Here is a 57,671-nt window from a genome sequence, read left to right on the forward strand (position 1 = left end):
ATAATCTGCTCTGGAGTTTCGGAATAACTGGTTGGCAATATCGATTGATTGTTCCAAAGCCTTGGTTTCATCAGACTTTAGTTTATAATACTGATCTATGTTTTTCACTTTAGACATCAGATTTGCAACATCCAAATACGCGTTCAGAATCGTTTTATCATATTCATACAGCGCCTGAATCTGTCTGGCATCGGCCGTCTGAAAATTCGCTTTTATTGCACTTTTATTAATCAGCGGACCTGCCAGATCTCCAACCAGACTATACGCAATAGATTCCGGCATTTTCACCAAATAAGAAGGTTTAAATGCTTCCAGTCCCAAAGTTGTGGAGATTTCCAACGTAGGATAAAACTCTTTTCTGGCTGCTTCTACATCCAGTTTTGATGATTTTAATTCCAATTCAGCCTGTTTGATATCAGGACGATTCGCCAATAACTGTGACGGAATTCCCGTATAAACCGTTTGAGGAATCGTGGTCATAAAATCATCCTTAGATCTTACAATAGGCTGAGGATAACGGCCGCAAAGCGCATTAATCTCATTCTCTTTTTCTGTAATCTGCTGACGGATTGTATATTCTGTAGCTTTTGATTTTGCCAGCTCCGCTTCAAATTTTTTCACAGCCAGCTCAGTAGCTGCAGCAGCTTCTTTCTGAATTTTTGAGATCTCCAAGGCTTTTTGCTGAAGCTTGATATATTGCTGAATAATATCCAGCTGATTGTCCAGAGCCAATAATTCATAATAGCTGTCCGCCACCTCTTCAATGAGGTTTGAAAGGACAAAATTCTTGCCTTCAACCGTTGACAGGTAATGAGCAACAGCAGATTCTTTCTCTGTTCTCAGCTTCTTCCAAATATCGATTTCCCAGTTGGCCATTAATCCACCTTCGAAATTTCCCAGCGGATCAGGCATTTTTTTACCGTCTTCAATTTCTGTAGAGGCATCTCCGGCACCTTCGCTTGTATATCGTCCTGCTTTACGCATTCCGGCTCCAATTCCCGCAGAAACAGTAGGGCTCAATTTTTCTTTTTTTGCTAAAACACCACTTTTTGCAATTTCAATTTCCTGCAAAGTGATCATTAGCTCCTGATTGTTCTTTAATGATGTTTCAATTAAAGCTACCAGATTCGGATCAGTAAAGAATTGTCTCCAGGGTGTCATTCCGCTATTGGTGTTGGCATCTGACTGTTCTTCCTGATTAAAATTCTGAGGGATATTTTCTTTTACCTCATCTTTTATAACGGTCGCCATGGGTGCCTTACAACTTGCTAAAACAAGTGATAAGGCAATGGCTGCTATATATTTATTATAAATCTTCATGTTTGTCATCGTGTTGATAAGGTTCTGTTTGTTCTGTTAAAGGATTTTCTTCTTCATATCTTGCCAGCTTCGATTTTTCTGCAATCGTTCCAAAGATGTAATATAATCCCGGAATGATCATTAATCCGAATATAGTTCCGATCAACATTCCTCCTGCCGCAGCTGTACCGATCGTTCGGTTACCAATTGCTCCCGGTCCTGTTGCCATTACCAGCGGAATTAAACCTGCAATGAATGCAAATGAGGTCATTAAAATCGGACGGAAACGGATGGCCGCTCCTTCAATGGCTGCCTGTGCCACCGGAATACCTTCTTCAGCCTTCTTCTGTACCGCAAACTCTACGATCAATACGGCATTTTTTCCTAATAGACCAATCAACATGACCATGGCCACCTGAGCATAAATATTATTTTCTAATCCTAATAGTTTCAGGCATAAAAATGCTCCGAAAATACCTGTCGGCAATGATAAAATTACCGGTAACGGAAGAATAAAACTCTCATATTGTGCCGCAAGAATTAAATAAACGAATCCTAAACACACCAAGAAAATAAATATAGCTTCGTTTCCACGGCTTACTTCATCTTTGGAAATACCTGCCCAGTCTATCCCGAAACCTCTTGGAAGTGTCTTATCAGCAACTTCCTGTATCGCTTTAATCGCCTGTCCGGAACTGTACCCCGGCGCAGGAGTTCCACTTACCTCAGAAGAATTATACATATTATGTCTTGTAATCTCGGACAGACCATATACTTTTTCCAGGTGCATGAAATCCGAGTACGGAACCATTTGTTCTTTATCATTTTTAACGTATAATTTCAGTAGGTCCGATGGTAATGCACGATATTGCGGTCCAGCCTGAACAATAACTTTATACGGTCTGTCGAAACGAATGAAACTCGTCTCATAATTGGATCCGATTAAAGTTGATAAATTATCCATGGCATTTTCAATCGTAACACCTTTCTGTTCGGCAAGCTCATTATCCACTCTTAGCATATATTGAGGAAAACTTGCAGAATAGAAGGTAAACGCAGAACCCAATTCGGGACGCTTTTTAAGTTCTTTTACAAAGTCATTACTTACTTTTTCCATTTTCTGATAATCTCCACTTCCTGCTTTATCCAGCAAACGGAGCTCGAAACCACCTGCAGCACCATAGCCAGGAATTGACGGAGGCTGGAAGAATTCAATATTCGCACCCGGAATATTCTTCGCTTTTTCTTCTAGTTTTTCAATGATTTCGGAAGCCGATTCTTTACGTTCGTCCCAACTTTTAAGGTTGATCAGACAAGTTCCGGAATTGGAACCTGTACCCTCTGTTAAGATTTCGTAACCTGCTAATGAAGAAACAGACTGCACACCATCAATATCTTCAGATTCTCTTAATAACTCTTTAGCAATCTGGTTTGTTCTTTCTAATGTTGAACCCGGAGGAGTCTGAATAATGGCGTAAATCATCCCCTGGTCTTCCGCCGGAATAAATCCTGAAGGAAGGGAGTTGCTTAAAAAGAAAGTACATGCACAAAATGCCAGTAATAAAGGAAGCGTAACGGTTTTCTTCTTCACCGTTTTATTCAGTAACTTCTCATATTTCCCGGCTCCTTTTGTAAATAAATTGTTGAATTTATCTAAGAATATCGTGATTGGCGTTCTCTTTTTAGCTTTTCCGTGATTATTTTTTAAGATCAGTGCACATAAAGCCGGAGTCAATGTCAAAGCGACTACTCCGGAAAGGATAATAGCAGAAGCCATGGTAATAGAGAACTGACGATAGAATACCCCAACCGGACCGGACATAAAAGCAATAGGAATAAATACCGACGCCATGACCAGCGTGATGGCAATAATCGCCCCACTGATTTCATGCATCGCTTCTTCCGTAGCTTTCAATGGTGAAAGTCCTTTTTCTTCCATCTTGGCATGAACGGCCTCAATGACTACGATCGCATCATCGACGACGACCCCAATTGCCATTACCAAAGCAAAGAGTGAAATCATATTCAACGTAATTCCAAAGGCAGACATAATAGCGAATGTACCAATCAAAGACACCGGAACCGCAATGGCAGGAATCAATGTTGATCTCCAGTCTCCCAAGAAAAGAAACACCACAATAGCCACCAGAATAAACGCTTCAAACAAGGTATGAATAACCTTTTCAATAGAAGCGTCTAAGAACCTTGAAACGTCATAACTGATGTCATAATGCATTCCTTTCGGGAAGCTGGTTTTCTGCAATTCGGCCATCAAAGATTTTACGTTTTTGATAACGTCACTTGCGTTGGAACCGTATGACTGCTTTACCGTAATCGCTGCAGAAGGTTTTCCATTCAATGTTGAATAGATATCATACATGGAAGAACCGAATTCAATATCTGCAACATCTTTCAATCTGATAAATTCTCCATCCGGTTTTGCTTTCAGAATAATATTACCATATTCTTTTTCATTACTGAAACGTCCCGGATATTTTAAAATATATTCAAATGACTGAGATCTTTTTCCTGAGCTTTCCCCCGTTTTACCAGGAGATGCTTCTAAACTCTGAGCATTTAATGCTTCCATCACCTCATCTGCCGAAATGCTGTAAGCTGTTAACCTGTCAGGTTTTAACCAAACACGCATAGCATATTCTCTTGTTCCCAGGATATCGGCAAAACCAACTCCACTTACCCTTCTCAATTCAGACATCACGTTGATATCTGCATAGTTGAACAGGAATTTCTGATCGGCTTTCGGATCATCACTGTACAGGTTAATATACATCAACATATTGGGCTCTTCACGGGTGATTTTCACCCCTTCACGAACTACCAATGGCGGAAGTTTATTCACTACCGATGATACACGGTTCTGAACGTTTACTGCGGCTACGTTCGGGTCAGTTCCCAAATCGAAAACCACCTGAATAGACGCTTCCCCGTCGTTTCCGGCATCGGAAGTCATATATTTCATTCCCGGCACTCCATTTAATCCTCTTTCCAGCGGAATAACTACGGATTTGATCAACAATTCATTGTTGGCACCCGGATATTCTGCGGTGATATTTACTTTTGGAGGTGAAATGGAAGGGAATTGCGTTACGGGAAGCTTTACCAGTGATAAAACTCCCATAAATACTATAATCAATGAGATTACGATAGACAGAACAGGTCTGCGAATGAATTTCTTAAACATACTGCTTCATTTATAGAGTCCTACTCTGCTTTTAATTTCAATGATTGAAGAACTTTTTTCGGATCCTGGAATTTTGTCTGAACTTTCTGATCATCTTTCACTTTCTGAACACCTTCTAGTAAGATTTTATCTCCCGTAGCAAGTCCGGAACCTACCACATAGACATCAGGAAGCTCATAAGCAATTTTAATATTTTTAGACTTTACGGTTCCGTTTTTATCTACTACAAATACGTATTTCTGATCCTGAATCTCATACGTTGCTTTTTGAGGAATGATCAAAGCGCTTTTCAATGGCAGTGTCATTTTCACTTTACCCGTCTGGCCGTTTCTCAGCAATTTATCAGGATTTGGAAATTTCGCTCTGAAGGCAATATTTCCGGTTTCATTATCAAATTCACCTTCTATGGTCTGAACTTCTCCAGTTTGAGGGAATGGAGTTCCGTTCGCCATAATTAACGATACCTGATTGCTGCCTCTTGAGGCTACATTGGTCTGATAGTTCAAATATTCAGGCTCTGAAACATTGAAATACGTATAAACATTGGTATTATCAGACAGTGATGTCAATAAATCCCCTTCATTGATCAGACTACCCAATTTCAAAGGAATTCTGTTGATAATCCCTGAGAACGGCGCCTTGATATCTGTAAAAGACAAATGGATCTGAGCCAGCTTCATTTCAGCATTGGCACCGTCTAATTTGGCCTTCGCCATTGCTCTTTCATTTTTGGAAACAATGTTGTTACTGGCTAAAGTACTTGCGTTTTTCAACTCGATGGAAGCCTGCTCTACTTCAGCTTTGGCTTTCAACAATTCTGCCTGATACAATTGAGGCATAATCCGGAACAAGGTCTGCCCCTGGTGAACATACTGTCCTTCGTCTACATAGATTTTCTCAAGAAAACCCTTTTCCTGTGCACGAACTTCAATGTTCTTTACAGACTGGATCTGAGCTACATATTCTTTATCAATTACCGTATCCATTACTACTGGAGAGGTAACAGGATAAACTGCAGCTTCTTCTTTTTCTTCTTTTTTCTTGTTGCAACTTGTGAACAAAAAAAGACTGCTTAGCGCAATGCTTGCGACAACTCTTTTCATCATAATTCTAGAGTGTATATAAATCGTTAATGTTTTAAAATTAAATAAAAAAAGGTAATGAAAGTATTAACGCTGTGACAATTACATAAAACACAACGCATACAGCTCCCAACTCAGGATTGAGATGGAAAATAAATCGAAAAATGAAATCTTATATTCTGATAGAACGGATCAGAATGAACCTTTTTATAGAGGAAAAGTGAGATAAAAAGCCATGAATGACCGGCTTTGATCTTTTAAAGCTTTTTAAACCGAAAATATAAACCAGTGTAAAGACACTTGCAAAAAATACAACTGCCTGAAAGGTATCTGACAATTGAAAATCATCTTCTGTAAGCTCTAATGAATAAGCATTTCCCGGATCATCAGAAGATTGCTGTACAGAAAGTTTTTCGTAGGTCTGGTTTAAGCGGTTTGCTCTTTTGGGTAAATTATGAGAAGTATGACTATTGTAGTCATTGCGTAACGTTTTGACATTGATCTTACTTTCCACTACGAATAGCAGAAAAAGGCTCGTCAAAAAGTATACTATATAATTTCTCATAATGAAGGTGCAAAGGTAAGCTTTAGATTAAATACGATTCTAACTAATTTTATGATTATTACACATATTAACAATATTTAACTCTCCTTTAAATAAGCTGAAAAGGTTTTTAAATAACGTTTTTTATTAAAATCGACCTTTGTTTTTGTTTCATAATCAAATCATTATTAAAGATAATACCCCTTTCTCGTTTGTCAGAATAAATTTAAATAATCGTCAATAAACGCGTTGAATACCTTTAATATTCACATATCGGTCATACATTTCCTACTTAAAATCATTATTTAGAGAATTCTGATACTCCTAATTTGATTGTAAACAAATATAAAAATGATATTAAAAATTAATTTCATATAACATTAATATAAATTATTATGAATTATTAACATTGATATGATAATATATCTTATATTTACATTAAATTAATCCCTCAGATGTGATATTACATTACAGAGATTGATCCTAAAAAACGACCGTAACCCCGAAACCAATATCAAACTATGAAAAAAATTTCTTTTATGGCAGGGCTTTTTTTTGTCTCGACCTTCGGATTTGCCCAAGTCGGCATTGGAACCGCTTCTCCAAACCCTTCCTCAATTTTAGATATCGAATCTACCAATAAGGGAATTTTGGGACCTCGTATCAGTCTTACATCAGCCAGTATGCAATTAGGAACAGCTCCAAATGCCACTGGGCTACTGATCTATAACACCGGACCTGTTCTAACTCCAGGCTATTATTTCTGGAACGGCACCGAATGGAGAGTGTTTAACACTTCTGGAGGTGGTGGAGGCGGAAACACAAATATTGCCAGTATTGAAAGCATTGCCGTAATGGGACCTCTGGTCTCAACTACGGATAACGGACGAGCCGGATATGCACTTTCTATAAACACTCCAGACGGAAAGTTTTCTGTAAGAACTTTTATTCCTGCGAGTTCTGCATTTTCACAGGTAAATTTACAGATCAGAAATAACAGTGCTGCCAATGTAGAAATTATTTCCAACGGACATTACCTTTGGAGCGGAGCAGGAGGTTATCAGCAAAACCAGTTGAGACTTCCACCCAATGCCTGGGCCGGTGATAACGCTACATCTAGTTCCGGTTTAATAGATGCCACAACCGGAGCCAGAATTCAAACCGCTACTACCAACCCTTATTGGGGAGATCCGGAAACTTACGCAGGCGGAATGCCCGAGCAGCGTCTATATTCCTGGACATCCAATGACGGAAATGATAAAACATTCTATAAATTATATTATATGATGGGATCTTCTTCTCCCGCCAGTGCCGGAAATGCAACCACCTGTCCCTCAGGAACGTGCAATACCACTAAAGCATTCTTTACAATTGATCAAATCAAAGCACCATAGATTCTAGAAACACAGCCTATTAAAAAAGGAACAGATTTATTTTTGTTCCTTTTTATATTTCAGAAGGTACAAATTAATAATCCAGGGATCTTGGATTATTTAAAGAAAAAAATACATATTTCAACAATCAATGATTATATGATATTTTAATTAATTTATCTAAAATTAACAGATTTAAATTTATTTTTTTCGTAAATTTAAAGAATATTAATATCACCATTCATGCAACACATAAAAATCACTTATCACTATGAAAAAATTATTACTAACCTTTGTAATGGGATTTTTGGTCCTGTCCGTAGTAGCGTGTAAGCATTCAAGCAAGGAAACAGAAACTATCATTACAACTCCTGTAGATACTGAAAATGAAATAACCAAAGATATTTTCACTGATGAATCGGGAGAACAAATGGAGGTATCCATTAACCATACAAAAAATACAGCCACTATACGTCTTGACGGTAAAACCTACGAGCTTAAAAAAAGCGAAGACCTTCCAGATTATACCGCAAATAATTCCGAATATCAATACTCTAATATCAGAGGAAGTGTTTCTTTCCTGAAAAAAGATTACGATATGGTTTTATTCCACTCTAAAAAAAGTCATTCTTCAGGTTCTACAAAGATGGCATCCTATTAGCATATCCCTTTTTTAATTACTTAATTAAAATAACAGACTATGAAAAATTTATTCAGTTACCTATCTATTTTATTTTTAGGTATCGCACTTACTTCTTGTATGAGCAAGCCGGTAACAGTAAAGCCGACACAACCTACCAATGATATTACCGGAAAAACCTGGAAGCTCACAGAGATCAACGGAAAACCTATTGCTTTGGTAAATCAAAAAAGCAATCCTTATTTTAAACTGAACATGTCCGACATGAGATATGAAGGAAACGGAGGATGCAACGGTGTAGGCGGAACTTTTGAAATCCAACCGGAAGTTATGCGTATAAAATTCAATCAGGGAATGTCTACTATGATGGCCTGTGAAGACCTCGCAACAGAACAATTATTTACGAAAGCGCTGTTGACTGCTGACAATTATTCTGTAAATGGTAATACGCTGACTCTTAACAAAGCCAGAATGGCTCCGTTAGCAAAATTTGTATTACAGAATTAACAGATTCTACTAACCATTCTACATAAACAAAAAGCCGAAACAGATAAGTGTCTGCTTCGGCTTTTTCTTTTTCCAATAAAAAAGCAGAGGTATTAAAAATACCCCCACTCACTATAAATAAACCAAATCTTTTTTATTAATTATTTTTACTTAATCGCTGTAGCATAAATTGAGCTCTCACTCCATCCACCTCCATACTGTCTGATGATAGTAGCAGAATTGGGACTTCCACCTGTCACCGTACTTCCCGCGATATATCGATACGTTTTATTTCCTCCGGATGTATTATTAATAAAAATAGTCCCCTGAAATACCGAAAACTGCTGAGGATTAGTAGCTGTAGCCGGCCCCTGTACTTTAAAACTCATTAGAGTCGGTCCTCCTGTAACATCTCCTGATCTTGTTCCCACTGCATTAATTGCCAGGTTTTCTTCTGAAAATGTACTTCTTACAAACATCCAGTCATCGTTATCCAATGCTCCGGAAATTTGAGCCAACTGAGTAATGGTAACCGCCCATCTTCCAGGAGGCAAAGTAATGTATCTTCCCGTATATTTATAAACACCATCTGCATTTGTAAACGGGATATCTATTCCGGCACCTGCAATATTCTGACCTACGACAGCTTCTGCAACAGGTGTCTTCCATTCTGCTGTACCGTTGTTATCAACAGCCGTCATTACAGCACCTACAGCAACCGAATTGGGCGTAGCATTTTCAAATCTTCTTGTTCCCAAAGTATGAAAAGTAGCCTGAGGAATCGTTGTTCCCACTCCTACTCTTCCATTATTTCTTAAAACCATACCCGCCTGCTCATTTGCTGCAGTAGTCCCGGCACGGAACTCTAAAGTATTTGCAGATGTCCCCAATCCATAAAAATCCGTCCCTGAAGCATTATTATAAACTGACAGTTTTTTAATACTTGAGGTACTTCCCAAATCCAGCTTACTATTCGGTGATGTGGTCCCGATCCCCATATTACCATTATTAGTAATAACAATATCATTTGAAGCCTGAGCAGCCGTAGGAGCAGTATTGATATTATTATCTCTGTTGGCATCAATATGAAAAACCTGCTGAGGCGTGGAAGTTCCGAAACCTACACTTTGATTATCTGAGATAAAAACACCTGGTTTTGCCGGAGCAAAGGAGTATTTACCAGCCTGTGACGCTCCAATTGCCAGACCATCCATTCCGTAAACTGCACCTGCTTCTGTATTGTGTCTTATATAATATCCATAATTAGGATCATTTTCACTGAATAACAAAGAACCTCCCGAAGCATCTTTATTGGCATTCGAATGAATCCTCATCACCGGATTGGCTGTACTTCCGGATTGTGTTGCAGGTCCTCCCAATCTCATTTCTGTACCCATAATCTGTAAGTCTGCGTTTGGAGCAATAGTTCCGATTCCCACTCTTTTATTAGCGGCATCTACAGACAAAATATTTCCAGCTCCCGTACCTGTTTTATTAATGGAAAAAGCATTTATAGCTTCAGCATTAAAAGATAATGAGCTTGAATTCTGAGTAACAATACGATTTCCTGAAAGAGTACCATTAATGTTATAAAGATTATTATCCTGATCAACATTGAGCTTCACCCACTCTTTTCCATTGAAATAATAATATCCTTCCGCATCTATATTAACTGCAATTCCGGTTTTCGATCCGGTTAAAATACTGTTTACATAAATTAACGTAGAAGTGGCAATATTTGTCATTGATTGAGCTCTTTCTCTGTCAACCCTCGGAATAAGAAGACCTTCAGCTGCAGTGGCCTTTCCGGTTGAGGCTTTCGCACTAATATCTAATGTAGCTTTAGGAGTTGCAAGATTAATCCCAATCTGTGCGTAAGTAAGCCCCACCATTCCGAGAGCAAAAATAAAAGTAATTCTGTTTTTCATTTTCTTAGTGTTTATTAACTCATATTTATCTGCATATCGCTCTAAATAAGCCATATGTACAGAACATGAAGTTAAATTTTGATTGTTAAAGTGTGAGAATTTTGACGTTCAGTAGAAATTTGTCTGTGTTTTTAGAATCGTTATCTTAAATAAATCAAAATAATTGACAGGCAATGCAGATACTCTGAGATATTCGGACGCTTAAATTTGTTTTCCATTTTTTTTCTTAATTTTTAGTGTTTTGTTTTTCAATCCGGATTTATCGGTTGCAAATGTAGAACCAAGAACACAAAAAACACATACTGCAAATCCACTCCACCAATATAAAATATTGATATACAATATTTTAAAATAAATCAAGAGTAGAAATAAAGTAGAGTTAAAAAATAAAAAAGCGAGACTGATTATTAGAGTTATTCTAAGAAAAAAATAATGATGAGACATTAATGATTCGAAAAATGTTTTATTTAAAATTATGATTTTTTATAAATGATATAGCAGATCAGTAAAGAAATATTTAAAAGTACAGCGAAAATATTGGACAGAATAATAGGAAGTTCATCTTTAATAAATCCATACCAAACCCAGAGAGAAAGCCCTGAAATAAGCACTAAAAGCATAAGCCATGAAATATCGTCTACATTTTTTTTCCTCAAAACTTTAACAAGCTGGGGAACTGAAGCGGCAGAGGTAAGAACCCCTGCTATAATTCCTAAAATGTTTTCATTCATAGTTTAAAATTAATTCAAATCATTGTTGAAGATAAGAAATTTCGTGACAATCTGTAATGGAATTATTATTTTATTGAATTTAAAAAAACAGAAAGATCTTCTTCTCTGCTTAGCTTCATTTTAGATTTCACTTTTGTTTTATAAACCCTGACACTTCCGGGCGTAATATTCTCCAGTAAAGAAATCTCTTTTGAACTCAGGTTTAACCTAAAATAAACACATAATTTGACTTCATGTTCCGTAAGACCGGAAAACATTCCGGAAAGCTTTTTCATGAATTTATCATTCTCTACACTACTCTCATTCATTAAGTTATGATTTTTCTCATCGATCTGGAGTAAGTTATTAATTTTAAAAAAGAGATCTTTAACTGTTTCTTCGGCATCAATATTTTTTGATTTTTTAATTTTTTTCAAATGTTCAAGAAATGCTTTTTCGGTTTCCATCTTCAGATTGAGATTCAGATGCAGGTTTTCAATCTTACCTCTATGCATCTCGATATTTTTTTCAAGATCTTCTTTATTATTTTCAAGAATGATATTTTGGGTTTCCAGTTTGTATTTTTCTTCACGATTCTTTTTTCTGATGTTTAATAGGGCTCTGGCAAAAATGACCACGAGAACCATTACCAGAACAATTAAAAATATACTCTTTCTTCTCTGGTATTCAATCTGATAATCATATTCCTGATTGATATTTTTAATAATATATCCATTTAAGATATCAGAAACATTATCTAAATCTTTAATAATTTCCTTATTCCGTTTTTTGTTTAAAATTAAAAGTTCATTAGAATATTTTTTAAGGTTTTCCAAATCATTCGTTTTAGAATAATATTTCTGTAATATGGCACAAGCCATGATCTTTTGGGTCGTAATATTCAGTTTAGGATAAATTGCAAGGATAGTATGTATTATTTCTTTTTCTTTTTCATCCTCCATTTTCTTATTGCCCCAAATTCTATATAAATTAATAAGGGTTGATAGATTCTGAATGACGTTCAGAGAATATTTATCTCTGGTTTTATAAAACTCAATTTCTATATTCAAATATCTTTCAGCATCCGGAAAGTTTTTTTTAGATACATAATAATCACCCAGATTGCCTTTCATATCATATAAAAAAAACAACTCTTCTTCAGTTAAATTTTTTACGCTTTCTAAAATTTTAATGCCATAGCGGGTTTCCTCTATTGCCCGATCAATATCCCCCATATTAAAATCACACAACCCGAAGTTATTGTGCATGGATGCGATATATAACTTATCTTCTTTTTTAAAACTCTGTAATGCTCTATTGAAATATTGCTTAGCCACTGAATAATTACCGTGATTTAAATACCATCTGCCCTTCATATGATATATATGAGGTAAAAACATATTCGTAGGTTCTTTTTCTTCTATTTTTATAGCCTCATTTAAAAACTGAAGGCTTAGTTTCGGAGATGTCGTTTCAAGTTCCAGACCCAGAAAAAAATTACATGCAACCGTAATATATGTATATTCATCATCATTAATTCTGAGCATTTCATAGATAATAGATATCTTTTTCAACTTATCATCAGAGTACAAAGAGTTTTCAACATATTTACTGCTTAACAGATATTTAAGCTCGTGTGTTTTTTTGTATTTGTCGAACTCCCGGCGGTATAAAGATTTTAGTTTCTCTTTATTATGATTAATTGGAGTAATCTCTTTGTCAATTCCATAAAAATATTCATTATCATTTTTAGCATGACAAGAATAAATAGAGCTTAAAGCAATAAAGATGTAGATTAAAGTACGAAACATCTTGTAATTTAGAAAAATAACACTCCTGTTTCACGATTCAGGTTGATTAATTGGCTGTTTAACTATAAACATAAATTAAAAATCAAAAAGCACTTATTTAACATCTATAAAAAAAAACTTTTAGTTAAATATATTCTCAGGGAAATACGAAAAATGAAGCCTTCAAAAGTGAAAATTTTATAAAAAAATATCCAAAATAAGCACTTGGAAGTATTTTATTCCGAAACAATACATCAATGTTTAATATTTCGCAGTGAATAATACATCATAAGCAACTTAAGTTAAGCAATTGATTAAGCAGTATAATAAATTAACACAATAAAAAAATTAAAAACCTAACAACCAACTATTTAAAAAATTAAAAATTAACGATTAACACATAAATTAATACATATCATTAACGTCAATTAACACTCTGAATTGGTTATTATTTAGATCAGTCGCCTAGATTTGTTTAACAATTCGCGATAAGGAATAAATTAATCTAATCTCAAAAAAATTGTTATGAAGACTTTTAAAAATATAAATGCAGGAGCTTTAATAAAGCAAAGAGTTTTAGAATCCGATATTGACATCTCTAGAATCTGTAATTTTTTCAGTTGTACAGAAGTAGAGATTGAATACATGTATGAGCAGAAAAATATAGATACCGATATCCTTTTAAAATGGAGTAAACTTTTAGAATATGATTTCTTCAGAATATACTCTCAGCATCTCATTCTTTTTTCGCCACAAAGTAATGTTTACACCAATCAAAAGGAAAAAAATACTTCATTACCACAGTTTAGAAAAAATATTTACACAAAAGAAGTGATTGACTTCATTGTAGAACTTATACAAACCGGAGAGAAAAATATTAACCAGGTAGTTGATAAATATGGGATTCCCAAAACAACACTTCACAGATGGACTGTAAAATACCGCAAACATGAAAATAATAAAACAAAACTAAAAACACTGAATAAATAATACACAAAATCAACAAAATATGGAAAAGTCTAGCCCAAACTATAAGCAAATCTATTGTGACATCATCAACAGGAAGCATCCCAATAAAAAAATTGCCTGTGAGACCATTTTAAAAAAAGAAGAAGTCTCCATACTAGATGTCATAAAACTAAATAATATCATCTTTGGAATGAAAGATCGGGAGACCAATACTTTTGATCAGCAGCATCGATCGTATGACGAACAGTCTATTAAAGAAATTTTAGAATACCAAGAAAAAAATGATTTGAACAATACCCAATTGGCTAATCATTTTAAGCTTAGCAGAAATACAGTGGCCAAATGGAAAAAACATTTTAAACACTGGAGTTACTCTTCTACAAGCTATTGAATTTATGGCACCTACACATGATCTAAAAATACAAATGTGCAAGAAGTTTCTTTATATTAACCAAAAGTGGGGTGCCAAAATTCATTTTTAAATTAAATATTACACCAAAATCATGAGTTCATATAGTATTGTTATTAAGTGAAGAGGAAGTGCAAATAATCCGGTTTTTAGAGCTCATCCCAATCTTTAACTGGTTATTTGCCTCCCCTTTTAAGTCAAAGAAAATACACCTTCATAATATTAAGTAAAAAGAAGCAGGATCCGCAAGTCTGCTAACTTTAACAAACTAAACTGTTAGCAGCTTGTGTCCTCTTTAAAAAAGATTTTTTTCAGTTTTAAATATGTGTGTTTAAATCAATGATAAAGTTGATTTATCTTTAGTTTCTACATTTTGTAGAAACTTTTGTTTTATAAAAGGTGTTGTGGATTAGTTAATTTAAAAAATTTTAAATAATTTTCAAATATGAATAAATAAAACAATCATTTTATTAATTAACTTTATATTATTCAAAACAATGAGGATTAAAAATTTAAATAAGTGAAAGCAATGAAAATTACCGTCATTTTTAACACATTAATAACTAATACTTTAAGCTTAAAGACCAATTGTTTATATTAAGAATAAATACATAATGATATTATTAAAATACTTAGTTAATCATAATAATAATCTTATCATCTAATTTTGCATTTAAATACATAAATATGTTAAATAATTATTTCAGGCAAATAGTATATGCAATATTGTTCCTATTTATTGTGCCATTCTATGCACAAACATATTCCATTAAAAAACTTGATAGTTTAACCGATAAATACAGAATAGAAGGAAATATAGCCAAAAGTATTTCATTAAATGAAAACGCGCTTCAGCAATATAAAAAAAGTGATAATAAAGAAGGAATAATTGCCGCTCAAATCAATCTTGGAGGCCTTTCATGGTTTCTTCATGAATATAAACAAAGTCTGAAATATCTGGAAGATGCAGAAAATAATCTCAGGAAAATAAAAAACTTCACTTTGTGCGCAAAACTCTACGGTGAGTATGGACGAAACTATGCTTCATTAGGACTTCTTGAACAATCCAACAACAACCTTGACTGGTCTATTATTTTTGCCAAGCAAATTTCAGAGAGAAAAGAAAGAGAAAGATTACTGTATTTTTATTACACCTGGAAAATAGGAAATTTTGAAGAGTTGAGAAATACTGATTCCTTGAATTTTTACCAAAGAAAACGTCTTGAGCTTACAGCACAGCCTTTAACATTCGTTTATATCGCAGAAAAACATCTTAAAAATAAAAAATTAGATACCGCTGAGTATTATCTGAATAAGGCTGCTAATTTAGCCGGAGACTTCAGTCTCTATCAAAAATCAATTACCTTATTTACTTTTGGAAAATTATATACAGAAAAACAGGAATATGAAAAAGCATTAAGCTATTATCAGCAATCTCTCGAAATATCAGAACAGTTATCCCGAAAAACAGATATTAAAAGTGCTTATAAAGTAATTTCTGACACCTATAAGCATCTCAATAATGTTGAGAAAAAAAACGAATATCTTGAAAAATATTCAGACATAAAAGACAGCATAGATGCTGCTGAAAGAGAAGCATTAAGTATTCCTATCGATAAAATTATTAAGCAGGAAAATGAAAAGGAAAAAAATGAAAGAATAAAATATTTCATTGCTATATCTGCTATCATCATTGCATCTGTCATTATCGTAGCCTATATTGTAAGAAAATACATCAAAAAGCAAAAAGAAACTGAAGAAATCATCAGTGAAACATTGCATGAGACTGATGAATTGAAAAGTAAGCTAAATGAAGCCTTTGAGGAATTATCAAAATTAGCCATGACAAACGATCCGTTTTTTCTTACCCGTTTTAAAGAAGTTTATCCGGAATTTTATGAAACACTCACCTCCAGATATCCGAATTTAACGGCAAATGATATTAAGTTTTCAGCATTTTTAAGATTAAATCTTTCTACAAAAACAATTGCTCAGTATAAAAATATATCGGTACGTACGATAGAATCGAGAAAATATAGATTACGAAAAAAATTAGATCTCTCATCAGATATTGATCTCAATAAGTGGATGATGGACCTTTAATATCTGTTAATTAAAAAAAACCTTTAAGTTCTTAAAGGTTTTTTTATGTTTTCTTTTCAAATTTTTTACTATAAAAATAAATATAGGTACTTAAAAAACACTTCAACAATATTTTAAATAATTAAAATTCAAACAATTAAATTATCCGAGTAGTATTGTAGTAATAAATTTTCAAAGGAATGAGTCTATATTTGTACCATCATTCTCAAGTTAGTAAAACACAAATTTGTTCCCGAATAAGGATTTAAATAATGAGTGTAATACAATTATACTCATTTTTTCTAATTATTAATAATTTACAATTTAAAATTAGAGTGAAGTGGAAAATAGGAATGTAAATATGCTGTTTATAGAGACTCATCCCAATCTATTTGCAGGTATTTGCTTCCTATTTTATTTTTTATTTAAATCTATTCGATGAAATTTCTTCGTGCAAAGGAATATTAATTTCAATAAAATCAAATAAGCTTTTTGAAAAATAGCAGCCATTTAAGATACCTCTTGCCCCTAAACCGTTAAATACATACAAATTAACATACTCAGAATGTCTTCCAATAATAGGTCTTCTATCTTTTACGGTAGGTCTGAAACCGAAATTGACTTCTTTTACTTCAAAATAATAAGGATAAAACTCTGATAAGCCTTTAACCAGTTGATCTACCGCATAATCATCTATATTATGATGAAGCTGTTCCCTGTCATAGGTTCCGCCATAAAAATAAAGTCCATTATTGGTAGGAAATAAAAAGTGTTTCTTTTTAATCGTAATATTTTGAGGAAGGTCTTTAGAAAGCTTTACTTTAATATGATGACCTTTATTAGCATTTACTTCAATGTCAGAAAAAAAAGGATTCTCTTTTACTCCCATTCCTTCACAGAAAATAATATTTTTAAAATTAAAATCTTTATATATGGAATTTTCAGTATCAATTTTCGAATAATCGAATTTTTCATTAATAAAATTTGAATTTCTTTTTAGAAAACTAAATAAACCCATGAAAAATCCACTTACATTAAGTCTGGCAGACTGATTAACCTTTCCCGAATTAAAATCATTTTTTACTACCTCTAAATGATCGAATTTTTTGTCTAAAAATTGAACAAGGTCATTATTATCTGATTTTTTAAGCCAAAGCTTCTGTTCATTTTCATCATGAAAAATTCTGTGAATAGGAGCTTCTATTAAATAATTTTCTCCGGTATAAGATTCAATTTCTTTCAAAGAATCTTTAAGAAAGTCGATCTGTTCCTGAGCCTTCCAGAATGTTGTGAATTTCTTAAGAACAACAGGATTTATAATTCCTGCAGAAACCTGCGAAGCATTTTTTTTGTCTTCCGAAAACAGAACAAAAGACTTATTATTTTTAATCAACTGATGGGCAAAAAACAATGCTGCATAGCCATCTCCTACTATAATATAATCTACATTTTTCATAATAAAAAAACCTGAGTAAAAGTACTCAGGTTTTCTATAATTATCAAGTGAAATCTAGTAATTCCACATATCATTTTCCATTTGAAGGATTTGAGCTTTAATTCTGTCGCTCTCTTCGATCTGGTCATCAGCATCTCTAGGAATGTAGTCTTTAATAACGCCATCACCTAAACCTGTTGAAGATTTGAATATTACAGAAGAAAATCTTCTTGCATTGATCAAGTCATCAAAAGATAAATCAGCAGATGTATTCTTTCTGTTATAAACAAAATTATTAGCTAAGATATCTCTTGCGTTTGGATAATATACCCAGAAAAGATCGATCAAATCATTAGCACCAGCAAGCGGCTGCCCATCAGGACCTAATCTACCGATCATCTGAGGATCCGGACCCATTGCAGCAATACCCAAAGGTCTGTACTTCATTTGTCCGTCTCTCTTATCGATAAACCACATACCGAACACTTTTAAAACTCTAACTTTATCAGTTGTTGTTTCATAAACGTCAGTAAGCTCTTTCTTCTCCTGTTCAGTCAATTGACGTCCACTGTTTAAGATATTTACAGCTTCGTCATCAACACGTACACTCACCAATCTGTCCTTAATTTGTTGAGGAGTAAGTCTTTGAACAAAATTTTCATCATCATAAACTTCAGCGATCTGACCGCTTAAAGCACCATCTAATAGAAGTTTGTATAGAGATACTGTTTGTGTAGCTAATAATCCATCCGGGTTATTGTAATAGAATGGCTGATTGATCTTGTCATTCATATCAATAACTTCCCAAACAAACATACTTTTCATGATATCTTTATCATCAACAAACCCATATTCTAAAGGCTTAACTTTTTTGTCAATGACTGTATCTCCAACTTTCATTTTGTTTTCAGCTCTCATTTTTCTAAACTCTTCCGGAGAAGAAGCGTTTAGGATAGTCTGGGAAAACATAAAACCAGAAACTAAAACTAAAAAACTGCTAATATATTTTTTCATAATACTTTTATTGGATATTAATTAATACAGGTGATATATTTCCAACTTGTTGGGTACCTAAACCAGTAGCCGACGCTTTAATTTCAAATATATAAACACCATCTCCAGGTCTTAAATTTTTGAACATACCTGCAGCACCTTGTAACGAATTACCCTGTACCTGCATTGCTGCTCTACCCGGAACTCTAACCATGAACGATGTTACATTGAAAGATACTGGGAAGTCAAAGTCTGGAATTGTAGCTGATAATGACTGGTTTTCAACTGAAGTTGCAGGCATTGTCAACATATTTTTCCCTCTGATCTGACCTTGCGGCGGTGGTACATTTTTAATTCTGTATTCAAATACCTGAGATAAAGCTTTACCATAAGGATCTGTTCCTGATAAAGTAATCTTTAAGATATTTCCTGCACCTGGTTTTACATCCCATTTACCTGGACCTGTACTCTTAACAACAGCTCCCGGAGCAGATAATGAAAGTTTAGCATTATCAGCACCTAAGATAGAACCTGTAACCGGGTTATCAAGATTTCTATACATTACGTTCATCTTATCAGCAGAAAGTAATAAACCTTTTTGAAGTTTTACTTCTTGCGGACCAGCAATAACATTATAAGTATGAGTGAAAGGGAAGCTTTGTGCTTTACCTGTCGCATCAGTTAATGTAATATTACCACTTAAAGTATGAGGACCAATTCCACCAGTATTAAGTGAAGCATATCCTTTTCCGTTTTCCTGTCTGCTAACTCCTGACATTACAATTTTATTACTGTTAGAATAGTTTCCTAACATAATAACTGCTTCAGCCGGTTTTCCAGCTACTACATCTACCGGAGCAGAAACAATAGCTTCATAGCTTGAGAACTTGATACTAGCATCTACTTTTTCCTGAAGCATTAAAGCTAGTGCATCAGATTGTACGTTTCTTGCATCATTTTGAATAATTTCTAAATTCGAAATCGCTGCAATTAGCGGCTGATGGTAGAATTTATTCTGGAACCAAGTTTTCTCATTTGGAGATTTTCCTTTTGGATATTCAGCAATTAAAGATTTATTAGCTCTTTCCACTAAATCTTTTAACTGAGGATTATTACCAAAAGTACTGTTGATATAATTTCTTACATCATCAATTTTAGCTTTTAAATCATTAGCACCTTTCGAAGGGCTATTTTCATCTCCTTCTTTAAAGAAGTATTCAGTAGTTGCTTCATTATTATTTAATGCGGCAAAATTTTCACTTACATCGATATCTTTTCCTGTTTTAGGATCTTTATCGTGAAATTCTGATTTCTTTTTTAATTGGTCTTTAATTTTTTGAGCATGATCTACCAGGCTGTTGATCTTATCTCTCAAAACTTTATACTGTTCCCAAGGCTGAGCATAAGTATCTGGTACCTGCTGTGCTTTTGCTTCAAGGGTTTTCTCGAAAATCTTTTCGTTTTTCTTTTCAGTTAAAGTTCTTGTTTCATTAAGAGCTTTGGTAGAATCATAATATGATCTGATGATTTCTGCATCAATGTTTAGGGCCATCATAGCGATGAACACCAGATACATTAGGTTGATCATCTTCTGACGAGGGGTCTGTTTTCCTGCTGCCATTCTTTTTCTTTGTTTTTTTGATTAAGTAGTTAAATTTAGAAAATGGGTCAGGAAATTAAGATTTCATCGCAGTTAACATACCACCATAAACTCTGTTTAAGTTATTTAAGTTAGATGTTAGACCTTGTAACTCTTGATTGAATTTTTCTGATTGTTCAGCAGATTTTTGCATATCTGCTACGTATTTGTTAGCAAATTCTGATTGTTTTTTACCGCTTTCCAACTGCATTGCATATAAAGCATTCATGCTTTCCATGTGAGTTGCAGCCTTATTAAGCTGATCATTATATTTATGAGTAGAAGCAGAAACATCTACTGTTTGATTGATCTGATCAACAGAATTTGAAAATTTATCGATACCTGTTCTTAATCTTTCGAATAATTGAACGTCTAACTTAGCGTCTTCAAGCATTTTGTCTAATTTAGTTGAAAGAGAATTCTCTAATTCAGCAAATTGAGCAGCAGCATTATTATTTCTAGAAGATACATTAGAATGTAAAGGATTTGGGTTAGCATGCTTATCTAATAATTCAGGATAAACATTTTCCCAAGCATAAGACTCTTCAGATTTTGGAGGGTCAAATGCGAAGATGATGAAGATAATTGCTTCAGTAATAAGTCCCACAGTAAGAGCTATGTTACCATTAATAGGCCCCAAAGTAATGTGAGTAATTTTAAGCCAAGCTCCAAGAATTACAATTGCAGCACCGAATGAATAGAAGAAATTCATCCAAGCATCTTTAGTCTTAAACATATAAGTTAGTTTTTTTTAATGTTAAATAAAATTGTTATTGAAAAATAGTTGTGCGAAGATTATCTGTTAACTCTCCTTGGTTTAACAGCTGCTTCAGGAATATCCTGTACAGTTCTGAATCCAATATAACTTCTAGCTGAATCTTTTCTTTCCCAATCTCTAGAACCAGTCATCAACATATATCCTACATCTTTCCAAGAACCACCTCTTACAGATTTTCTTGTATCCGTCTGCCCTTTAGTAGTAGGGTTTAGAGTAGATGAGAATCCGTATGAAGAGTTGTTATAATCGGATACAGTCCATTCAGAAACGTTTCCAGCCATGTCATATAACCCAAATCCATTTTTCTTAAATTTCTTTACTGGAGCTGCATATGTATAAGTACCTTTTTTCTCGTCTTCCATGTAGTTACCTCTCTTTGGTTTAAAGTTTGCAAGGTAGCAACCTCTGTCATCCATCAAGTAAGGACCTCCCCAAGGGTAAGTAGCATTTTGCATACCTCCTTTTGCAGCGTACTCCCACTCAAATTCTGTAGGTAAACGGAACACTAATGGTCTTTGTTTTTTTCTTTTTAAACTTTCGTTGTAGTCAGATTTCAATTTTGATCTGAAGTTACAGTAAGCTCTTGCCTGATCCCAAGTAACTCCTACAACAGGATAATCTTTATAAGCCTTGTGCCAGAAATATTGCTCAAATAATGGCTCATTATAAGCGAAGTGGAAATCTTTAACCCAAACAGTTGTATCAGGATAAATAGCAATACTAGAACTTCTAAGGTAGTTTACACCTCTTTCTTTCTCAGCAAGCGCAGCATCCATATCTCCCCATCTGTACGTATATTTCAATTTACTAACATCAAGAATTCTTTCATTAGATACTCTTGAAGAAGCTGGTAAATACATAGATTCTAACACTTCTGCGTATTCTACATCAGGATATTTAGATGTAGACCAGTGCAAAGGAACTTTCCAATCCAATTTCTTGGTTGCATCGTATCCGTCATCTTCTCTACCTCCTTGTCCTTCTAAATATTCTTGATATGGTGTTAAATTTTCTTCTTTTTGAGCCAGGTATGCATAATCTCCTATGTTTGTCCCTCTTCCTTTACCTTCGCCCCCTTCACCGGCAGCTTCAGCAAGTAAAGTTCTAGCGATAGAATCTCTTACATAATTAATGAATACTCTGTACTCTGCATTAGTAGTTTCTGCTTCATCCATGAAGAATGCGGAAACAGTAACTGTTTTCAAAGCTGCTTTCTCAGGGGTATTTGTAGGGTCCTGATCTGCTAAACCTGCAACAAATGATCCTGCAGGGATTGCAACCATTCCGTATGGTCTTTCTGCAACAAATGATTTAGTTTTTTCTCTTGGTATCAACTCTCCTTTTGTTCCGGGTTTCCCTACTGAAGAAGATCCCCCACCTGAACAAGATACCGATGCTACTGACGCAGACAATAATAAAAGAAATATCCTTTTCATGTTAATTTTTATAATTAAGCCGTAAATATATAATTTTTTTAAGAAACTTTTAAGATTTTTTTTGAAATAACGGAAGAAATCTAAATTTATTTTATTTCCAACAAATAATTATTCCACCGTTACCGACTTTGCAAGGTTTCTCGGCTGATCTACATTAGCTCCTCTATACACTGCAATATAGTATGCTAGCAGCTGTAAAGGCACTGACGCGACGATTGGTGAGAAACATTCCGAAGTCTCAGGAATCTCAATAACATAATCTGCCATTGCGCTTACCTGTTTGTCTCCTTTATTTACAACAGCAATAATTTTCCCTTTTCTGGCTTTAATTTCCTGAACATTGCTTACAATCTTATCATAATGTCCTTTTTTAGGAGCAATAATTACGATTGGCATATTTTCATCAATTAAAGCGATAGGTCCGTGCTTCATTTCTGCAGCCGGATATCCTTCAGCATGAATATAAGAGATTTCTTTTAATTTTAAAGCACCTTCCAATGCTGCAGGATAATTGTATCCTCTTCCTAAATAAAGGAAATTGGTAGCACTGATAAAGTCTTTTGCGATGCTTTGAGTCAATTCGTGAGTAGAATTTAACACATCTTCAATTTTCTTAGGAATAGCATCAAGCTCAGCAATTAAGCTCATAAATTCAGCATTTCCTAAGTTACCATTATGTTTACCTAATTTAAAAGCAATTAAAGTAAGAATAGTAAGCTGCGCTGTAAACGCTTTTGTAGACGCTACACCAATTTCAGGACCGGCGTGCGTATATGAACCTGCATCGGTAATTCTTGCAATAGAAGAATCCACCACATTACAGATACCATATATAAATGCTCCTTTCTCTTTTGCTAATTTTAAAGCAGCCATCGTATCTGCAGTTTCTCCCGATTGAGAAATAGCAATCACAACATCTTTATCTGTAATAATCGGGTTTCTGTATCTGAATTCTGAAGCATATTCTACTTCTACAGGAATTCTTGCGTACTCCTCGATAAGATATTCACCGATAAGACCGGCATGCCATGAAGTTCCACAAGCAATAATAATGATTCTGTTTGCGTTTTTGAATTTCTCGATATGATCCCAGATTCCGGCCATTTTAATAACACCCTCATCTACAATCAGTCTACCTCTCATGGTATCGTGTACAGATTTTGGCTGTTCAAAAATTTCCTTAAGCATAAAATGCTCATATCCACCTTTCTCAATCTGTTCTAAACTCAACTTAAGCTCCTGAATTTCAGCTTCTATTTTAGAATTATCATTGATTGTTCTGATGTCTACTCCATTTTCCAATGAAATGGTAGCCATATGACCTTCTTCAAGATAAATGGCTTCTTTTGTAAACTCCACAAACGGAGAAGCATCAGAAGCAATAAAATATTCCTTTTCTCCGATACCGATTGCCAATGGAGAGCCTAATCTTCCCACTACCAATACTCCCGGATAATCTTCATGCATTACAGTAATTGCATAAGCTCCGTAAACTTCGTTAAGGGCGTATCTGACTGCTGTAGGGAAATCCATTTCGGTATTTAAATCCATAAAATACTGAACAAGATTTACCAATACCTCGGTATCAGTTTCAGATTTAAAGCTGAAACCTTTTTCTGTAAGCATTGTTTTTATGGTATCATAATTTTCGATGATACCATTATGAACAAGTGCTATTTTTCCGTTATTTGATAAATGCGGGTGAGAATTTCTATCACTTGGTACTCCGTGAGTTGCCCAACGCGTGTGCCCCATCCCTATTTTTGCTATACCTTTTAGTTGTTTAGAGATATTAACAAGATCATCTACTTTCCCTTTTGTTTTTTCAACTTCCAATTTATTATTTTCTGTTTCCAAAACAATACCGGCACTGTCGTAGCCTCTGTATTCTAATCTTCTAAGACCATTAATAACTATATCGTAAGCGTCCTGAAATCCTGTATATCCTACAATTCCGCACATAATTTAATCAAGTGTTTTTAATTTTTTTACTTTGTCCCGTAGATAACTCTAAGGCTGACTTTTTTGTTAGTTCCATCATTTCCAATAAACACAGCTCTATCTCTTATATATGCTCTGGATGTATATTGGAATCCTGCTAAAGTTCCTGTCGTTGTTGTCAGGAAGCTTCCAAGATCTATTTTAAAATATTTATCAGCATTGCTCTTTCCTGCTTCTACAAGGTCCTTCACGGATTTTGTAACCGTAAACTCATAATAAGCCTGTTCTTCGTCCAATTTAAATGCTCTGTAAATGGCAAAGTTATTTGAACCGGCTATCTCCGTAAGGTCTGTTGTGAAAGTCGATTTTGTTACTCCATCTACTTTATCCTTTTGAATAATAGTAAATGCCGTTGGTTTTGCATAAGTATTTTTATTCCAATCATTTTTGTCTGTATAAATTCTCACTTTTGCACTAATAATCGCAGCTTTATTATTTTGATATAAATTTTTAAGACTGTCAACTGTAGTAGAAGGAATCTTAATACCGATTGAGTTTCCACCCATACCTTGTGTATAAAGCTTTTCATCTCCAGTCACTTTATTTCCTATAGAGGCTGAAGCTACTGCAGATCCCGTTCTGTCATATTCGTATTGACCAATGTGTGCGTTCGCAGAACCTAACGCAAATGTATAAGTAGTTTGTGGTCTTGTTGTCGTACCGTTCTCCGTTTTATCCGATTTATAATACATGATCAATTCCATATCATTAGGACTGATCTGCATTAAATATCCATCATCTTCCAAAACAGAAATTCTTAATCCTCTGAAATGTCTGATGAAGTTTGAAGCATCCTGAAGTTCAGGCTTTCCTTTCATCGCTATAATTTTCGATTGGAAAACCGAAGGAGTTAATTGAAGTCTGATGGCAGGAGTAGTTGTTGCAAATAACGAAGATGCATCAGAATCTTTAGTGATTGTGACTGTATTTACCTTTCCGTCAAATACTTTAGAAGCAAGCGGTGTTGGGTTAACAGCATAAGTTTTATTAGACTTTACACTATCAGAAGGACTGTTTAAGAAGTCAAGAACCTCATGAACCTGAAGAGTCATTTGTTTTTTGGCTCTACCATATTTATTAACAGGATAAGTATTGACTACTTTTTTAGCATCAACATTCCCATCAGGATACACATAATTTTCATCTGTAGTTGTTGTCAGAGAGTCGGAAGCGTAAGTAGGCTTTATTACTAAAACCACTGAGTCTACCTGAGCATTCGTTCCAAAATCAGGGTTGTATGTTGATAATCTTAATTGTGTAAGATAAGAAGCTCTCTGCATACCAAACTGCCCTTCTTTAAAAGCTCCCAGTACGGCACTTGTCAATTTAGAAGCATCACTTCTGATACTGTCATGATTGTCAATATTAAAAGCAATCACACTAAAGGATTTTTCATTACCCTGCGCAGCATCGTCTAAATGCAGCTGTTCTCCTAAAGTATCCGGATCAGGTTCGCAATTATACAGTAATGCACTTCCAAAAATCGCTAAAAAAAGTATAGCGAATGTCCTTTTAATTGTATAAGTCATTAAAAATGTGTTTTTTTAATAAATTTGATTTATAGAATCTACATCGAGATATTCCGATTTAGAAGTTGTTGTCTCATTGAAGGCTTTATCCAAGTCTCCATCCAGAAATTCATCTCCTTTTATCACAGCGTCAACATATTTCATACTTTCAATTACAAAACTCTGAGTTGTTGGATTATCTAACGCTTTTAATCCCGAAATATTATCAAATGCTAATTTTTCAGCAATATTTTTATCTAAAGGTGCTTCTTTTTCATTGTATAATGAAAGTACGATTTTTGCATCTTTGAAATAAGTATCGGATTCGTAATATGTTTTAAGATAAACAGGAACGAAGGAAGACATCCATCCGTTCAAATGAATCACATCAGGAACCCAGTTTAGTTTTTTAATCGTTTCAATAACCCCTCTGGCAAAGAAAATCGCTCTTTCATCGTTATCATCAAAAGGATTCCCTTCATCATCAACGTAGTATTGTTTTCTTTTGAAATATTCTTCATTATCTATAAAGTAGACCTGAAGTCTTTCCCCCGGAAGAGACGCTACTTTAATAATTAGAGGCTGATCAAGATCATTAATAATAATATTCATCCCTGAAAGACGAATTACCTCATGAAGCTGGAATTTTCGCTCACTTATTTGTCCAAATCTTGGCATAAAAACTCTTACATCATTACCCTCATTGTGCATCTTAAGTGCCATTTTGTTTACTACGGTAGCCATATTTGTGTCTTCTTGATATGGAAACATCTCTGTAGTAATGTACAGTATCTTTTGATTCGGCATAAACTTCTATCTAATTTTTGTAAAATTGCTTTAATGTGCAAAATTACAAAAAAACATCCAACATTATTTTAATTAACATTTTTTTACGATAATTCCCTTTTCCAAATTATCAAAACGACACTTTATTATATGATATTTTTAGTATTTTTGAATTACTATTAATATAAACTATGGAAGTTTTAAAAAATAAAAAAACGTTACAGGATTTCGTTGAAAGACAGAAAGAAATGGGTAAAAAGATAGGTTTTGCACCTACAATGGGAGCCCTGCATAATGGGCATCTTTCTTTATATGAAGAGGCAAGAAAAGAAAATGATCTGGTTGTTTCATCAATTTTTGTTAATCCTACTCAATTTAATAATCCGGAAGACCTTGAAAAATATCCAAGAGACATCAATAGAGATATTTTAATTCTTCAGAATTCGGAGTTAGTAGATGCTGTTTACATCCCAGAAGTGACTGATATCTATCCTGAAAAAGCAGAAAGCCAACATTATGATTTTGACGGACTGGAAAATGAAATGGAAGGAAAATCAAGACCCGGGCATTTTGATGGGGTAGGAACCGTCGTTGAAGAGCTTTTCAGACAGGTAAAGCCGGACAATGCTTATTTTGGGGAAAAAGATTTCCAGCAACTGGCTATTATTAAAAAAATGGTTGAAAAGAAAAATCTGCCGGTAAAAATTAAAGGAGTCCCTATTTACAGAGCTGAAAATGGCTTGGCACTGAGCTCAAGAAATCAAAGACTTCATGAAGACAGAAAAGAAGCATCAAAAGTCATTTATGAAACTTTAAAAAAAGTAAACAGTTGGTTTAAGGATATTACAGTTTCTGAAATTAAAGAAAAAGTACAAGATATATTCGATGATCAAAAGGGTATGCATCTGGAATATTTTATGATCGCGAACGAAGAAACATTAAAAGAGACTGATTTTTTCTACAAAGATAAAAACTACAGAGCTTTTATTGTAGTCGTAGTTGATGGTGTGCGACTGATCGATAACATGCATTTGGCTTAGTCTGAATTTAACTTTAATATTCTCTGTGAAATCTTAAAGTTAAATACTTTATATAAAAAAAATCAAAGGCTTCTTGAGGAAGCCTTTGAAACACCAAATCACAAAATATTAATATGAAAAAAATTTACTTTTCAGTAAACTTGTGACCCGGCTGGGATTCGAACCCAGGACCCATACATTAAAAGTGTATTGCTCTACCAGCTGAGCTACCGAGTCGGTCACTTATTCACGATACATTAAAAATGAATTTCGTTTTTTAAGCGGTGCAAAGATACAATTTTTTTTGTACTTGCAAAATTTATTTTTCAAAATCAAAGGCTTCTTTTGGAAGCCTTTGAAACACCAAATCACAAAATATTAATATGAAAAAAATTTACTTTTCAGTAAACTTTGTGACCCGGCTGGGATTCGAACCCAGGACCCATACATTAAAAGTGTATTGCTCTACCAGCTGAGCTACCGAGTCGGTCACAATTGTAATGATAATATAAACTAATTCTAGTTATCGTATCAATTATTTCAATTTTCTGCAGTGTGCCTGCGACTGGATTCGAACCAGCACATCCTTAGGAAACCACCCCCTCAAGATGGCGTGTCTACCAATTTCACCACGCAGGCAATTAAATTACAAAATCTAGTAATTTTCTTGCTAGTGACCCGGCTGGGATTCGAACCCAGGACCCATACATTAAAAGTGTATTGCTCTACCAGCTGAGCTACCGAGTCGGTCACTTATTAGCGATTAACACTGTGATAATGTCTCTCGTTTTTAGTGGTGCAAAGATATGAGTTTTTTCTTTATCTCAAAACTTTTTCGCAAATTTGTTTAAAAAAAATTCATGATAATTTCACTGGTTGGATACATGGGAAGTGGCAAATCTCACATTTCCAAAATATTAAGCGAAAAAATAAATTTTAAATTAATTGACCTCGATAAAGAGATTTCAAGGAGAAATAAATTAACCATTCCTGAAATCTTCGAGAAAAAGGGGGAAATCTACTTTAGAAAGCTGGAAAGAGAGACCTTGGAAGAGATTCTCGCTTCGGAAGAAAATGTAATTTTAAGTCTTGGTGGAGGTACTCCTGTTTATTATAATAACATGGAAATTATAAATCTTAACTCAAAAAGTATTTTTTTGAGGGCTTCTATCGGAACTTTAGCGGAAAGAATTTCAAAGCAAAAAGAAAAAAGACCATTAATTGCAAAAATTTCGGATGAAGACCTTCCTGAATTTATAGCAAAACATTTATTCGAAAGAAATGAGTTTTACGGAAAAGCTCAATACAGTATCAACACAGATTCTCGCGAACCTCAAGACATTGTACAGGAAATAATAGAAAAGCTCTATCTCTAGAGCTTTTCATATGATCGATTAATCTTCGTTTTCAGGATTTTCGGAGTCACCACCACTTTCACCAAAGAAATCATCCCAGTCGGTAAAGTCTGTTTCAACATCATTTCCGGAATAATCATCAATATCACGTCTGTCTTTTTTGGTAGGCCTTCCCTCACCTTTTATTCTGTAATAATTCTGAGAAGCTTTACGAAGTTTTAATAACTCATACTGTTCCTTATCTGTCACATCTTTGATATGGAGCGGAACAAGCTTGGCTCCCATCCTGCTTTTCGGAATCTGGAGAACTTTAATTTTATAATCAATCTGATTTTTTCTGATCTTAATAACATCTCCTTCTTTGACCTCTTTTGACGACTTTACGGCAGATGTTCCAATAGAAACTCTGTTCTTCTTAATCTCCTCTGTTGCAATACTTCTGGTTTTATAAAAACGAATGCACCACAAAAATTTATCTATTCTCATAATTTTTTATACTTTTGCCGTTATATTATTTGTAAAGTAATTAAAGTTTTTTGAAATGAAAAAAATATTTTTATATATCCTTGCGGGTTCATTGTGCTTCACTGCATGTAAAAAAGATGATGATGATACTTCTACTTATGTAGAGCCGGAAGATATTACAGTACAGAATTCGTATGATGACCAGTCTATTGATAAATTTTTAGATGCCAATTATCTAGACGCCCAAGGGAATATAAAAGCATTCAGTTCTACGGATACAGCAGATGATCATCAGACAAAATTAAGTGCAATGATCCCTGCACCAGTAAAACTTCCTTCCGGAGTTGTATATATCGTAAGAGCAGGTGCACAACCGGAAGATTCTACGCCACCGGTAACCGGTACTACAATCGGTAACAGAGATATTGTAAAAATGATGCTGAGATCTAAGACATATCTTGCGGCTAACACCGATGGTAATGTAGCGTTTATTTCAGGAAGTGATTTTGTTAATGTCATTGACGGAGGAGGATCTCCAGTTCTGGATCCAACATATTATTATATAGCTGACGAAAATTTGCTGATAAAAAATGCCACTACTGATGTGGCTAAAACAAAAGGATATTACATGATCGAAGGATTTAATGAAGCCTTACAAAAATTCAAAGCTTTTGACCTTCCAAACGGAGCTAATTATAATTTACAGGGAGTAATCATTGTACCTTCAAGAGCAGCGTTTGCCAGAGACCCTCATTATAATTATACAGGATATTCATTCAGAAACAGAAGTTTTGTATTTAATTTCCAGGTTTATAAAACTGAAGCTAGACCTATAAATCAAAATTAATTTTAGATAAAAAAATAAAAACCACTTCTCATTGAAGTGGTTTTTATTTTTTTTAATATCTTGCTTTCTGCTTTACATTCCCTAAAATATCTGGGAAATAGAGATCCGCTAAATGATCAAATTCATCTCCTCTCATAAACATAGTAGCATCAACTTCTTCATAAGAACTTTTTCCTGCCGCAGCAATTAATTCGTTGCAGGTATGAAGCGTATTTTTATGGAAATGATAAACTCTTTCTGCTTTATCCGTCACATCAAGACCTTTAATCAACATTTTATCCTGCGTAGCAACTCCCGTAGGACATTTATTATTATTACATCTCAATGCCTGAATGCAGCCTAAGGAAAACATAAATCCTCTCGCATTATTACACATATCTGCACCCATCGCTACAGCTCTCAGAATATCAAGGCTCGTCAAAACTTTTCCGCTGGCAATCACTCTTAATTTACTTCTAAGATTATAATTGTTAAGGGTTCTGTTTACAAAAATCAAAGCTGGCTCCAAAGGCATTCCTACCCCATCAGAAAATTCAGGTGGAGCAGCTCCTGTTCCTCCTTCTGCCCCATCAATTGTGATAAAATCAGGATAAATTTTCAGCACGTTCATCTGAACGCAGATATCTTCAAATTCTCGGGTATCACCGATACAAAGCTTAAATCCTATTGGTTTTCCTCCTGAAAGCTCTCTTAAATGCTGTACAAACCTCAACAGTTCCGCAGCATTAGAAAAAGCTGAATGGGATGGCGGAGAAATGATCGTCATTCCAGGGGTTACGTGACGGATTTTTGCAATTTCAGGTGTATTTTTAACTCCCGGTAATACACCTCCGTGACCTGGTTTTGCACCCTGAGATAATTTAATCTCAATCATCTTTACATTGGGAAGATTGGAGTATTTTGTAAATAATTCAGGATTGAACTTTCCTTCATCATCTCTACAGCCAAAATATCCGGTCCCGATTTGCCAGCAAAGATCCCCTCCTTCCAAGTGATGCGGAGAAATACCTCCTTCACCTGTATTATGGTAAAAACCACCTTTTTTAGCACCTCTGTTTAATGAAATTTGTGCTCTGTCGCTCAAGGCTCCAAAGCTCATCGCCGAAATATTGAATATAGAAGCATGATAAGGCTGTGTACACTGCTCTCCCCCTACCCAAACTCTCGGAAGTTCTTCTGATGGAGATTTAGCATAAATAGAATGCTTAATTCCTTCATATTTTCTATGATTAACTTCTAACTGCGTCCCGAAAGGAACCGTATCGCTCAAGTTTTTTGAACGTCTGTAAACGGCAGACCGCTGATTTCTTGGAAAAGGCTTACCATCTGTTTCTCTTTCGATGAAATACTGCTGCATTTCGGGAGAAATACTTTCAAAAAAGTACCTGAAGTACCCGATAACAGGAAAGTTCCTCAAAATAGCATGTTTCGACTGGTAAGCGTTGTACACGCCCAATGCATAGAAAGCGGATAACAGAATAGGTATCCAATAATGCGCTCTGATTAGCAGTGCTACAATCCACGTAGCAATGACTAATACAATTCCCCAAGATAAAAACTTATCTCTCATGAATGTAGTATTTAAAAGTTAAAATAAATTTAGTAGAATTTTTGCAAAGAGCCTATGCTTTTGCTAAAAAACTTTCGTAAGAAGATTGCACAGAAACTGTGCCATCTGACAGGATTTTTTCTAAATTCAGAAATTCTATTTGGTTTACTGACGCCTGGTCAAAATCTTTTTGTACTCTCACATAATTTTCTGTGAAGCCATACATTTTGCCGTCTTTATTTTCATGCTCCCAAAGAACAGGAAGCGTTTTACCCAATTGAGTCTGATAAAATGCCATTTTTTTCTTTTCAGAAAGAATTCTAAGCATTTTGTTGCGTTTTTTTCTTTCAGGAATCGGAACAACGCCTTCCATTCCCACAGCTTCCGTATTTTCTCTCTCGGAATACGTGAAAACGTGTAAATAAGTAATAGGAAGTTCGTTCAGGAAATTATAGGTTTCCATGAATCTTTCCTCAGTTTCTCCGGGAAATCCAACGATTACGTCTACACCAATAGCCGCATCAGGCATTACCTCGCGGATTTTGTTTACTCTATCATTATAAAGCTTCGTCAGATAACGTCGCTTCATTTTTTTCAATAAATCATCACTTCCCGATTGCAGCGGAATATGAAAATGCGGAACAAAGCTTTTACTTTTAGAAACCAGTTCGATACTTTCATCTTTCAAAAGATTCGGTTCGATGGAAGAAATACGAATTCTTTCGATTCCCTCCACTTTATTAAGTTCGGAAATTAAATCTAAGAAAGTATGCTCGTGTCTTTTGTTTCCAAATTCACCTTTACCGTAATCACCAATATTGACACCCGTTAAAACAATTTCCTTGATGTCTCTGTCAGCAATTTCTTTGGCGTTTCTCAATACATTTTCGATGGTATCAGAACGGGAAATCCCTCTTGCTAAAGGAATTGTACAGTACGTACATTTATAATCACAACCATCCTGAACTTTCAGGAAAGCTCTGGTTCTGTCTCCGATGGAGTAACTTCCGATAAAAAAATCGGTTTCTTCAATTTCACAAGAATGAACGATCCCCTCACTTTCAGATTTCTCCAGATCATCAAGGTAACTTAAGATATTGAACTTTTCTTTGGCTCCTAACACCAAATCAACACCTTCAATTTGTGAAATTTCTTCAGGCTTCAACTGTGCGTAACATCCTACAATTACCACCAAACCTTCAGGATTGGCTTTCATAGCTCTTTTCACGTGAAGTTTACATTCACGGTCTGCATTTTCTGTTACTGAACACGTATTGATTACATAAATGTTTGCTTTATCATCAAAACTCACCTTATCATAACCGGCATCTGTCAATTGACGGGCAATAGTAGATGTTTCCGCAAAATTTAATTTGCAGCCCAGGGTGTGAAATGCGGCTGTTCGTTGAAAAGTTGACATTTATATACTCCTATTTTTTCTGGGTGCAAAGATAGTAATTTTAATATTATTTCTAAATTGATTCAGTCTATTGATTATATTCATCCCTAACTTCTGGACTATTTTGGAAGCAGACCGGCGAAGAATTTAAATTAAAATCTTTTTCTGAAAGTTTATTTTTCATTTCATTATTAAACTCTTGAGACTTGTTTCTGGCAATAGAAAGCGTTTCCCAATTATTATTTTTTATCATTTTTGCGATATAAACAATTTGTCCGATATGATACGGATAATGAGCCAACTGTCTGAAAACTGCATCCAAAACAGTATGTGCTTCACCTCTTATATATATTGTTGACTGTAAATTTTTATCATTCATCTGATCTAAAGCTCCGAAAAGGCATTTCCAGCCTTTTTCCCAATAATTAAGAACTTCCTGTTTGCTTTTAAAAGTATTTATAAATTCATCATCCCGGTTTCGCCAGATTTTTTCTCCATCCTCAGTTAAAAAATTCGTCCATCTCGACAACATGTTTCCTGCTATATGCTTCACAATAATTGCAATCGAATTGCTTTCTTCATTCTGCTTCCAAAATATTTGCTCTTCGGAGAGCTGCTGAAATACCTTGTCACCAAGATTTTTATAATATTCAAAACGTTTTATCAATAAATCTTTCATGATTGAAAATTGAATATCTAAGTTAAAAAATTTCGGGTAATTTTTAGAGGAAAGGAAAATGGAAATTTATGCTACTTGAGACCAATAAAAACAGAAAAACCGCCACAATTGCGACGGTTTTCTATTTTAAGTATAAAATTATTCTCTGTTTTTTACTAATATCCAGCCTGTATATTTAAATGGGGTATTCTTTTTATCATTTTCATTCCATGTTACAGAGTACCAATAAGTACCTGTAGGGACCTTTTTCCCGGCAATAGTACCGTCCCATTTGTACCCTCTCAGTTTATCTGCCTGAAAAATCTTAGTTCCGTATCTGTCAAAAATATTGAATATTAAATTTTGTTTACTTGCTAAAGCCGAATAGTCAATAACATCATTCATTCCATCACCGTTCGGCGTAATCACATTGATTAAATTGGGAACAACAATCGTAATATCAATAGGTTCACAATCATAGGCATCTTTCACGAAAACCTGATGATCTCCCCTCGTTACATTGGTAAACTGGTTTGAGTCCTGCCAGTTGATACCATCCATAGAATATTTATAAGGCGGAGTTCCGCCGTTTACATTTACGGTAAAAGAATTATTGGAAATATCCACACTTGAGATGACAGGCTGTTCGGAAGCATAAATTTTCACATATTGCGTTGTAATACATTCTCCGGTTTTCAGTTTTACCCAATAGGTGCCAACCCCTACGTTGGTTATCGTCTGGGTAGTAGCACCCGTACTCCATTCATAGCTTGCAAATCCCGATCCGGCATCAAGAGTGGTTTTATCTTCCATACAGATTGTTTTATCTTTCAGAATATCGGAATATACCGGAGCGAGAACGACCAGTGTTACTTTAGCAATAGCATAGCATCCGTTTCCGTTGGTCACTTTTATATAAACAACCCCGTTTGGTGCAATATGAGCGGCCGGACTTGCAATTTCATTGGTTCCGTTTTCAGCATCGGTAAGAGAAGGATAATATGTTTTAGTAATCCCTCCTTGTATCGTGACACCGGCTGCTGTAAGATTGAAAGAAGCAGTTGAAGGATTGCTTTCAATAAAACATGATCTTAAAGTAGCATCATTTACAACCACTATCGGATAAAATTTCAGTGTAATTGTTGCTATTGCCGTACATCCGAATTGCGAAGTTATTTTGACATAAATAATCCCTTCTGCAGAAACAAATGCTGCCGGAGTTGAAATCTCATTTATCCCCGCATTAAGATCGCTCATCGAATTATAATACTTTTTGGTAGCAGTAGGATCACCAAATACCGCCGCAGCTGTAAGATCAAATGTTGCAACTCCGGCATTGTTGTTATTACATTTATATAATGTGATATTGGTTCCTGTAATATTTCCCTGTTTAAATTTAAAAGCTCCTACCTGCCTGCAGGAATTAATAGGATTATTAGGATTCGAAGGGTCCTGATAATGTATGCTGTAATAATAAGTAGCTGTTGTACTTACTGTCTGCGGAGTTACAATAGGATTGGCTCCTGAAAGAGCATTATTCTGTGTTGTATGATAGCTTATTACAAAGTTTGGATTATTATTAAGGATACCTGCCGTTAAAGTGCTGAAATCAAAAATAGCAGGATTAGTGCATATAATAATCTCTCTTGGATCTGCAGGATTCACCGCAGGAATTCCGGGAGGCACAAACGGATGAGGCTGTATCGCAGGATCTGTAAATGGCGATGCTAATGTTGCAGTACCGCCCCAGGTTAACGAAAACGGAGCTGTTGTAGGATTAAATATATCCACCCAGTTGTCTATGTACAGGTAGTAAGTCTGTCCTGGCAAAACATCCAGGTATCTGCAATATGGAGTAAGGGATCCTCCGGGAGCAGAGGTGATCGTGCTTGTCATATTTAATCCTGTAGATGCTCCGACACCGTTTACAGTCGCTGCATTACAGCGTATCGGAGAACCAAGACTTCCACACGCTACATTGGGACCATAAATTGCCCAGTCATAATCTGCATCAGGATCTGTGGGAATCAGGTCGAAAGTAAGAGTCCCTCCGGTAGCAATCGTTATTTTATACCATATTGAATTATGCTCACCTGTCGTTAAGCACCCTCCCAAATTTTCATTAACTGCTCCAATTCCTGATGGAGAATAGGTAATATTCGAATTTCCACAAACCGTTAATGCAGTTGCACAATCCTCTTGTGAGAAAAATGTTTGGGAAATGAAAAAAAGAATAAGTAGTAAAGTTTTTTTCATATGGTTATCAGTTTAAGAAAGTGTATATCAAATATAAACATTTCACACCAATAACAATTGATTTAAAATAATTAATTCATTAAAAAAGGAATAATGATGAATTTTTAACAACAAATCACTTTATACTCGTAATATTTCCGCAAAGATTTTCCAGGTGAAAAATCTTATGAAAAGGACTTTTTACCTGCTGCAGATGTTCTTTATCCTGAATAAAAGTATATCGGGAAGCAATAGAATTCATGTCTGAGACAATAACCAGCCAGCATTCATCTACCGAAGTATCATAATATGGAAATTTCTCATTCTTCTTTTCAATAAGTTCCAGAATTTTTTCAGAACACAGTTCATCAAAAAGATTCATATTATATTCATGGGTGATGAAAACATTTCTTCGGTGAGACGATTTTCTGATACTTTTTACACATCCTACCGGTTTTCCTTTGGCAATGCTTTTATAAATATTGAGAATAATTTCTTCATGACTTTCCAGAGTATCAAATCTGATATTCGGATGGAATGATAAAAAATAAACACCACGATATTTCGTAGTGTCCTCTTGTTCCAATAATATTTCAGCCTGACGGAAAATTTTGTTTAAATTGCTCTCAACCTTCTTCATTTCCAGATGGTTGATCACTTCAGTCAATTCGATTCCGATCTTTTTGTCGTTGAATTTGGCGATAAAGTCCGGACTTTCGCAGGTTAGGTTTTCAAATTGTACTTCCGGAAAATGATGCATAAAAGAATTAAGGAGAAGAATTTCGGCTTTCTTTTTATATTTTTCACGATCGTGCAGAGGAGACTCGTCTATTTTACGATGATACTTCTCGATCGGCTTTTTTTTCAAATGTCGATTCAGGTAATATAAACTAAGATTTTTAATTAAATCTTCATCAGAAAATGCCTTTTTCATGTGCTTATTTTTATTATCGTTATGGAACACATAAAACCGTTGGTTTCACATCATGAACTTTTTGATTTTCAAAAATTTACACATTAAAGGTAAACAAAAAAACACATTCAAAATGTACTTTTAAAGTTAATTTATAAAATAATTAACGTAGAGTTTACTTTCATTATTAATACCTTTAACCCTTCAAATATAAAACGATACATATGGATTTTAAAAACTTTAAAATACCTTTTAGCGTAAATCCACAATATTCTAAAAAAGTAGCCTATTTTTCAATGGAATTTGCCATTGAACAGGTTTTAAAAATATATTCCGGAGGTCTTGGATTTTTAGCAGGATCTCACATGAGAAGTGCATACAATCTTAAACAGGACCTTGTAGGAATCGGAATTCTCTGGAAGTTCGGATACTATGATCAGGCAAGAAACCATGATCAGACATTGCAGCCGACATGGACAAAAAAAATGTACAGCTTTCTTGAAGATACGGGTATAAAATTTCAGATAGAGATTCACAGTGCTCCGGTTTGGGTAAAAGTATGGTATCTTGATCCTGAGATTTTCAATACAGCTCCGATGTTCTTTTTATCAACAGACGTACCGGAAAATGATCATATTTCAAAAACAATCTGCCACAGGCTTTACGATGCCAATGAATCTACGAAACTGGCTCAGTATATTTTATTGGGAAAAGGAGGTGCGAAATTATTGGATGAAATAAGCCTTGAAAGAGATATTTATCATTTAAACGAAGCTCATGGACTTCCTGCAGCTTTTCATTTATTGAAAAAATATAACGGAGATTTAAACAGAGTTAAGGAAAAATTAGTTTTCACAACCCATACTCCGGAAGAAGCAGGAAATGAAAAGCACAACATGAAATTATGCTATGATATGTCGTATTTCTCAGGATTTAGCATGCAGGATGTAAAAAGTATAGAAGGTTCTGATGACGACCGTTTCAATCACTCCCTTTGTGCACTGAAAATGGCAAAAGTTGCCAACGGTGTTTCCCAGCTTCATGGAGTTGTTTCAAGAGCCATGTGGAGCAAATATTCTGGCATTTGCGAAATTACTTCTATTACCAATGCTCAGGAATTTAAATATTGGGCAGATAAACCCCTATATAATGCAAAAGACGAAAATGATGAAACCGTTTTTGACTATCGTAAAAAACATTTAAAGAAAAGACTCTTCAAAATTGTAGCCGATCAGACAGGAAACTTATTTAATCCTAATGTTTTCACCATTGTCTGGGCAAGAAGATTTGCAGGCTATAAGCGTGCTGACCTTCTTTTACATGATAAAGACCGTTTTTATAAATTACTGAATCACCCTAAATATCCTGTTCAGATTATCTGGGCCGGAAAACCTTATCCGATGGATTATTCTGCGATCTCCACATTTAATTCTTTAGTTGAAGAAAGCAAAAATCATAAAAATATGGCTGTTCTTACAGGTTATGAACTGGCTTTGAGCAAATCACTAAAACAGGGTTCAGATTTATGGTTAAATAATCCCAGAGTTCCAAGAGAAGCATCAGGAACTTCAGGAATGACTGCCGCAATGAATGGCTCAGTAAATCTTTCAACAGATGACGGATGGATTCCTGAATTTGCAAAACACGGCGAAAATTCTTTCGTTGTCCCAAAAGCTGATTACCACAATATGAGTATTTACGAGCAGGATAATTATGATTTGAATAAGCTGTACGAAATTCTTGAAGACGAAATTCTTCCTGCGTATTATGACAATCAAAATAAATGGCGAAAAATACAGTATAATTCAATGAATGATGTAAAAGACCAATTCAACAGCGATAGAATGGCTGATGAATATTATAAAGTGCTTTACAATTATAATGGATAACTTTTTGCTAAAAAGGTAAATAACTTAAGTTTTATTCGTCCCGTCATTTCGAGTAGACTTTGAAAAAAATCGTATCGAGAAATTTATTAAAATTAAAAGTTCTCGATATATTTTCTTCATTTCATTTCGAAAATTACTCGAGCTGACGATGTGAATATTACAATCGTCATAAAACAATAAAATCGGTTTGAAAATATTTTTCAGACCGATTTTATCTTTAATGTATTAATCAATTTTTCTTTTTTGGGACTTTCAAACCAGCTTCTCTGGCTTCAGAAATACCTATAGCAACAGCTTGTTTTCTGCTCGTTACTTTCTTTCCTGAAGAAGATTTAAGTTTTCCTTCTTTAAACTCGTGCATTACTTTTCCTACTTTGTCCTGAGCTTTGTCTGAATATTTTGTTTTGCTCATGATAAAAAAATTTAAGGTTTTGGCAGGGATACTCCCAATTCATAAACTTGTGCATGTTTCAAATATTTTGAACGCTCTCTTGAAGTCACCGATTCTAAATGGTCATTTTTTAGGACAATAATCGGGTCTTCTGTATTTTCAATTTCAAAATTGGCAAAATATCTTTCGTCGGGGCTCGTTTTATCATTACTGGCTTTTATTTTTTGTAATTCGTCAGCATATTTTCTAAATCCGGGATCAGATGAATGAATAAATTTATATTCATCTCCGGCATCTACATAATAATGAAGTTTTTTTTCTATTAATTTAGCTTCATCCGTAATTTGGGGATTATCATTTCCGTCTTTGAAACCAACTTCTACCAGAGTTCCTCCTTTTTTACCAGCACATTCTTCAGCATCTTTAAAGCTTGAAAAACCTGTATATACGATTTGGTCATCTAAAACATAACGGTTCAGTTTCTGATTATAAGCATTCGTTTCCATAATTATTATTCGGTTTGATTATATTTATTACTATTCAATTTTTTTGCCAAAACCCTTTCTTAAAAAGCTTATTTATGCATTTAATAAAATTATTATCTTTGGAATCCATTAAAATTAGAAATGAAAAAATTCTTACTAACGCTTACCGTTGCTGCTGCATTTCAAAGTTTGTCGGCACAAGAAATCACTTTAGATAAAATATATTCAGGATATTACCGTGGAAAAGGCATTGCCGGAATCACATCCATGAAAAACGGTGAAAATTATTTAGTCATCGAACCTACGGGAATTGCTAAATATTCTTACAAAACCTCTCAGAAGGAAGGAAATATTGTGGACGGACAGTTTCAGAGTTATGAATTTTCGGATGATGAGTCTAAAATTTTGTTGTTAAAGGAAAGTCAGCCCATTTACAGACATTCATTCTTAGGAAAATTTGATGTTAAAGATTTAAAATCAGGAAAAGTAATCAGTTTAAATGACGGAAAGCCTGTGCAGGAACCAAGATTTTCTCCTGATGCAACAAAAGTAGCCTTCATTTCTGAAAATAATTTATACTATCAGGATTTAAATTCGGGGAAAATCACCCAAATAACAGAACATGGGGTTAAAAATAAAATATTAAATGGTCTTGCAGATTGGGTGTATGAAGAAGAATTCGGGCACGCAAGATTGTATGAGTGGACAAAAAATTCGGATGCCATTGTTTTCGTTAAATTAGATGAAACTGAAGTTCCGGAAATCTATATTCCAATCTATGGAAAATCTTTGTATCCACAGGAAATGCGTTACAAATATCCAAAAGCAGGGGAGAAAAACTCTGTTGTTTCAGCGCATATTTATCAATTAAGCGATGGTAAAAAAACGAAAGTTAATTTAGACAATTTCAAGCATTACTATATTCCAAACGTAGTTCAGACCGCAAAACCGGATGAGATTGTTCTGATCACTTCCGAAAGGGTTCAAAATGCTTCTGATGTCTTAAAAGTGAACACCAAAACGGGAGCTGCTCAGAAATTATTTACTGAAACTGATGATAAATGGATCGACACAGACAGCCCTACTTTAGAATTTCTAGAAGATAATTCTTTCCTTTGGGGTTCCGAAAGAGATGGAAACCGCCATTTGTATTGGTATGACAAAGACGGAAAACTGAAAAAACAGGTTACAAAAGGAAACTGGGAAGTAACTGATTATTATGGATTTAATCCAAAATCAAAAGAAATTTACGTTCAGACCACAGAAAAAGGTAGCATCAATAAAGTAGTTTCCAAAATCAATATAGAAAACGGAAAATCTCAGTTGATTTCAAACGGAGAAGGAAATAACTCAGCCAACTTTAGCAAAAACTACAATTATTTCATCGAAACCTCTTCTACAGCTTCGAAACCTTATACTTTTGTTTTAAAAGACGGAAACGGAAAAGCAGTAAAAGAACTTCAAAATAATAATGACCAACTTCAGAAATTAAAAGCTGATAATTTTACTGAAAAAGAATTCATCACCATACCAAACTCTGCTGGTGATCAAATGAATGCCTGGATTATTAAGCCCAAAAACTTTGATAAAAACAAGAAGTATCCATTGTTCATGTTCCAGTATTCGGGACCGGGTTCTCAACAGGTTGCCAACTCTTGGGACAACGGAAATGCCATTTGGTTTGAAATGCTGGCACAGAAAGGCTATATCGTAGCTTGTGTTGACGGGCGTGGAACAGGTTATAAAGGTGCTAAGTTCAAGAAAGTAACATACATGAATTTAGGAAAATACGAGATTGAAGATCAAATTACTGCTGCAAAATGGCTTGGAAATCAATCATATATCGATAAATCAAGAATCGGTATGTTTGGATGGAGCTTTGGAGGTTATATGACCAGTTTGGCTATGACCAAAGGAGCAGATGTTTTCAAGGCAGGAATCGCAGTTGCACCGGTGACAAACTGGAGATATTATGATTCTGTTTACACGGAAAGATTCATGAGAACGCCTCAGGAAAATGCTGATGGATACGATAAAAACTCTCCAACTGAATACGCAAATTTACTGAAAGGAAAATTCCTACTAATTCACGGAACTGCCGATGATAACGTACATTTCCAAAATTCCATGGAATTCTCAGAAGCCTTGATTCAAAACAAAAAGCAGTTTGATTTCATGGCTTATCCAGATAAAAACCACGGAATTTACGGTGGACAGACAAGACCGCAATTATATCAGAAAATGACTGATTTTATTTTGGAGAATTTGTAATCCTAAATAAAATTTAAACATAAAAAAATCCGAATCTGTTTTTTAGATTCGGATTTTTTATTAGTAAAAATGAAAACTTCGGTTATCAATAATTGTTACAAGAAAAATTTTATTATTTACTTCCTGATAAATTAGAGAATTGTTTTCATCAATAATACATTTTCTTAAATTCAGAATTTTAGATCTTAGACAAATCGCAATATGATTTTTCAGATTATCAATTAATTTATTGAAATGATTTTCAAATCTTTCGATTTCTTTTATTGTCCAATTTTCAAACAAATAATCAATTACCTTTAAATAATTCTTTAAAGTTTCTTCAGATCAAATAATTTCCATCATTATTTCTTTGAAGCAATATAATCTTTGATTTTCTTTTGGGCAGATTCATGACTTATCGTTCTGTCATTTTCTATATCATCCAATCCTTTCTTCAATGATTCTCTCTGAGGTTCAGATAACATTTCTGACCAATCTTCATTATTTGTTCTGGTATATTTTGTCTTCAAAAAATCAATAAAATCGTTCACTTCCTCGTAAAAATTTTCAGGAAGCGTTCTGATATTGTTTTCTAAATCTTTTAATGTGATTTCCATTTTCGTCACCTTTATATGAGTCAAAGTTAAGAAAATTCGATTATTATTTTTAAAATTCTATATTTGTGAAATTTGAAATTTATCAACTATGAAGACTAAACATCCTAAGGGATTGCCTTTCCTCTTCTTTACGGAAATGTGGGAACGTTTCGGGTATTATTTGATTCTCGGAATTTTTGTTTTGTATGTAATTGAACCAACAGGTTTAAAAGGTGGTCTCGGACTCCCGGATAAAACTGCAGACGACATTTTCGGAACGTATATCGCTTTAACGTATCTTACCCCTTTTATCGGAGGATTTTTGGCGGACAGAGTTTTAGGATATATAAAATCTATTTATTTAGGGGGAATTTTAATGGCAGCCGGATATATCGGAATGGGTATTTTTAAAGATCTTACTCTGTTTTATTCTTCATTAGCCTTAATTATTATTGGAAATGGATTCTTCAAACCTACCATCTCAACTTTATTAGGAAATTTATACTCCGAAGAACCTTACAAAGCCAATAAAGATTCAGGATACAATATTTTTTACATGGGAATTAATATTGGAGCATTTATCTGTAATATTATTGCCGCCTTTATGCGAAATAAATTCGGTTGGGGTGAAGCATTTATCACTGCCGGAGTCGGGATGTTGATTGGTATGGTTATTTTTACCATCGGTAGAAAGCATTATATCCATGCAGCACAAATGAAACCTGTACAGGAAGGCGATACAAAGCTTTCTGAGATTATGCTTAAAGTTTTTTTACCTGCTATTATTGCTGGAGTTATCGGTTGGCTTATTCCTAATAATATTTTTGGAAGTGACAGTACAGATGCATTTATTTTTGCCTGTGTACCTGTTATTTACTTCTATGCTTCTCTATATTTCAAAGCAAAACCGGAAGAAAAATCTTCCATCGGAGCTTTGTTATCCGTATTTTTGATCAGTATGTTTTTCTGGGCAGTTTTCAAACAAAACGGAACAGCCTTGACAAGATGGGCCAATTATTATACAGACAGAAGTGTTCCTGCAGCTTTAGAAAAACCATTAGAGGGAATTTATATGGTTGACGGGAAAGGTTATGAAGACAAAGAGGTGTCTGTTTATGACGATCAATACCAATCTCAAAAAGACAAAGACGGAAATACTATTAAAGAAAAAGGAAAAGATGTTTATTTTAAAAACATTTCACCTGAACAACGTGCAGAATTAGAAAAAAATCCTGAGAAAAAAGTTTATCTATACAATACAGAATTATTCCAATCGATCAATCCGTTTTGGGTAATTGCTTTAACGCCGCTTGTTGTCGGATTTTGGGCGTTATTGAGAAGAAAAGGCAAAGAACCTCTGACACCTACAAAAATTGTTCTGGGACTTTTCATTTCAGGGCTATCCTGCCTGGTTATGGTACTGGCAGTTTGGGCCGGAGATAATGGTGCTGTAAAAGTTTCGCCCTGGTGGCTGGTTGCCAGCTACGGAGTGATTACCGTCGGTGAGCTTTGCCTCTCGCCAATGGGACTGTCATTTGTTTCAAAACTTTCTCCTGCAAGAATTACGGCTTTAATGATGGGAGGTTTTTTCCTGGCAAACTCAGTGGGTAATAAACTTTCTGGGATTCTGGCAAGTACATGGTACAGTTATGACAATAAGATGAATTACTTCCTGGTTAACTTTGCATTGTTGATATTTGCGACATTATTAGGGCTTTCTATGTTAAAAAGGCTCAATAAAATTATGCAGGAAAAAGGTCATTAATCCTTATTTATAATAAAGAAAATCAAGCTGTAGAGTTATTCTGCAGCTTTTTTATTTAAATATAAAATTAAAATCTTGCTGAAAACACAAAAAAAACTATATTTGTCAGTCTTAACAAAAATTAACAATAAAAATGGATAATACTCAAGCATTAGGTCCAAAGCCGGATGAAATTGTAGAAAGAAGTGGTTCCAGACACCCAAAAGGATTATGGGTACTTTTCGGAACAGAAATGTGGGAGCGTTTCAACTTTTATGGAATGAGAGCTCTTTTGACGCTTTTCATGGTAAATTCCTTATTAATAAAAGAAGCTGATGCGGCGATCATCTATGGTGGATTTTTAGCTTTATGTTATCTTACTCCACTTTTGGGAGGTTTCATTGCTGATAAATATATCGGAAACAGAAACGCGATCTTAATCGGAGGTTCATTAATGGCCATTGGTCAATTCTTACTGTTCATCAGTGCATCAAGCTTTTCCGCGGACTTAGGAAGTGCAAAAATGATCATGTGGCTGGCTTTATTCGTTATTATTTTCGGTAACGGATTCTTTAAGCCAAACATTTCCTCAATGGTAGGAAGCCTTTATCCTAAACAGGAAAAATCAAAACTAGACTCTGCTTTCACGATTTTCTACATGGGGATCAACATTGGAGCATTTTTAGGCCAGTTTATTTGTCCATACGTAGGAGACGTAAAAGATGCTGCAACGGGAGTGAGAGATATTTTTGCTTTCAAATGGGGATTCTTAGCGGCTTCCATTGCAATGGTAATCGGAACAGTAACATTCTTTATCCTTAAAAATAAATATGTAGTAACACCGGAAGGAAGACCTATCGGTGGGCTACCAAAAAACAATACAAGTGCAGATTTCGAAGAAGGTGAAACTCAAACAGCAAAATTCTCCGGAGCATCATTAGCTATTACAGGAGGTATTTTTGTTATTTTATTCTTTGCTTTCAGATATTTACTAGTAGGTGAATTTGGGTTTAAAGCGGTAGAAATGGGGCAATTAATCAAAGGAATTATCTATCCTTTCATTTATGCTGCAGGTATTGCTTTGGCATTCTTAATTATGAGTTCTGCTGAAAATAAGATAGAAAAACAAAGAATTTGGGTAATCTATATCGTATCATTCTTTATTATTTTCTTCTGGGCAGCATTCGAACAGGCTGGTTCTTCATTAACATTTATTGCAGATAACCAAACAGACAGAAGCATCTTCGGATGGAATATGCCGCCTTCGATGGTACAGATTTTCAATGGTATCTTCGTTGTATTGTTGGCAGTTCCTTTCAGTTTGTGTTGGGATAAATTAAGAGCAAAAGGAAAAGAGCCGGTTTCTCCAATGAAGCAGGCAATTGGTTTAGCTTTAATTGCTTTAAGTTATTTCATCATTGCACACAACGTAAAAGATCTAGGAAACTCAGGTTTATTGGCTATTAAATGGTTAATGCTATTATATTTCATCCAGACGTGCGGTGAGCTTTGTTTATCACCAATCGGTTTATCATTGGTAGGTAAATTAGCTCCTAAAAGATTCGCATCTTTATTATATGGTGTATTCTTTATTTCTAACGCTGCCGGTTATGCATTGGCTGGTTCATTAGGAGCATTGATTCCTGCAACTGGTGATAAGTTCACTAAAGCACAGGAAATCGGAGTAAATCTTCAGGATGTTTTAGACAAGAAAGTAACTTTAAATGCTGATCAGGTTGCAGCTTTTGAAAAGGCTCAGCTACCTTTAGTAAACCCTACTTTCGCAGGATTTGAAATCCATAACTTATTCGAATTTTTCATGGTATTCGTAGTTCTTTGTGGTATTGCTGCTGTAATTTTAGCTTTAATTTCTCCAATTTTAAAGAAAATGATGCACGGTGTAAACTAATCCGCATCAATAAAATATAAGTAAAACCTCTGCTAAGTCGGAGGTTTTTTTTATTTTCGTATGTTCATTATTAAATTCTCAATTCTTGAGACAATGTTTCGACAATTGAAAGAACCCTTAATTAAATTTATTCATATACAATTATGAGCTTAACTTTAGACGAAATACAAAATTTCAAAGGAAAATATCCAAGGCAAATCTGGAGTCTGTTTTTCTCTGAAATGTGGGAACGTTTTTGTTTCTACGGAATGAGAGGAATGTTGGTATTCTTCATGATTTCACAACTTAACTTTCACGAAAGTGAAGCCAATCTTCAATATGGTGCGACACAAGCTTTTGTGTATGCTTTTACATTTATCGGAGGATTATTTGCCGATAAAATTCTAGGTTTCAGAAAATCTTTGTTCTGGGGCGGACTTTTAATGATTGTGGGAAGTTTAATTCTCGCAACAGATCCACACAAGTTTTTCTTTCTGGGAATTGCATTTACGGTTGTAGGAACCGGTTTTTTTAAGCCCAATATTTCTTCGATGGTTGGTCAACTTTATAAACCAAACGATTCAAGAGCGGATGCCGGCTTCTCACTTTTCTATGCCGGAATCAACCTTGGAGCATTACTTGGTGGATATTTGTGTATCGCCATTGGAAAAGGAGAACTTCTTGCAAGCTATATTCCTGAAGAATTAAGATGGCATCTTGCTTTTGGATTTGCTGCCATTGTTATGGTAATAAGCTTAATTAATTTTGTTTTTACCCAAAGAAGCTTAGGTACAATAGGTCTTCAGCCTGGACATCCTGATAACGAAATAAAATCCGCACCCATCCCAAAATGGCAGGAATACGGAGTTTATGTTTTATCATTAATCTTCGTTCCTATCATCATGACAATGGTCGCTAAAACCCAATATACAAATTATTTTATGGCGATAGTTGGTCCATTGACTTTAATTTATCTATTCTATGAAATGACGAAAGTAACTGCCGCTGAACGTAAAAAACTTTGGGCAGCTCTAATATTTATCATATTTTCTATTATTTTCTGGGGAATCTATGAACAAAGTGGTGGTTCACTAAGCATTTTTGCAGCGAAAAATTTAAATAAAGATCTTTTAGGTTTAGACCCTAATGGTGTAAACAATTCCGGAGGAGCTTTCTTTATCATCTTCCTTGCCCCGTTAATTGGATTGCTTTGGATTTGGTTAAATAAAAGAAAAATAGAACCCAATACGATCATCAAATTCGGACTAGGATTTATTTTTCTGGGATTAGGGTACTATGTTTTATTTGCCACAAGACTTTTTGTAAATCTTCAGGGAATTACTTCGCTGAATTTTTTCACCATTGCCTTATTGGTTATTACACTGGGAGAGCTATGCCTGTCGCCGATCGGATTATCAATTATGACCAAACTTTCCACCAAAAATCTTCAGGGAATGATGATGGGAATGTGGTTTTTGGCCTCAGCATACGGACAGTATGTTGCCGGAATTATTGGTGCCGGATTGGCTACTGCTAAAGAAGGATCGACCAATTATGATGCTTTTATCACTTATACCGATGGATATAAACAATTGGGTTTATATGCGGTAATTGCTGGTGTAGTCTTAATTTTGATCTCTCCTTTTGTTAAAAAATTAATGCAGGATGTAAAATAAAAGTAAGTAAATTATGCTTATTTTTACTCAAATATCAAATCATGAAGAAAATTATAAGCATAATCTGCCTATTTTGGTTAAGCCTCAGTTTTGCTCAGGTAAAATGGATGACGATTGAAGAAGCTTTACAGGCGCAGAAAGAAAATCCAAAAAAAATATTGATCGATTTCTATGCAGACTGGTGCGGACCCTGTAAAATAATGGATAAGAAAACCTACGGACATCAGGTGATTGCCGACTTTCTAAATGAAAATTATTATCCTGTAAAATTCAATGCAGAAGAAAAAAAATCTGTTGATATTTTCGGAAGAACTTTCTCCAATCCGGATACAGAACAGAAGAAAGGTAAAAACTCACTCCACGAATTCACTCAATACATGAACGTAGGAGCTGTTCCAAGCACTGTTTTTCTTGATGAAAACGGCGGACCGATTACCATTCTTCAGGGCGAATTATCAGCAAAGGAACTGGAGCCTTATTTGGAACTGATTTCTAAAAACCTTTATAAAAAAATTAAAACAAGACAACAGTGGGAAGACTACCAGAAGAAATTCAAATCTAAAATTAAAGATTAACCGTAATTTTTTTCAGATTTTGTTTTTAAAAATATAACGAAGACTTTCAATTTTTTTGGAAGTCTTTTTTATTTTACCGAAATTCGAGCTTTTATTTTTCCCATTCAAAACTTAGATCTGAAATCTCAGATCTCAGATAAAAATGACTTTAGAAACCTCCATAGAATATGTAAAGGGCATCGGCCCGGACAGAGCCAAACTTATCAAAAGTGTACTGGCCATTTCCAATGTAGAAGATCTTCTGAACTTCTACCCTATCCGTTATCTGGATAAAAATAAAGTATACAAAGTTTCCCAGCTTCAGGAAACTAATCTCGACATTCAGTTAAAAGGAAAAATTACAAGTATTCAGGAAATCCAAACCGGCAAAACAAAAAGGCTTGCCGCTAAATTCAATGATGACACCGGAACGATGGATTTGGTGTGGTTTCAGTATTCAAAATGGCTGAAGGAGCAAATTCCTGTCAATAAGGAAATTTTTATTTTTGGGAAAATCAATGTCTTTAATAATCAATATTCAATGCCGCATCCGGAAATTGAAATTGAAGAAAAAAAAGAAAGCGACAACCGCTTAAAACCTATTTATCCAAGTTCTGAAAAGCTGACCAAAAGAGGATTAAATCAAAAGTTTTTTCAAACTGTCTTAAGAAATATCTGCAAAGAAATTCCCAATCTTATTGAGGAAAATATGCCAGATTATTTAATGAAACATTTTAAATTTCTATCACGGCAGCACACTTTTCTAAATATTCATTTTCCAAAAGATATGGAGTATTTTGAAAAGGCCAATTACAGATTAAAGTTTGAAGAATCATTCTTTTTTCAACTGGGATACGGACTGAAAAAACTTCATCATAAAACCCACAATTACGGAAACCCTTTTCCTATTGTTGGTGACTATTTTACCGGTTTTTATGAAAATCATCTGCCTTTTGAACTTACCGGTGCCCAGAAGCGAGTGTTGAAAGAAATTCGTCTGGATATGAAAAGACCTGTCCAGATGAACAGACTTTTACAGGGTGATGTAGGTTCCGGAAAAACTATGGTTGCTTTATTAACTATGCTTATTGCCATGGATAACGGTTTTCAGAGCTGTATGATGGCTCCGACCGAAATTCTCGCTCAACAGCATTATAACGGAATTAAAGATCTTTTGGCGAATACCAATATCAATGTCCGTTTATTAACCGGTTCTACAAAAGCTTCGCAACGAAAAATTATCCATCAGGAGCTTGAAAATGGTGAACTTTCTATTTTGGTAGGTACACATGCTATTTTGGAGGATAAGGTTAAGTTTAAAAATCTGGGACTGGCTATTATTGATGAGCAGCATAGATTCGGGGTAGCGCAAAGAGCTAAACTATGGGCAAAAAATAAAATCCCCCCACACATTCTGGTCATGACGGCAACCCCTATTCCAAGGACATTGGCAATGAGTTTTTATTCAGATCTTGATGTTTCTGTAATTGACGAAATGCCGGTGGGAAGAAAACCTATTATCACAGCTCACAGAAGAGAAAAAGACCGGGCTTATGTCTATGATTTCTGTCGTGAAGAGATTCAGAAAGGGCGGCAGGTTTATTTTGTATATCCTTTAATTGAAGAATCTGAAACATTAGATTATCGAAACCTAATGGAAGGGATGGATAATGTTATGGATAATTTCTCAAAATATAATGTCACCATGCTTCACGGCAAAATGAAACCTGATGAAAAAGATGCAGCCATGAATTATTTTGCATCCGGGAAAGCCGAAATTATGGTTGCTACAACGGTAATTGAAGTAGGCGTTAATGTTCCGAATGCTTCTGTAATGGTGATCGAAAGTGCCGAAAGATTTGGCTTGTCTCAGCTTCATCAGCTTCGCGGTCGTGTGGGCCGTGGTGCAGAACAGAGCTATTGTATTCTGATGACTTCAGACAAATTATCTTCAGACAGCAGAACCCGGATTAAAACCATGACAGAAACCAATGATGGGTTTAAAATTTCTGAAGTTGATATGCAGCTTCGTGGCCCGGGAGATATTCTGGGAACTCAGCAAAGTGGTGTCGTCGATTTTAAAAGGCTGGACCTTGTCAATGATTCCGCTATTATAAAACTGACTAAAAAAACAGTAGAAAAAATTCTTGAAAATGATCCGCTCCTGGCCAAACCGGATAATATGGCGATTAAAAATTATTACCTGAAATATTATAAAGGCAAAAATAAATGGAGTAAGATTTCTTAAAATAAAAAACCGCGCAAAGAATATCTTTACGCGGCCCCCTTATAAAACTGTTATTTAGAAGAAATTACTTTTTAAAATTTACTTTAGTAGTCATTGATCAATATTCTGTGAGATTGGTGTGAAAATATTTATGATATTATTTGAATAAAATTCTCAATAACTATTAAAATAAATAAAAAACAAAATGAATTATGTTTCCAATTGCTTATTATAAAAACTAACTGGTTTTCGTTAAAGGATTTTTTAAAATGAAACGAATTTAATGTCCTTTACCTACTTTTCGAGTTTTCATGATTGTACCGTTTTGTTTAAAGATCTTCTGCGCTTATAAATTGGAAATTGATATAATTCATTTTGTTTAACTAACATTGTGATTTATATAATTTAGTTTCAATACTGAAACAATTATCTTTCATTCATTTACTGCTTTTATATGCTTTCTTTGTGTTGCTTGTTTGTCGTTACAAAAATGATGATACCGGGCTAAATAATTTTTATATGATTTCAATTTTTAATTACAAAATTTTCACCTTTATGTGAATATTATGTAACAAATACATTCCTACCTGATGAGATAAAATGCTAAAAATACCTTTATCCATCATATTTTCAGAATAAAATTATCTTTATTTAATCCTGAAGTATGATATTGCCAGGTTATTGTAACCACCTCTGAAACGATCTTTTTAAGACCTGGATAATTATCGGGTTTTCTGATAAAAACATTAGCACCCAGTATAAAAAAATCTTCTATTTCGTTATCAGGAAGATTTTCACCATAAACAGCGATTACTATATTTCCCAACCTCGACTCAGATTTTATCTCCTGAATACATTCCCGGATATTTTTCCCGGATATTTTACTATTCATAAATAAAACCTCGGGAATATGACCTTCTTTGCTGTTCAGATAATCCAATAATTGTAATCCACTATTGAAACACTGAACCTTGATATCTATTTTTAATTCTTTAAATATATTTTTCAGAAGAATCTGATTGGCTTCGTCGTCATCTGCAAGAATGACATTCAGAAATTCCTTATTCATAATGCATTTTAGTATTAATCATAAGGCTCGTTACCTTTCTTCTCTTCATCACAATTTTTTGAAACTGTGAAGGTGTGATTCCCGTTGTGTTTTTAAATTGTGTACTTAAATGAGCAACACTTGAATAGTTAAGCTTATGGGCAATTTCCGTAAGACTTTGCTTATTTCCAATGATCAGTTCTTTAGCATGTTCAATTTTTTGAAGAATAATAAAATTCTCAATTGATGTATGCGTAACTTCAGAAAATAAATTCGACAGATAACCGTAGCTGTGATTTAATTTTTCCGCGATATAAATAGAAGCCTTTACCGGAATAATTTCTCCGGAAAATACCAATTCTACAATAGTATCTTTTATCTTTTGTACCAAAGTAGTTTTCTGATTTTCGATAATCTCAATACCGTAATCTTCAAGATTTTTTTTAAAAGTCTTATGCTGTTCCTGGGTCAGAGTTTCATAAAATTCTACTTCTCCAAAATTCAGCAGACGGTATTTTAAGCCGTGTTCTTTAAGCTTTTCATCCAATATCTTTTTGCAAAGAGCATTGAAATCAAATTTCACATACATTTTCATCCTGATAGCGTGTCTCAAATTTCTACGTAAATATAGTAATTTATTTCATATAAAAGTGAAATAGAATATTTTTTTACGTTTTTTCCTAGCAAACGCAAAAAACTCCTGCATTATTGAATACAGGAATTTAAACACTAAGGATGAAAAAAATATACTGATAAAAAGCTATAAAGCTTAAAACCAAGCATATGAATGTATTGTTATAAGTGATTTGGTTCTGATGCAAATATCAAACAAAACTAAATATCACTTGTTATAGAATTACAGGATAATGTTACAGAATTTTAAGTCAATTACTTGTGAATTATGAATTCCATTAGGTAATCGTCCATCACAAAGTTGTTTCCGATATCAAAAACTCCTTCATCATATACTGTATAACCTTGAGACTCGTAAAACTGTCTTGCCGAATTGTATTTATTCACATTCAGAATAATTCTTTTATCATAATTTTCAGAAACTTTCTGATTCAAAAACCGCAAAGCTTCCTTACCCAAACCTTTCCCTTTACTTTCAGGAATCAGATAAATACGGTGAAGCTTCGTAGTAGATTCTTCATAATGGTTTTCATATCCGATAAAACCTTCAAAAGAATCGTTATCATCCTGAATTAAATAATAATGGTAGTTCGGTTGTTGCAAGTGATTTTTTATCTCTTCTGCAGAATACATTGTAGACAGCATATATTCCATTTGTTCGCCGGAAAGTATTTCTGCATAAGCATTTTCCCATGACCTTCTCGCCAAATCCTGAATCAAAGGAATATCGTTTTTTGTAGCTTCTATAAACTTCATTATTTTAGTTTTTTAATTAAAAAAAGTGAAAAGCACTGAGCCTTTCACTTTTATATTTGTTTATTGTAAATCTGAAATGTTACTTAGAACTCACTAAATTTTTGCCATTTCAGCTTTAATTTTAGCATAAAGTCCTTCTGAAGCAGGAACTAAAGGAAGTCTTAAGTAATTCTTAATAATTCCTTTTTCGGCTAAAACCACTTTAATTCCGCAAGGATTTCCTTCAGCAAAAATCAATCTTGTAATTTCAACCAATTTATTGTGGATTTCATATGCTTCTTTCACTTTTCCGTCAAAAGCCAGCTGTACCATTGTAGAAAATTCTTTAGGATACCCCTGTCCAATCACAGAGATTACACCATCACCACCTGCCAAAGTCACAGGAAGTGTAAATTCATCATCTCCGGAAACCAGAGAAAAACCTTCCGGCTTCTTTCTCAGAATATCAAAATACTGAAGAATATTTGGTGAAGCCTCTTTAATCAGAAATAAATTCGGAAATTCATTAGCTAAACGTAAAGTCGTTTCCGCTTCAACATTTTGCCCTGTTCTTGAAGGAACATTATAAATAATAATATTCTTTCCTGTGGAAGCTAATGCCTTATAGTGCTGATAAAGACCTTCCTGATTTGGTTTGTTGTAATAGGGAGACACAGAAAGTACCGCTTCAAATTCTGATAAATCTGTTTCCTCGATCTGTTTTTTAACTTCAAGCGTATTATTCCCTCCAATTCCCAACACCAAAGGCAAGCGTTTACTGTTAACCTTAATGATATGATCTACCACCTGTTTCTTCTCTTCATCAGAAAGCGTTGCCGCTTCTGCTGTAGTTCCCAAAACAACTAAATAATTGGTTCCGTTTTCGATATTATATTCCACAAGTTTTGTCAAACTGTCGAAATCAACGGATAAATCTTCATTAAAGGGCGTTACCAACGCAACACCTACTCCTTTTAAAATGCTCATCTGTTAAAATTATTTTTGTCAAATTTAATAATTTACGATAAGAATTTATAATAAATAAGAATGTTTTATTATACATATAATTATATTTGCATATACTAAAAGATATTATCACATCGCTATGGTTCAAAATTGTTCATAAAAACACTATAAGTACCGGCGATTGCATATGACCTTAAAAAAATAATAATTTGCAGCATATGAAAAATAAATTCTTGTTACTAGGAATTGCTCTGGCTACACTTTCCGCTTGTAAGACGGCTTCATCTGCCTCTTCAATGCAACTTGCGAATGTGAAGACTCAGAAAAACATTTCTATTAATAATGAGCTAAAGAATGATGATGAGTTTGTAAAATTTATAGAACCCTATAAGCAAAAGTTGGATAAAGAGATGAATCAGAAGATTTCTCATACCAATGTAGATCTTACAAAACAAGGGGACAACAGTAATCTGGGCAATCTTTTAGCAGACTATACATTCGATGGAGCTGATGAATGGGCGAAAAAAAATCTTCAAAAAAACGTTGACGCAGCATTGATAAACATCGGAGGAATCCGAACAACTATCGGGCAGGGCGATATTTTACTTAAAAACGTGTTTGAAGTAATGCCTTTTGAAAATGAAGTCGTTATTGTAAAAATGAAAGGAGCAGATTTACAGGGACTTTTTGATTATTATGCAAAAACTCAGGTAAATAATCCGGTTTCTCATTTATACATTGAAACTAATAACGGACAATCAGCAAAATCTTTAATCAACGGAAAAGCAGTAAACCCTAATCAGGATTACTATATCGCGACGTCTGATTATCTGGCTTTGGGTGGTGACAACATGAAATTCTTCGCAAAAGGAGAATCTATTCCTACAGGATTAAAAATGAGAGATTTATTTATTGATTATTTTAAGAAAAATCCTGAAGTGGTTGTAAATACAGATGTTCGTTTAAATTTTATCGGTAAGAAGTAATGGATAGAAAAAAGTTTTTAAAAGCAATAGGTGGCGGAACTTTGGCAATGGCTTTAGCTCCGAATATGATGATGGCGGAAGAATTAAAAGTTCTTAATTTAAAATCGGCTAATAAACTCACTATTCTTCACACCAATGATCAGCACAGCAGAATAGAACCTTTTGACGCAAGCTATACCAAAAATCCTAATCAGGGCGGTTTTGCAAGAAGGGCAAGTTTAATTCAGCAAATCAGAAATCAGGAAAATAATGTATTACTTCTTGATTCAGGTGATATTTTTCAGGGAACTCCCTATTTCAATTTCTTTGGAGGTGAGCTGGAGTTTAAATTAATGTCCATGATGAAGTATGATGCTTCAACGATGGGAAATCATGATTTTGATAATGGGTTGGATGGGTTTTTAAAGGTTTTGCCGAATGCACAATTCCCTTTCATCTGCTCGAATTATGATTTTAAAAATACAATTCTAGACGGAAAGACTTCCCAATACAAGATTTTCAATAAAAACGGAATCAAAGTAGGACTTTTCGGTGTAGGAATTCAACTGGACGGATTGGTTGGCAAAAAACAATACGGGGAAATGGTATATTCAGACCCTGTTGAAATAGCTCAACATTACTCAAACTTCCTGAAAAACGAACAAAAATGTGATCTTGTGATCTGCCTTTCTCACATCGGTTATGATTACAGGGACGAACCCAATAAAATAAGTGATAAAATCTTAGCTGCCAAAACTGAAAACATCGACATCATTTTAGGTGGACATACCCACACTTTCCTTCCGGAACCTCAAACTTTTACCAACAGACAAGGTAAAAATGTTTTGGTGAATCAGGTAGGCTGGGCCGGGCTTCTTTTGGGCAGAATAGATTTCTTCTTTGATTCTAATAAAAACGTAAAACATATTTCCTGGAATAATCAGGTAATTGACAGCAGCATAATAGCATAACATGAAAAAACTTTTAATCTCTCTTGGTATTTTGGCATCCCTGCAGTTGGTAAATGCACAAATTATTTCTTCTAAAAAGTGGCAGGATCTTTTTTCCTACAATAATGTTTTGGCGATGAAGGAAGATAACGGAAAAATCGTTGCCGCTACAGAGAACGGAATATTTTATTATACAATTTCATCAGGAGAAATTACAAAGTTATCCAAAGCCAATGGCTTGCATGAAGTGAAGATTTCAGCTTTTGACTATAATCCACAGACAAAAATAGGATTGGTAGGATATCAGAACGGATCCCTGGATGTCATCACTCCGGATGGGGTCACTTATGTTGTTGATATTCCTATCGCAACTGGATACAGCGGATCAAAAAAAATCAATCATATCTCTATTACCGGTGATCAGGCGATTGTTTCTGTAGGATATGGTGTTTCTATTTTTGACTTAAAGAAAAAAGAATTTAAGGATTCTGCATTCTTTCTTACCGGAGGTGTATATGAGGCCAGCAATGAAGCAACAATTCTTGGAAATAAAGTATTTGCAGTTACCAATACCGGTTTAAAAAGCCATGAACTGAATACAACCTTCCCGGTATTTACTACCTGGACTACAGAAATGCCCGGAAATTTCAAGCATATCGATTCCGAATCTGCGCTAGTATTTTCTTCGGCGACAACAGCCTATTTATATAACAGCGGAGGATCGACTCCTCTTTCGCAAACTTTCACCAACGTTCATGATATTGTTATTAATTCAAGCAATATTATCGTAACAGATCAAAACAGAACCTACAGCTTCAATACCAACGGAAACTTTATTTCGGCAGCTAGCTTTGGTGAAGAATGCAACACTTCTACAACGGTAGGCGGAAGACTGTATGCCGGGACCATATTGTCAGGAATTAAAGATGAAACCAATAATCTTTTCAAACCTGACGGACCCTATAAAAATACAGCCTATAAAATTTCATTGTTAAATGATCAAATATGGCTTTCCACAGGCAGTATGGAGAGCTATAATGCTCCGAGTTACAGAAACTTAGGCTATTATCATTTTGACGGTGGAAAATGGAACTATCCTGATTATTTTATCAATAACCCTATTGTTTTCAATATTCTTGATGTA

Annotated in this window: 47 protein-coding genes and 4 tRNA genes (2 of these 51 only partly in view); 19 read left to right on the forward strand and 32 right to left on the reverse strand. The window is 34.5% G+C overall.

Annotated elements, in window-relative coordinates; translation table 11 throughout:
- The 4 genes from M2373_RS06220 to M2373_RS06235 form a co-directional block, all read right to left on the reverse strand.
- Positions 1–1,320: the 5' portion of a TolC family protein gene (locus M2373_RS06220; protein ID WP_259108686.1), read on the reverse strand. 123 nt of this gene lie to the left of the window's left edge; only the first 1,320 of its 1,443 coding nucleotides appear in the window; it begins with the start codon at positions 1,318–1,320; its stop codon lies beyond the left edge, outside the window.
- Positions 1,307–4,501 (reverse strand): efflux RND transporter permease subunit, encoded by a 3,195-nt coding sequence (locus M2373_RS06225; RefSeq protein ID WP_259108688.1) that lies wholly within the window; start codon positions 4,499–4,501, stop codon positions 1,307–1,309. Before M2373_RS06225 ends, M2373_RS06220 begins: the two co-directional genes overlap by 14 nt.
- Positions 4,502–4,521: 20 nt before the next feature.
- On the reverse strand, positions 4,522–5,604 hold the full coding sequence (locus M2373_RS06230) for an efflux RND transporter periplasmic adaptor subunit (RefSeq protein WP_259108898.1): 1,083 nt from the start codon (positions 5,602–5,604) through the stop codon (positions 4,522–4,524).
- A gap of 151 nt (positions 5,605–5,755) precedes the next feature.
- Entirely contained in the window at positions 5,756–6,148 is a 393-nt protein-coding gene (locus M2373_RS06235) for a hypothetical protein (RefSeq protein ID WP_259108690.1), read from the reverse strand.
- 500 nt (positions 6,149–6,648) lie between these two features.
- Between M2373_RS06235 and M2373_RS06240 the strand changes: the two genes are divergently transcribed.
- The 3 genes from M2373_RS06240 to M2373_RS06250 all read left to right on the forward strand — a co-directional run bounded on the left by M2373_RS06240 (position 6,649) and on the right by M2373_RS06250 (position 8,647).
- Complete coding sequence (locus tag M2373_RS06240) at positions 6,649–7,521, forward strand: hypothetical protein (protein WP_259108692.1); 873 nt, start codon at positions 6,649–6,651, stop codon at positions 7,519–7,521.
- Positions 7,522–7,771: 250 nt separating this feature from the next.
- Positions 7,772–8,161: a hypothetical protein gene (locus M2373_RS06245; RefSeq protein ID WP_259108694.1), complete on the forward strand. Its 390-nt coding sequence runs from the start codon at positions 7,772–7,774 to the stop codon at positions 8,159–8,161.
- Positions 8,162–8,200: 39 nt separating this feature from the next.
- A complete protein-coding gene (locus M2373_RS06250; protein ID WP_259108696.1) occupies positions 8,201–8,647 on the forward strand; it encodes an META domain-containing protein in 447 nt (148 codons plus the stop codon).
- A gap of 146 nt (positions 8,648–8,793) precedes the next feature.
- Here the strand turns inward: M2373_RS06250 and M2373_RS06255 are convergent, their stop codons facing one another.
- The 3 genes from M2373_RS06255 to M2373_RS06265 all read right to left on the reverse strand — a co-directional run bounded on the left by M2373_RS06255 (position 8,794) and on the right by M2373_RS06265 (position 13,075).
- Positions 8,794–10,554 carry a hypothetical protein gene (locus tag M2373_RS06255; RefSeq protein ID WP_259108698.1) on the reverse strand — a complete coding sequence of 587 codons (1,761 nt, stop codon included), beginning with the start codon at positions 10,552–10,554 and terminating at the stop codon, positions 8,794–8,796.
- Positions 10,555–11,027: 473 nt separating this feature from the next.
- The gene (locus tag M2373_RS06260; RefSeq protein ID WP_259108700.1) at positions 11,028–11,285 is read right to left on the reverse strand and encodes a SemiSWEET transporter; all 258 of its coding nucleotides are present in this window, start codon (positions 11,283–11,285) and stop codon (positions 11,028–11,030) included.
- A 65-nt stretch (positions 11,286–11,350) separates the two neighbouring features.
- The gene (locus M2373_RS06265; protein ID WP_259108702.1) at positions 11,351–13,075 is read right to left on the reverse strand and encodes a hypothetical protein; all 1,725 of its coding nucleotides are present in this window, start codon (positions 13,073–13,075) and stop codon (positions 11,351–11,353) included.
- A gap of 504 nt (positions 13,076–13,579) precedes the next feature.
- On the opposite strand from M2373_RS06265, the gene M2373_RS06270 reads away from it, so the two are divergent.
- The 3 genes from M2373_RS06270 (at position 13,580) to M2373_RS06280 (ending at position 16,535) form a co-directional block, all read left to right on the forward strand.
- A complete protein-coding gene (locus M2373_RS06270; RefSeq protein ID WP_259108704.1) occupies positions 13,580–14,044 on the forward strand; it encodes a transposase in 465 nt (154 codons plus the stop codon).
- Positions 14,045–14,063: 19 nt separating this feature from the next.
- A complete protein-coding gene (locus M2373_RS06275; RefSeq protein ID WP_259108706.1) occupies positions 14,064–14,414 on the forward strand; it encodes a helix-turn-helix domain-containing protein in 351 nt (116 codons plus the stop codon).
- A gap of 705 nt (positions 14,415–15,119) precedes the next feature.
- Positions 15,120–16,535 (forward strand): tetratricopeptide repeat protein, encoded by a 1,416-nt coding sequence (locus tag M2373_RS06280; protein ID WP_259108708.1) that lies wholly within the window; start codon positions 15,120–15,122, stop codon positions 16,533–16,535.
- Positions 16,536–16,935: 400 nt separating this feature from the next.
- On the opposite strand, the gene M2373_RS06285 is transcribed toward M2373_RS06280, so the two are convergent.
- The 8 genes from M2373_RS06285 to M2373_RS06320 form a co-directional block, all read right to left on the reverse strand.
- A complete protein-coding gene (locus tag M2373_RS06285) occupies positions 16,936–17,970 on the reverse strand; it encodes an FAD-binding oxidoreductase (RefSeq protein ID WP_259108710.1) in 1,035 nt (344 codons plus the stop codon).
- Between the two features lie 54 nt (positions 17,971–18,024).
- Entirely contained in the window at positions 18,025–18,963 is a 939-nt protein-coding gene (gldN, locus tag M2373_RS06290; protein ID WP_259108712.1) for a gliding motility protein GldN, read from the reverse strand.
- Positions 18,964–18,970: 7 nt separating this feature from the next.
- Positions 18,971–20,563 carry a GldM family protein gene (locus M2373_RS06295; protein ID WP_259108714.1) on the reverse strand — a complete coding sequence of 531 codons (1,593 nt, stop codon included), beginning with the start codon at positions 20,561–20,563 and terminating at the stop codon, positions 18,971–18,973.
- 55 nt (positions 20,564–20,618) lie between these two features.
- The gene (gldL, locus tag M2373_RS06300) at positions 20,619–21,317 is read right to left on the reverse strand and encodes a gliding motility protein GldL (RefSeq protein WP_259108716.1); all 699 of its coding nucleotides are present in this window, start codon (positions 21,315–21,317) and stop codon (positions 20,619–20,621) included.
- Positions 21,318–21,376: 59 nt separating this feature from the next.
- Positions 21,377–22,795: a gliding motility lipoprotein GldK gene (gene gldK / locus M2373_RS06305; protein WP_259108718.1), complete on the reverse strand. Its 1,419-nt coding sequence runs from the start codon at positions 22,793–22,795 to the stop codon at positions 21,377–21,379.
- 108 nt (positions 22,796–22,903) lie between these two features.
- Positions 22,904–24,757 carry a glutamine--fructose-6-phosphate transaminase (isomerizing) gene (gene glmS / locus M2373_RS06310; RefSeq protein WP_259108721.1) on the reverse strand — a complete coding sequence of 618 codons (1,854 nt, stop codon included), beginning with the start codon at positions 24,755–24,757 and terminating at the stop codon, positions 22,904–22,906.
- A 26-nt stretch (positions 24,758–24,783) separates the two neighbouring features.
- On the reverse strand, positions 24,784–26,325 hold the full coding sequence (locus tag M2373_RS06315) for a DUF4270 domain-containing protein (RefSeq protein WP_259108723.1): 1,542 nt from the start codon (positions 26,323–26,325) through the stop codon (positions 24,784–24,786).
- A 15-nt stretch (positions 26,326–26,340) separates the two neighbouring features.
- A complete protein-coding gene (locus M2373_RS06320; RefSeq protein ID WP_259108725.1) occupies positions 26,341–27,111 on the reverse strand; it encodes a glycogen/starch synthase in 771 nt (256 codons plus the stop codon).
- Positions 27,112–27,281: 170 nt separating this feature from the next.
- Between M2373_RS06320 and panC the strand changes: the two genes are divergently transcribed.
- Complete coding sequence (gene panC, locus M2373_RS06325; protein ID WP_259108727.1) at positions 27,282–28,130, forward strand: pantoate--beta-alanine ligase; 849 nt, start codon at positions 27,282–27,284, stop codon at positions 28,128–28,130.
- A gap of 143 nt (positions 28,131–28,273) precedes the next feature.
- Here panC and M2373_RS06330 read toward each other — a convergent pair.
- The 4 genes from M2373_RS06330 to M2373_RS06345 all read right to left on the reverse strand — a co-directional run bounded on the left by M2373_RS06330 (position 28,274) and on the right by M2373_RS06345 (position 28,856).
- Positions 28,274–28,346 (reverse strand) — tRNA-Lys (locus M2373_RS06330).
- 177 nt (positions 28,347–28,523) lie between these two features.
- Positions 28,524–28,596: transfer RNA gene (locus M2373_RS06335), tRNA-Lys, on the reverse strand.
- Positions 28,597–28,665: 69 nt separating this feature from the next.
- Positions 28,666–28,748 (reverse strand) — tRNA-Leu (locus M2373_RS06340).
- Between the two features lie 35 nt (positions 28,749–28,783).
- Positions 28,784–28,856 (reverse strand) — tRNA-Lys (locus M2373_RS06345).
- A 113-nt stretch (positions 28,857–28,969) separates the two neighbouring features.
- On the opposite strand from M2373_RS06345, the gene M2373_RS06350 reads away from it, so the two are divergent.
- Positions 28,970–29,485, forward strand: coding sequence for a shikimate kinase (locus tag M2373_RS06350; protein ID WP_259108729.1), 516 nt, complete (start codon positions 28,970–28,972; stop codon positions 29,483–29,485).
- A gap of 18 nt (positions 29,486–29,503) precedes the next feature.
- On the opposite strand, the gene M2373_RS06355 is transcribed toward M2373_RS06350, so the two are convergent.
- Positions 29,504–29,950 (reverse strand): RNA-binding S4 domain-containing protein, encoded by a 447-nt coding sequence (locus M2373_RS06355; protein WP_259108731.1) that lies wholly within the window; start codon positions 29,948–29,950, stop codon positions 29,504–29,506.
- Between the two features lie 55 nt (positions 29,951–30,005).
- On the opposite strand from M2373_RS06355, the gene M2373_RS06360 reads away from it, so the two are divergent.
- On the forward strand, positions 30,006–30,776 hold the full coding sequence (locus tag M2373_RS06360) for a hypothetical protein (protein ID WP_259108733.1): 771 nt from the start codon (positions 30,006–30,008) through the stop codon (positions 30,774–30,776).
- Between the two features lie 52 nt (positions 30,777–30,828).
- Here M2373_RS06360 and M2373_RS06365 read toward each other — a convergent pair whose 3' ends face one another.
- From M2373_RS06365 to M2373_RS06385, 5 genes are all read right to left on the reverse strand, one after another.
- Positions 30,829–32,346, reverse strand: a complete 1,518-nt coding sequence (locus tag M2373_RS06365; protein WP_259108735.1) for an FMN-binding glutamate synthase family protein — start codon at positions 32,344–32,346, stop codon at positions 30,829–30,831.
- Between the two features lie 52 nt (positions 32,347–32,398).
- A complete protein-coding gene (mtaB, locus tag M2373_RS06370) occupies positions 32,399–33,745 on the reverse strand; it encodes a tRNA (N(6)-L-threonylcarbamoyladenosine(37)-C(2))-methylthiotransferase MtaB (RefSeq protein WP_259108737.1) in 1,347 nt (448 codons plus the stop codon).
- 67 nt (positions 33,746–33,812) lie between these two features.
- A complete protein-coding gene (locus M2373_RS06375; RefSeq protein WP_259108739.1) occupies positions 33,813–34,403 on the reverse strand; it encodes a DUF1572 domain-containing protein in 591 nt (196 codons plus the stop codon).
- Positions 34,404–34,541: 138 nt separating this feature from the next.
- Positions 34,542–36,638, reverse strand: coding sequence for a gliding motility-associated C-terminal domain-containing protein (locus M2373_RS06380; protein ID WP_259108740.1), 2,097 nt, complete (start codon positions 36,636–36,638; stop codon positions 34,542–34,544).
- Between the two features lie 115 nt (positions 36,639–36,753).
- A complete protein-coding gene (locus tag M2373_RS06385) occupies positions 36,754–37,551 on the reverse strand; it encodes a hypothetical protein (RefSeq protein WP_259108742.1) in 798 nt (265 codons plus the stop codon).
- Positions 37,552–37,754: 203 nt separating this feature from the next.
- On the opposite strand from M2373_RS06385, the gene glgP reads away from it, so the two are divergent.
- Complete coding sequence (gene glgP / locus M2373_RS06390; RefSeq protein WP_259108744.1) at positions 37,755–39,419, forward strand: alpha-glucan family phosphorylase; 1,665 nt, start codon at positions 37,755–37,757, stop codon at positions 39,417–39,419.
- 229 nt (positions 39,420–39,648) lie between these two features.
- Here glgP and M2373_RS06395 read toward each other — a convergent pair whose 3' ends face one another.
- Together M2373_RS06395 and M2373_RS06400 are read right to left on the reverse strand one after the other, a co-directional pair.
- The gene (locus M2373_RS06395; RefSeq protein WP_259108746.1) at positions 39,649–39,831 is read right to left on the reverse strand and encodes a DUF6496 domain-containing protein; all 183 of its coding nucleotides are present in this window, start codon (positions 39,829–39,831) and stop codon (positions 39,649–39,651) included.
- Between the two features lie 11 nt (positions 39,832–39,842).
- On the reverse strand, positions 39,843–40,316 hold the full coding sequence (locus tag M2373_RS06400) for a hypothetical protein (protein ID WP_259108748.1): 474 nt from the start codon (positions 40,314–40,316) through the stop codon (positions 39,843–39,845).
- A gap of 120 nt (positions 40,317–40,436) precedes the next feature.
- Between M2373_RS06400 and M2373_RS06405 the strand changes: the two genes are divergently transcribed.
- Positions 40,437–42,566 (forward strand): S9 family peptidase, encoded by a 2,130-nt coding sequence (locus M2373_RS06405; RefSeq protein WP_259108750.1) that lies wholly within the window; start codon positions 40,437–40,439, stop codon positions 42,564–42,566.
- A gap of 341 nt (positions 42,567–42,907) precedes the next feature.
- On the opposite strand, the gene M2373_RS06410 is transcribed toward M2373_RS06405, so the two are convergent.
- Positions 42,908–43,162, reverse strand: a complete 255-nt coding sequence (locus M2373_RS06410) for a DUF2281 domain-containing protein (protein ID WP_259108752.1) — start codon at positions 43,160–43,162, stop codon at positions 42,908–42,910.
- Positions 43,163–43,250: 88 nt separating this feature from the next.
- Between M2373_RS06410 and M2373_RS06415 the strand changes: the two genes are divergently transcribed.
- The 5 genes from M2373_RS06415 to recG all read left to right on the forward strand — a co-directional run bounded on the left by M2373_RS06415 (position 43,251) and on the right by recG (position 51,251).
- A complete protein-coding gene (locus M2373_RS06415) occupies positions 43,251–44,906 on the forward strand; it encodes a peptide MFS transporter (protein WP_259108754.1) in 1,656 nt (551 codons plus the stop codon).
- Positions 44,907–45,039: 133 nt separating this feature from the next.
- Positions 45,040–46,794 (forward strand): peptide MFS transporter, encoded by a 1,755-nt coding sequence (locus tag M2373_RS06420; RefSeq protein WP_259108757.1) that lies wholly within the window; start codon positions 45,040–45,042, stop codon positions 46,792–46,794.
- Positions 46,795–46,937: 143 nt separating this feature from the next.
- Positions 46,938–48,449: a peptide MFS transporter gene (locus tag M2373_RS06425; protein WP_259108759.1), complete on the forward strand. Its 1,512-nt coding sequence runs from the start codon at positions 46,938–46,940 to the stop codon at positions 48,447–48,449.
- A gap of 41 nt (positions 48,450–48,490) precedes the next feature.
- Positions 48,491–49,024, forward strand: coding sequence for a thioredoxin fold domain-containing protein (locus M2373_RS06430; RefSeq protein WP_259108761.1), 534 nt, complete (start codon positions 48,491–48,493; stop codon positions 49,022–49,024).
- A gap of 142 nt (positions 49,025–49,166) precedes the next feature.
- Entirely contained in the window at positions 49,167–51,251 is a 2,085-nt protein-coding gene (recG, locus tag M2373_RS06435; protein WP_259108763.1) for an ATP-dependent DNA helicase RecG, read from the forward strand.
- Positions 51,252–51,852: 601 nt separating this feature from the next.
- Here recG and M2373_RS06440 read toward each other — a convergent pair.
- From M2373_RS06440 to dapA, 4 genes are all read right to left on the reverse strand, one after another.
- Complete coding sequence (locus tag M2373_RS06440) at positions 51,853–52,299, reverse strand: response regulator (RefSeq protein ID WP_259108765.1); 447 nt, start codon at positions 52,297–52,299, stop codon at positions 51,853–51,855.
- Complete coding sequence (locus tag M2373_RS06445) at positions 52,292–52,873, reverse strand: AraC family transcriptional regulator (RefSeq protein WP_259108900.1); 582 nt, start codon at positions 52,871–52,873, stop codon at positions 52,292–52,294. The genes M2373_RS06440 and M2373_RS06445 overlap by 8 nt, the downstream gene beginning before the upstream one ends.
- A gap of 293 nt (positions 52,874–53,166) precedes the next feature.
- On the reverse strand, positions 53,167–53,667 hold the full coding sequence (locus tag M2373_RS06450; protein ID WP_259108767.1) for a GNAT family N-acetyltransferase: 501 nt from the start codon (positions 53,665–53,667) through the stop codon (positions 53,167–53,169).
- A gap of 93 nt (positions 53,668–53,760) precedes the next feature.
- The gene (dapA, locus tag M2373_RS06455) at positions 53,761–54,633 is read right to left on the reverse strand and encodes a 4-hydroxy-tetrahydrodipicolinate synthase (RefSeq protein ID WP_259108769.1); all 873 of its coding nucleotides are present in this window, start codon (positions 54,631–54,633) and stop codon (positions 53,761–53,763) included.
- A 197-nt stretch (positions 54,634–54,830) separates the two neighbouring features.
- Here dapA and M2373_RS06460 point away from each other — a divergent pair, with 197 nt between their 5' ends.
- The 3 genes in view from M2373_RS06460 to M2373_RS06470 are tightly spaced (at most 1 nt apart) and all read left to right on the forward strand, a layout consistent with a single transcriptional unit that may run on beyond the window.
- Positions 54,831–55,598 (forward strand): 5'-nucleotidase C-terminal domain-containing protein, encoded by a 768-nt coding sequence (locus tag M2373_RS06460; RefSeq protein ID WP_259108772.1) that lies wholly within the window; start codon positions 54,831–54,833, stop codon positions 55,596–55,598.
- Positions 55,598–56,548, forward strand: coding sequence for a bifunctional UDP-sugar hydrolase/5'-nucleotidase (locus tag M2373_RS06465; RefSeq protein ID WP_259108774.1), 951 nt, complete (start codon positions 55,598–55,600; stop codon positions 56,546–56,548). The genes M2373_RS06460 and M2373_RS06465 overlap by 1 nt, the downstream gene beginning before the upstream one ends.
- Position 56,549: 1 nt before the next feature.
- A protein-coding gene (locus M2373_RS06470; protein ID WP_259108776.1) for a hypothetical protein crosses the window boundary here: on the forward strand, positions 56,550–57,671 show its 5' portion. 1,119 nt of this gene lie beyond the right edge of the window; the window shows 1,122 of its 2,241 coding nt (coding positions 1–1,122); its start codon is at positions 56,550–56,552; the stop codon falls past the right edge of the window.

This window comes from Chryseobacterium sp. JUb7 (assembly GCF_024806495.1).
Taxonomy (GTDB): domain Bacteria; phylum Bacteroidota; class Bacteroidia; order Flavobacteriales; family Weeksellaceae; genus Chryseobacterium.

Coding starts and splice junctions, on each gene's coding strand:
- M2373_RS06225 (WP_259108688.1), bottom strand. CDS start 4,501: ATGTTTAAGAAATTCATTCGCAGACCTGTTCTGTCTATCGTAATCTCA.
- M2373_RS06230 (WP_259108898.1), bottom strand. CDS start 5,604: ATGAAAAGAGTTGTCGCAAGCATTGCGCTAAGCAGTCTTTTTTTGTTC.
- M2373_RS06235 (WP_259108690.1), bottom strand. CDS start 6,148: ATGAGAAATTATATAGTATACTTTTTGACGAGCCTTTTTCTGCTATTC.
- M2373_RS06240 (WP_259108692.1), top strand. CDS start 6,649: ATGAAAAAAATTTCTTTTATGGCAGGGCTTTTTTTTGTCTCGACCTTC.
- M2373_RS06245 (WP_259108694.1), top strand. CDS start 7,772: ATGAAAAAATTATTACTAACCTTTGTAATGGGATTTTTGGTCCTGTCC.
- M2373_RS06250 (WP_259108696.1), top strand. CDS start 8,201: ATGAAAAATTTATTCAGTTACCTATCTATTTTATTTTTAGGTATCGCA.
- M2373_RS06255 (WP_259108698.1), bottom strand. CDS start 10,554: ATGAAAAACAGAATTACTTTTATTTTTGCTCTCGGAATGGTGGGGCTT.
- M2373_RS06260 (WP_259108700.1), bottom strand. CDS start 11,285: ATGAATGAAAACATTTTAGGAATTATAGCAGGGGTTCTTACCTCTGCC.
- M2373_RS06265 (WP_259108702.1), bottom strand. CDS start 13,075: ATGTTTCGTACTTTAATCTACATCTTTATTGCTTTAAGCTCTATTTAT.
- M2373_RS06270 (WP_259108704.1), top strand. CDS start 13,580: ATGAAGACTTTTAAAAATATAAATGCAGGAGCTTTAATAAAGCAAAGA.
- M2373_RS06275 (WP_259108706.1), top strand. CDS start 14,064: ATGGAAAAGTCTAGCCCAAACTATAAGCAAATCTATTGTGACATCATC.
- M2373_RS06280 (WP_259108708.1), top strand. CDS start 15,120: ATGTTAAATAATTATTTCAGGCAAATAGTATATGCAATATTGTTCCTA.
- M2373_RS06285 (WP_259108710.1), bottom strand. CDS start 17,970: ATGAAAAATGTAGATTATATTATAGTAGGAGATGGCTATGCAGCATTG.
- gldN (WP_259108712.1), bottom strand. CDS start 18,963: ATGAAAAAATATATTAGCAGTTTTTTAGTTTTAGTTTCTGGTTTTATG.
- M2373_RS06295 (WP_259108714.1), bottom strand. CDS start 20,563: ATGGCAGCAGGAAAACAGACCCCTCGTCAGAAGATGATCAACCTAATG.
- gldL (WP_259108716.1), bottom strand. CDS start 21,317: ATGTTTAAGACTAAAGATGCTTGGATGAATTTCTTCTATTCATTCGGT.
- gldK (WP_259108718.1), bottom strand. CDS start 22,795: ATGAAAAGGATATTTCTTTTATTATTGTCTGCGTCAGTAGCATCGGTA.
- glmS (WP_259108721.1), bottom strand. CDS start 24,757: ATGTGCGGAATTGTAGGATATACAGGATTTCAGGACGCTTACGATATA.
- M2373_RS06315 (WP_259108723.1), bottom strand. CDS start 26,325: ATGACTTATACAATTAAAAGGACATTCGCTATACTTTTTTTAGCGATT.
- M2373_RS06320 (WP_259108725.1), bottom strand. CDS start 27,111: ATGCCGAATCAAAAGATACTGTACATTACTACAGAGATGTTTCCATAT.
- panC (WP_259108727.1), top strand. CDS start 27,282: ATGGAAGTTTTAAAAAATAAAAAAACGTTACAGGATTTCGTTGAAAGA.
- M2373_RS06350 (WP_259108729.1), top strand. CDS start 28,970: ATGATAATTTCACTGGTTGGATACATGGGAAGTGGCAAATCTCACATT.
- M2373_RS06355 (WP_259108731.1), bottom strand. CDS start 29,950: ATGAGAATAGATAAATTTTTGTGGTGCATTCGTTTTTATAAAACCAGA.
- M2373_RS06360 (WP_259108733.1), top strand. CDS start 30,006: ATGAAAAAAATATTTTTATATATCCTTGCGGGTTCATTGTGCTTCACT.
- M2373_RS06365 (WP_259108735.1), bottom strand. CDS start 32,346: ATGAGAGATAAGTTTTTATCTTGGGGAATTGTATTAGTCATTGCTACG.
- mtaB (WP_259108737.1), bottom strand. CDS start 33,745: ATGTCAACTTTTCAACGAACAGCCGCATTTCACACCCTGGGCTGCAAA.
- M2373_RS06375 (WP_259108739.1), bottom strand. CDS start 34,403: ATGAAAGATTTATTGATAAAACGTTTTGAATATTATAAAAATCTTGGT.
- M2373_RS06380 (WP_259108740.1), bottom strand. CDS start 36,638: ATGAAAAAAACTTTACTACTTATTCTTTTTTTCATTTCCCAAACATTT.
- M2373_RS06385 (WP_259108742.1), bottom strand. CDS start 37,551: ATGAAAAAGGCATTTTCTGATGAAGATTTAATTAAAAATCTTAGTTTA.
- glgP (WP_259108744.1), top strand. CDS start 37,755: ATGGATTTTAAAAACTTTAAAATACCTTTTAGCGTAAATCCACAATAT.
- M2373_RS06395 (WP_259108746.1), bottom strand. CDS start 39,831: ATGAGCAAAACAAAATATTCAGACAAAGCTCAGGACAAAGTAGGAAAA.
- M2373_RS06400 (WP_259108748.1), bottom strand. CDS start 40,316: ATGGAAACGAATGCTTATAATCAGAAACTGAACCGTTATGTTTTAGAT.
- M2373_RS06405 (WP_259108750.1), top strand. CDS start 40,437: ATGAAAAAATTCTTACTAACGCTTACCGTTGCTGCTGCATTTCAAAGT.
- M2373_RS06410 (WP_259108752.1), bottom strand. CDS start 43,162: ATGGAAATCACATTAAAAGATTTAGAAAACAATATCAGAACGCTTCCT.
- M2373_RS06415 (WP_259108754.1), top strand. CDS start 43,251: ATGAAGACTAAACATCCTAAGGGATTGCCTTTCCTCTTCTTTACGGAA.
- M2373_RS06420 (WP_259108757.1), top strand. CDS start 45,040: ATGGATAATACTCAAGCATTAGGTCCAAAGCCGGATGAAATTGTAGAA.
- M2373_RS06425 (WP_259108759.1), top strand. CDS start 46,938: ATGAGCTTAACTTTAGACGAAATACAAAATTTCAAAGGAAAATATCCA.
- M2373_RS06430 (WP_259108761.1), top strand. CDS start 48,491: ATGAAGAAAATTATAAGCATAATCTGCCTATTTTGGTTAAGCCTCAGT.
- recG (WP_259108763.1), top strand. CDS start 49,167: ATGACTTTAGAAACCTCCATAGAATATGTAAAGGGCATCGGCCCGGAC.
- M2373_RS06440 (WP_259108765.1), bottom strand. CDS start 52,299: ATGAATAAGGAATTTCTGAATGTCATTCTTGCAGATGACGACGAAGCC.
- M2373_RS06445 (WP_259108900.1), bottom strand. CDS start 52,873: ATGAAAATGTATGTGAAATTTGATTTCAATGCTCTTTGCAAAAAGATA.
- M2373_RS06450 (WP_259108767.1), bottom strand. CDS start 53,667: ATGAAGTTTATAGAAGCTACAAAAAACGATATTCCTTTGATTCAGGAT.
- dapA (WP_259108769.1), bottom strand. CDS start 54,633: ATGAGCATTTTAAAAGGAGTAGGTGTTGCGTTGGTAACGCCCTTTAAT.
- M2373_RS06460 (WP_259108772.1), top strand. CDS start 54,831: ATGAAAAATAAATTCTTGTTACTAGGAATTGCTCTGGCTACACTTTCC.
- M2373_RS06465 (WP_259108774.1), top strand. CDS start 55,598: ATGGATAGAAAAAAGTTTTTAAAAGCAATAGGTGGCGGAACTTTGGCA.